50 protein-coding genes are annotated in these 53,787 nt (G+C 72.5%); 27 read left to right on the top strand and 23 right to left on the bottom strand.

Features of this window, described 5'->3' with window-relative positions:
- Positions 1 to 28: 28 nt before the first annotated feature.
- Positions 29 to 235 carry a hypothetical protein gene (locus ACZCAH_RS09345; RefSeq protein ID WP_464340817.1) on the bottom strand — a complete coding sequence of 69 codons (207 nt, stop codon included), beginning with the start codon at positions 233 to 235 and terminating at the stop codon, positions 29 to 31.
- 84 nt (positions 236 to 319) lie between these two features.
- Here ACZCAH_RS09345 and ACZCAH_RS09350 point away from each other — a divergent pair, with 84 nt between their 5' ends.
- The 3 genes from ACZCAH_RS09350 (at position 320) to ACZCAH_RS09360 (ending at position 3,750) form a co-directional block, all read left to right on the top strand.
- Complete coding sequence (locus ACZCAH_RS09350; RefSeq protein WP_464340818.1) at positions 320 to 943, top strand: DUF6318 family protein; 624 nt, start codon at positions 320 to 322, stop codon at positions 941 to 943.
- 278 nt (positions 944 to 1,221) lie between these two features.
- A complete protein-coding gene (locus ACZCAH_RS09355) occupies positions 1,222 to 1,923 on the top strand; it encodes a PKD domain-containing protein (RefSeq protein ID WP_464340819.1) in 702 nt (233 codons plus the stop codon).
- A 180-nt stretch (positions 1,924 to 2,103) separates the two neighbouring features.
- Positions 2,104 to 3,750 (top strand): HNH endonuclease, encoded by a 1,647-nt coding sequence (locus tag ACZCAH_RS09360; protein ID WP_464340820.1) that lies wholly within the window; start codon positions 2,104 to 2,106, stop codon positions 3,748 to 3,750.
- A gap of 75 nt (positions 3,751 to 3,825) precedes the next feature.
- Here the strand turns inward: ACZCAH_RS09360 and ACZCAH_RS09365 are convergent, their stop codons facing one another.
- From ACZCAH_RS09365 to ACZCAH_RS09395, 7 genes are all read right to left on the bottom strand, one after another.
- Complete coding sequence (locus ACZCAH_RS09365; protein WP_464340821.1) at positions 3,826 to 4,374, bottom strand: hypothetical protein; 549 nt, start codon at positions 4,372 to 4,374, stop codon at positions 3,826 to 3,828.
- Positions 4,374 to 5,726 (bottom strand): DUF58 domain-containing protein, encoded by a 1,353-nt coding sequence (locus tag ACZCAH_RS09370; RefSeq protein ID WP_464340822.1) that lies wholly within the window; start codon positions 5,724 to 5,726, stop codon positions 4,374 to 4,376. Before ACZCAH_RS09370 ends, ACZCAH_RS09365 begins: the two co-directional genes overlap by 1 nt.
- On the bottom strand, positions 5,723 to 6,775 hold the full coding sequence (locus ACZCAH_RS09375) for an AAA family ATPase (protein WP_464340823.1): 1,053 nt from the start codon (positions 6,773 to 6,775) through the stop codon (positions 5,723 to 5,725). The genes ACZCAH_RS09370 and ACZCAH_RS09375 overlap by 4 nt, the downstream gene beginning before the upstream one ends.
- The gene (locus ACZCAH_RS09380) at positions 6,772 to 7,266 is read right to left on the bottom strand and encodes a hypothetical protein (RefSeq protein ID WP_329747173.1); all 495 of its coding nucleotides are present in this window, start codon (positions 7,264 to 7,266) and stop codon (positions 6,772 to 6,774) included. The genes ACZCAH_RS09375 and ACZCAH_RS09380 overlap by 4 nt, the downstream gene beginning before the upstream one ends.
- Positions 7,263 to 7,982 carry a DUF4129 domain-containing protein gene (locus ACZCAH_RS09385; RefSeq protein WP_464340824.1) on the bottom strand — a complete coding sequence of 240 codons (720 nt, stop codon included), beginning with the start codon at positions 7,980 to 7,982 and terminating at the stop codon, positions 7,263 to 7,265. Before ACZCAH_RS09385 ends, ACZCAH_RS09380 begins: the two co-directional genes overlap by 4 nt.
- On the bottom strand, positions 7,979 to 9,232 hold the full coding sequence (locus ACZCAH_RS09390; protein WP_464340825.1) for a THUMP-like domain-containing protein: 1,254 nt from the start codon (positions 9,230 to 9,232) through the stop codon (positions 7,979 to 7,981). The genes ACZCAH_RS09385 and ACZCAH_RS09390 overlap by 4 nt, the downstream gene beginning before the upstream one ends.
- Positions 9,233 to 9,318: 86 nt before the next feature.
- Positions 9,319 to 10,305, bottom strand: a complete 987-nt coding sequence (locus ACZCAH_RS09395; protein ID WP_464340826.1) for an NADP-dependent oxidoreductase — start codon at positions 10,303 to 10,305, stop codon at positions 9,319 to 9,321.
- A 120-nt stretch (positions 10,306 to 10,425) separates the two neighbouring features.
- Between ACZCAH_RS09395 and ACZCAH_RS09400 the strand changes: the two genes are divergently transcribed.
- Together ACZCAH_RS09400 and ACZCAH_RS09405 are read left to right on the top strand one after the other, a co-directional pair.
- On the top strand, positions 10,426 to 11,739 hold the full coding sequence (locus ACZCAH_RS09400; protein ID WP_464340827.1) for a molybdopterin molybdotransferase MoeA: 1,314 nt from the start codon (positions 10,426 to 10,428) through the stop codon (positions 11,737 to 11,739).
- A gap of 74 nt (positions 11,740 to 11,813) precedes the next feature.
- Positions 11,814 to 12,437: a PH domain-containing protein gene (locus ACZCAH_RS09405; RefSeq protein WP_464340828.1), complete on the top strand. Its 624-nt coding sequence runs from the start codon at positions 11,814 to 11,816 to the stop codon at positions 12,435 to 12,437.
- Positions 12,438 to 12,551: 114 nt separating this feature from the next.
- On the opposite strand, the gene ACZCAH_RS09410 is transcribed toward ACZCAH_RS09405, so the two are convergent.
- Genes ACZCAH_RS09410 through ACZCAH_RS09425 form a run of 4 tightly spaced genes read right to left on the bottom strand, consistent with a single transcriptional unit; the run spans position 12,552 to position 18,410 of the window.
- Positions 12,552 to 14,267, bottom strand: a complete 1,716-nt coding sequence (locus ACZCAH_RS09410; RefSeq protein WP_464340829.1) for an ABC transporter family substrate-binding protein — start codon at positions 14,265 to 14,267, stop codon at positions 12,552 to 12,554.
- Between the two features lie 31 nt (positions 14,268 to 14,298).
- Positions 14,299 to 16,398, bottom strand: a complete 2,100-nt coding sequence (locus ACZCAH_RS09415; protein WP_464340830.1) for an ABC transporter ATP-binding protein — start codon at positions 16,396 to 16,398, stop codon at positions 14,299 to 14,301.
- Positions 16,391 to 17,374, bottom strand: coding sequence for an ABC transporter permease (locus tag ACZCAH_RS09420; protein ID WP_464340831.1), 984 nt, complete (start codon positions 17,372 to 17,374; stop codon positions 16,391 to 16,393). The genes ACZCAH_RS09415 and ACZCAH_RS09420 overlap by 8 nt, the downstream gene beginning before the upstream one ends.
- A gap of 4 nt (positions 17,375 to 17,378) precedes the next feature.
- A complete protein-coding gene (locus ACZCAH_RS09425) occupies positions 17,379 to 18,410 on the bottom strand; it encodes an ABC transporter permease (protein WP_464340832.1) in 1,032 nt (343 codons plus the stop codon).
- A gap of 290 nt (positions 18,411 to 18,700) precedes the next feature.
- On the opposite strand from ACZCAH_RS09425, the gene ACZCAH_RS09430 reads away from it, so the two are divergent.
- Positions 18,701 to 19,918, top strand: coding sequence for a ThiF family adenylyltransferase (locus tag ACZCAH_RS09430; protein WP_464340833.1), 1,218 nt, complete (start codon positions 18,701 to 18,703; stop codon positions 19,916 to 19,918).
- Positions 19,919 to 19,921: 3 nt separating this feature from the next.
- Here the strand turns inward: ACZCAH_RS09430 and ACZCAH_RS09435 are convergent, their stop codons facing one another.
- Together ACZCAH_RS09435 and moaA are read right to left on the bottom strand one after the other, a co-directional pair.
- Positions 19,922 to 20,179 (bottom strand): MoaD/ThiS family protein, encoded by a 258-nt coding sequence (locus tag ACZCAH_RS09435; RefSeq protein WP_464340834.1) that lies wholly within the window; start codon positions 20,177 to 20,179, stop codon positions 19,922 to 19,924.
- Position 20,180: 1 nt separating this feature from the next.
- Entirely contained in the window at positions 20,181 to 21,314 is a 1,134-nt protein-coding gene (moaA, locus tag ACZCAH_RS09440; RefSeq protein ID WP_464340835.1) for a GTP 3',8-cyclase MoaA, read from the bottom strand.
- Between the two features lie 121 nt (positions 21,315 to 21,435).
- Here moaA and ACZCAH_RS09445 point away from each other — a divergent pair, with 121 nt between their 5' ends.
- From ACZCAH_RS09445 to ACZCAH_RS09470, 6 genes are read left to right on the top strand one after another with little or no spacing between them, the layout of a single operon-like run.
- Positions 21,436 to 22,707: a molybdopterin molybdotransferase MoeA gene (locus ACZCAH_RS09445; RefSeq protein ID WP_464340836.1), complete on the top strand. Its 1,272-nt coding sequence runs from the start codon at positions 21,436 to 21,438 to the stop codon at positions 22,705 to 22,707.
- Entirely contained in the window at positions 22,704 to 23,189 is a 486-nt protein-coding gene (gene moaC, locus ACZCAH_RS09450) for a cyclic pyranopterin monophosphate synthase MoaC (protein WP_464340837.1), read from the top strand. Before ACZCAH_RS09445 ends, moaC begins: the two co-directional genes overlap by 4 nt.
- Positions 23,186 to 23,764 (top strand): MogA/MoaB family molybdenum cofactor biosynthesis protein, encoded by a 579-nt coding sequence (locus tag ACZCAH_RS09455; protein WP_464340838.1) that lies wholly within the window; start codon positions 23,186 to 23,188, stop codon positions 23,762 to 23,764. The genes moaC and ACZCAH_RS09455 overlap by 4 nt, the downstream gene beginning before the upstream one ends.
- On the top strand, positions 23,761 to 24,228 hold the full coding sequence (locus ACZCAH_RS09460) for a molybdenum cofactor biosynthesis protein MoaE (protein WP_464340839.1): 468 nt from the start codon (positions 23,761 to 23,763) through the stop codon (positions 24,226 to 24,228). The genes ACZCAH_RS09455 and ACZCAH_RS09460 overlap by 4 nt, the downstream gene beginning before the upstream one ends.
- Before the next feature lie 55 nt (positions 24,229 to 24,283).
- Positions 24,284 to 25,138 carry a metallophosphoesterase family protein gene (locus ACZCAH_RS09465; RefSeq protein ID WP_464340840.1) on the top strand — a complete coding sequence of 285 codons (855 nt, stop codon included), beginning with the start codon at positions 24,284 to 24,286 and terminating at the stop codon, positions 25,136 to 25,138.
- A 49-nt stretch (positions 25,139 to 25,187) separates the two neighbouring features.
- Positions 25,188 to 26,657 (top strand): hypothetical protein, encoded by a 1,470-nt coding sequence (locus ACZCAH_RS09470; protein WP_464340841.1) that lies wholly within the window; start codon positions 25,188 to 25,190, stop codon positions 26,655 to 26,657.
- 24 nt (positions 26,658 to 26,681) lie between these two features.
- On the opposite strand, the gene ACZCAH_RS09475 is transcribed toward ACZCAH_RS09470, so the two are convergent.
- Positions 26,682 to 26,864, bottom strand: a complete 183-nt coding sequence (locus ACZCAH_RS09475) for a hypothetical protein (protein WP_464340842.1) — start codon at positions 26,862 to 26,864, stop codon at positions 26,682 to 26,684.
- A gap of 428 nt (positions 26,865 to 27,292) precedes the next feature.
- Here ACZCAH_RS09475 and groES point away from each other — a divergent pair, with 428 nt between their 5' ends.
- The 6 genes from groES (at position 27,293) to ACZCAH_RS09505 (ending at position 33,201) form a co-directional block, all read left to right on the top strand.
- Positions 27,293 to 27,589 carry a co-chaperone GroES gene (gene groES, locus ACZCAH_RS09480; RefSeq protein WP_329747193.1) on the top strand — a complete coding sequence of 99 codons (297 nt, stop codon included), beginning with the start codon at positions 27,293 to 27,295 and terminating at the stop codon, positions 27,587 to 27,589.
- A gap of 14 nt (positions 27,590 to 27,603) precedes the next feature.
- The gene (groL, locus tag ACZCAH_RS09485; protein WP_464340843.1) at positions 27,604 to 29,190 is read left to right on the top strand and encodes a chaperonin GroEL; all 1,587 of its coding nucleotides are present in this window, start codon (positions 27,604 to 27,606) and stop codon (positions 29,188 to 29,190) included.
- 228 nt (positions 29,191 to 29,418) lie between these two features.
- Positions 29,419 to 30,117 (top strand): hypothetical protein, encoded by a 699-nt coding sequence (locus ACZCAH_RS09490; protein WP_464340844.1) that lies wholly within the window; start codon positions 29,419 to 29,421, stop codon positions 30,115 to 30,117.
- Positions 30,114 to 31,106, top strand: coding sequence for a pseudouridine synthase (locus ACZCAH_RS09495; RefSeq protein WP_464340845.1), 993 nt, complete (start codon positions 30,114 to 30,116; stop codon positions 31,104 to 31,106). The genes ACZCAH_RS09490 and ACZCAH_RS09495 overlap by 4 nt, the downstream gene beginning before the upstream one ends.
- The gene (locus ACZCAH_RS09500; protein WP_464340846.1) at positions 31,103 to 31,888 is read left to right on the top strand and encodes a hypothetical protein; all 786 of its coding nucleotides are present in this window, start codon (positions 31,103 to 31,105) and stop codon (positions 31,886 to 31,888) included. The genes ACZCAH_RS09495 and ACZCAH_RS09500 overlap by 4 nt, the downstream gene beginning before the upstream one ends.
- A gap of 35 nt (positions 31,889 to 31,923) precedes the next feature.
- A complete protein-coding gene (locus tag ACZCAH_RS09505) occupies positions 31,924 to 33,201 on the top strand; it encodes a threonine/serine exporter family protein (protein WP_464340847.1) in 1,278 nt (425 codons plus the stop codon).
- 40 nt (positions 33,202 to 33,241) lie between these two features.
- On the opposite strand, the gene ACZCAH_RS09510 is transcribed toward ACZCAH_RS09505, so the two are convergent.
- The gene (locus tag ACZCAH_RS09510) at positions 33,242 to 34,888 is read right to left on the bottom strand and encodes an inorganic phosphate transporter (RefSeq protein ID WP_464340848.1); all 1,647 of its coding nucleotides are present in this window, start codon (positions 34,886 to 34,888) and stop codon (positions 33,242 to 33,244) included.
- A gap of 260 nt (positions 34,889 to 35,148) precedes the next feature.
- Here ACZCAH_RS09510 and guaB point away from each other — a divergent pair, with 260 nt between their 5' ends.
- From guaB to ACZCAH_RS09525, 3 genes are all read left to right on the top strand, one after another.
- Positions 35,149 to 36,648, top strand: a complete 1,500-nt coding sequence (gene guaB / locus ACZCAH_RS09515) for an IMP dehydrogenase (RefSeq protein WP_464340849.1) — start codon at positions 35,149 to 35,151, stop codon at positions 36,646 to 36,648.
- A gap of 166 nt (positions 36,649 to 36,814) precedes the next feature.
- On the top strand, positions 36,815 to 37,525 hold the full coding sequence (locus tag ACZCAH_RS09520; protein ID WP_464340850.1) for an exonuclease domain-containing protein: 711 nt from the start codon (positions 36,815 to 36,817) through the stop codon (positions 37,523 to 37,525).
- 40 nt (positions 37,526 to 37,565) lie between these two features.
- Positions 37,566 to 38,675 carry a GuaB3 family IMP dehydrogenase-related protein gene (locus tag ACZCAH_RS09525; protein WP_464340981.1) on the top strand — a complete coding sequence of 370 codons (1,110 nt, stop codon included), beginning with the start codon at positions 37,566 to 37,568 and terminating at the stop codon, positions 38,673 to 38,675.
- Positions 38,676 to 38,714: 39 nt separating this feature from the next.
- Here ACZCAH_RS09525 and ACZCAH_RS09530 read toward each other — a convergent pair whose 3' ends face one another.
- Positions 38,715 to 39,284, bottom strand: coding sequence for a hypothetical protein (locus tag ACZCAH_RS09530; RefSeq protein WP_464340851.1), 570 nt, complete (start codon positions 39,282 to 39,284; stop codon positions 38,715 to 38,717).
- Positions 39,285 to 39,454: 170 nt separating this feature from the next.
- Between ACZCAH_RS09530 and ACZCAH_RS09535 the strand changes: the two genes are divergently transcribed.
- Positions 39,455 to 39,994, top strand: coding sequence for a hypothetical protein (locus ACZCAH_RS09535; RefSeq protein ID WP_464340852.1), 540 nt, complete (start codon positions 39,455 to 39,457; stop codon positions 39,992 to 39,994).
- Here the strand turns inward: ACZCAH_RS09535 and ACZCAH_RS09540 are convergent.
- Genes ACZCAH_RS09540 through pta form a run of 3 tightly spaced genes read right to left on the bottom strand, consistent with a single transcriptional unit; the run spans position 39,934 to position 44,131 of the window.
- Complete coding sequence (locus tag ACZCAH_RS09540; protein ID WP_464340853.1) at positions 39,934 to 40,740, bottom strand: pyrimidine reductase family protein; 807 nt, start codon at positions 40,738 to 40,740, stop codon at positions 39,934 to 39,936. The genes ACZCAH_RS09535 and ACZCAH_RS09540 overlap by 61 nt on opposite strands.
- Before the next feature lie 17 nt (positions 40,741 to 40,757).
- Positions 40,758 to 42,023: an acetate kinase gene (locus ACZCAH_RS09545; protein ID WP_464340854.1), complete on the bottom strand. Its 1,266-nt coding sequence runs from the start codon at positions 42,021 to 42,023 to the stop codon at positions 40,758 to 40,760.
- Positions 42,020 to 44,131 (bottom strand): phosphate acetyltransferase, encoded by a 2,112-nt coding sequence (gene pta / locus ACZCAH_RS09550; RefSeq protein WP_464340855.1) that lies wholly within the window; start codon positions 44,129 to 44,131, stop codon positions 42,020 to 42,022. Before pta ends, ACZCAH_RS09545 begins: the two co-directional genes overlap by 4 nt.
- Positions 44,132 to 44,272: 141 nt before the next feature.
- Here pta and ACZCAH_RS09555 point away from each other — a divergent pair, with 141 nt between their 5' ends.
- The 3 genes from ACZCAH_RS09555 to guaA are packed head-to-tail and all read left to right on the top strand — an operon-like array spanning position 44,273 to position 47,110.
- Positions 44,273 to 45,088: an SURF1 family protein gene (locus ACZCAH_RS09555; RefSeq protein WP_464340856.1), complete on the top strand. Its 816-nt coding sequence runs from the start codon at positions 44,273 to 44,275 to the stop codon at positions 45,086 to 45,088.
- 3 nt (positions 45,089 to 45,091) lie between these two features.
- A complete protein-coding gene (locus tag ACZCAH_RS09560; RefSeq protein WP_329747209.1) occupies positions 45,092 to 45,490 on the top strand; it encodes a DUF3817 domain-containing protein in 399 nt (132 codons plus the stop codon).
- 18 nt (positions 45,491 to 45,508) lie between these two features.
- On the top strand, positions 45,509 to 47,110 hold the full coding sequence (gene guaA, locus ACZCAH_RS09565) for a glutamine-hydrolyzing GMP synthase (RefSeq protein WP_464340857.1): 1,602 nt from the start codon (positions 45,509 to 45,511) through the stop codon (positions 47,108 to 47,110).
- A gap of 114 nt (positions 47,111 to 47,224) precedes the next feature.
- On the opposite strand, the gene ACZCAH_RS09570 is transcribed toward guaA, so the two are convergent.
- A complete protein-coding gene (locus ACZCAH_RS09570; RefSeq protein ID WP_464340858.1) occupies positions 47,225 to 48,322 on the bottom strand; it encodes a GNAT family N-acetyltransferase in 1,098 nt (365 codons plus the stop codon).
- Between the two features lie 130 nt (positions 48,323 to 48,452).
- Positions 48,453 to 50,183, bottom strand: coding sequence for an MDR family MFS transporter (locus tag ACZCAH_RS09575; RefSeq protein ID WP_464340859.1), 1,731 nt, complete (start codon positions 50,181 to 50,183; stop codon positions 48,453 to 48,455).
- 170 nt (positions 50,184 to 50,353) lie between these two features.
- Between ACZCAH_RS09575 and ACZCAH_RS09580 the strand changes: the two genes are divergently transcribed.
- Positions 50,354 to 50,956 (top strand): TetR/AcrR family transcriptional regulator, encoded by a 603-nt coding sequence (locus ACZCAH_RS09580; RefSeq protein WP_464340860.1) that lies wholly within the window; start codon positions 50,354 to 50,356, stop codon positions 50,954 to 50,956.
- Between the two features lie 23 nt (positions 50,957 to 50,979).
- Here the strand turns inward: ACZCAH_RS09580 and ACZCAH_RS09585 are convergent, their stop codons facing one another.
- A complete protein-coding gene (locus ACZCAH_RS09585; RefSeq protein WP_464340861.1) occupies positions 50,980 to 51,990 on the bottom strand; it encodes an acyltransferase domain-containing protein in 1,011 nt (336 codons plus the stop codon).
- Positions 51,991 to 52,080: 90 nt separating this feature from the next.
- Here ACZCAH_RS09585 and ACZCAH_RS09590 point away from each other — a divergent pair, with 90 nt between their 5' ends.
- Positions 52,081 to 53,736, top strand: a complete 1,656-nt coding sequence (locus tag ACZCAH_RS09590; protein WP_464340862.1) for a helicase HerA-like domain-containing protein — start codon at positions 52,081 to 52,083, stop codon at positions 53,734 to 53,736.
- The last annotated feature ends 51 nt before the right edge of the window (positions 53,737 to 53,787 follow it).

A 53,787-nucleotide genomic window follows, 5' to 3' on the forward strand; every position in this document is an offset into this window, starting at 1 on the left:
GCCGCGGCCCCGTCCGAGGCGGGGACGCTCAGCCCGAGAGGGCCGCGAGCGTCCCCGCCTCGACGCGCAGGAAGCGGATCTCGCGCGCCGTGCGCCCCTCGCGCGATCGTGGATCCACGTCCGCTTCCGGGTCGGCGTGGGGACGGCAGATCTCGAGGGGGCCATCGGCCGGCGGGTCCTGCGCGAGGCGGTCGAGCGGCCTGCTCGGGGTGACGGAGACCCGGCCCCGGTTCATCCACAATCCGCGGGAGCGGGTGGAGGGCTGCTGGCGGGCTGGGTAGGGTCACGGTGATCTGCTGCACATCTGGAAGGCTCCCGCATGTCTCGTCGACTCCTGGCCGCCGTGGCCGCTGCCGCTCTGACCGTGGGGCCCGCCGCGTGCGGTGATCCGTCGGAGGGCACGAAGACCGACCCGCCGCCCTCGATCGACATCGAGCAGAGCGATGACGGTGCGAGCGACGGCGGAGGCGACGAGGGCTCGACCGAGGCTGCGCCGGATATCCCTGCGCCCGACCCCGCGGACTACCCGGGGATGGACGAGCAGACGCCGGAGGGGGCGGAGCAGGCGTTCAAGTATTTCTGGGATGTGGCTCTATGGTCGCACCAGACCGGAGATTCTGAACTTTTGAGGACACTCTATTCTGATGTCTGTCGGGGTTGTGCGGGCCTTGCAGACGACGTGGATGCCATTGGTATGAGTGGTGATTATTGGACGGATGGTGCCATTGAGGCGATAGATGTTGCCGCCGAAGATAGTCTCGACGGTCATGAAATTGGGGTGGTGTATCGTTTCATTCTTACGGAACATCGTGACCCGGCTAGTGGAGACCCAAAGGGGGTTGTTCACGACCAGGAATGGGTCGCGGCCGCGGGAATGAACTGGATCGGTGAAGGCTGGATCATTGAGGATCTAAGTTCCTCAACCGAGGGGGGTGTCGATTGAGGGGGCGCGTATTTGGTTTCATCGTCACCTGTTCTCTGGTGATGGTTTTAGTGACTCCTCCGGCTTCCGCTGGGTTCGGCGCCGAGGGTAATGACGGGAACATAGACGCCTGGGTGAAGGCGGTCGGTACACGAATACTAGACGGCAGCATTGATGCAGATCGACCCAGCGGTGGTGGCAAGTCTAATGTATTTGTAACCTCCCGCGAACTTTCGAATAGAAGTCGACATTCATGTGCAGATCTCTCTGATTCGGAATTCGACAGTGCACGTTGCCAGGTGGACAATATTGTGTGCATCGTGCGGGATGCCGCTTCTGGTGACGGGGATGGGTTTGTCGCGACAGAGGTGTTGCGCGTTGACAACCGGCCTGGTCGGGAGTCGGAGACTCTGCTCGATTACGAGTGCCGCGCACGAGGTGGAACCCTCGTCCAGGGTGGTCAGCCCGTCGTGATCACGGTGACTCTCGAGGATTTCGCGTCGATGCCGGTGCAGCCGTTGGTGGCGTCGGCGGGTCCGCCCGAGGGGTGGTTGCCGGTGAACATGGTCAACGTGCTGTATGCCGAGTCCGAGACTCAGACGATGGACATGACACTGCTGGGAACGCCGGTTCAGGTGCGGGCGATCCCGGTGAGCTATCACTGGGACCTTGGTGACGGGAACACGATCACGACCACGGATCCGGGTGCTCCGTATCCGTCGGAGCAGGTGTCGGCGACGTACACCCAGGAGGGCTGGTACGACGTCACTCTGACTACGACCTTCAGTGGTCAGTTCTCTGTGGCCGGCGGCGCGTGGCAGGACATCGACGGAACGATCGACGTCGCCTCCGATCCGATTCCGATCTTCTCGAAGTCGTTGGAGTCGCGGCTGGTCAATGGTGATGTTCCGGTCGATGAGGAGGGGGACCCGTGGGTCCCTGAGCGGACCGCGGAGACGGAAGGTCCGAAGGATCCCGAGGCGACCCACCGCGAGATCTGACGGCGGCCTCTTCGCCGACGGACGCCGTCCGCCGCCCGAACCGTTCCTCCACAGAGCGCCTCTGTCCCCAATTGAGGGCCCGCTCTCGCCCCCACCGCCGAGAACCCGCACGCTTGTTCGAGAAGGCCGCTCTACTCCAGGAACGGCAGAGCACGGCAAACGCGGAGGAGGGGGTGCCCCATGGAACACGACGCACAGCGCTGGACGACGCGGCTCGCGACGCTCCTCGACGAGGCGCCCGACGCCGAGGACATGACCCTCGAGACCGAGGCCGCACTGGTCGACCTCATCGCCGCGACGGAGCGGGCGAAGGCGCGCGTCGCCGCCGTCCAGGCCCGCGCGGAGAGAGCCTTCTGGACCGCCCAGATCCGCACGCAGAAGCAGCAGGGCGTCGCACGCGATCAGCGCGGACGAGGCATCGCCGACCAGGTCGCGCTCGCACGACGCATCACCCCCAAGCAGGCGTCCGACGAAGTCGCCCTGCATCGCGTGCTCCTGGACTCACTGCCCCGGACCTCGGCACTGCTCGACGCCGGTGAGATCAGCGAGCTCGCTGCCCGCCGCGTCGCGGAGAACGTGCTCGTGCTCGACGACGATGATCGGGCGAACGTCGACGCCGCCGTGGCAGACAGCCTCCCCACCGTCACCGCGCGGCGCGCGGGGGACCTCGCGCGAGCGCGGGCCCAAGAGCTCGACCCCGAAGCAGCGGTGAAGCGGCACCAGCGGGCCGTGGCCGATCGCAGGGTCACGCTGCAGCCCGCCGTCGACGGGATGTCGATCCTCCGGGCGGTTCTTCCCCTCCAGGAAGGTGTCGCCGTGTTCTCGACGCTCACCGACACCGCGAAGAGCGCCCGGTCGAGCGGCGACCAGCGCACCAAGGGCCAGATCATGGCCGACACCATGGTCCGCCGAGTCACCGGGCTCGAGCAGCCGGAAGACCTGTCCGTCGAGATCCAGCTGCTCATGACCGACACGACGCTCCTGGGAGACGAGGTGCAGACGGCGTGGATCGACGGCCACCCCCTGCCCGGGCCCGTCGCACGCGACCTGGCCCTCGGCGTCCGCACAGCGAGCACGGGTGTGGGACCGCGCGACAGGAGCAGCGCCGCGGAGCGAGCACCCCTCGCGAGCGCCGCGGAGTTGCCCCGCAAGGACAGCGCCCCCGAACATGCCCGCCGCTCAGGCACCCCCGACGAGCCACCGCCGCAGATCACCCCGCCGGAGGTCACGCAAGCCGCCCGATGGATTCGCCGCCTCTACACCGACCCCCGCACCGGCGAGCTCCAGGAGGCCGACCCACGTCGGCGACTGTTCCGCGGCGCCACGCGCCGCTTCATCCTGCAGCGCGACCAGCGCTGCCGCACCCCTTGGTGCGATGCGGCGATCCACGACGTCGACCATGTCCACCGCTTCGCGGACGGCGGGAGTACGGACGCCGCCAACGGAGTGGGTCTCTGCCAGCGCTTCAACGTCGCCAAGGAGATGCCCGGGTGGCACACCGATCTCGAGCCAGCGAGCGACGGTGCCCCGAGCCGGCTGACCATCAGCACCCCCACGGGCCACGTCTACACCTCCACCTCACCCGCTCTGCGCACCATGGCCGATGCGCTCGGCGCCGAGATCCTGGAGGAGACTCCCGCCGAGACTGCAGACGGGGCCGACATCGACCACCAGATCGACCGCCAGCCCGCCGACGCGCCCTCGGACGCGCCCACTGTTGAGCCGGACCCTGCGACCGCAGAGTCGTCCGACGCTGCGACCGACGGCACAGGGCTCAGGGGCGACCGTGTCGACCTGGGCCGGGAGCCTCCGCCAGCGGCGGCCTGAGGGGGCGCCCACGGCCCCGAGCTGCGTGACCACGCCCGTCGAGCAGTACGCCGGGGATCCGGTCCCCGTGCTGCCTCACGACCTCCGCGGCAGCAGCAGGACGACCAGGCCCAGGACCGCGAGCACCGCCACGGAGATCGTCCACGGTCCGAGGTCGACGAGGGACACCATGGCCAGGACCAGACCGGCGATGACGGAGAAGCCGATCACCGCCAGCAGCATCCGCCCCCACAGTCGCCATGCGGACCGCTCGAGCGTGCCGTGGGCGGGAATCGTCGCTGCCAGCGCGAACACGGCATGCGCCACCAGCAGGGCGACCCCCACGAGCGCCGCCCTGCCCATCGACAGCCCCGGCTGTGGCACGAGCACCGCTAGCACCGCGATCGGAGCCAGGACCCCGATCTCGCTGTCCGGTCGCAGCACCAGCGCGAACGCGCCGACCAACACGAGCAGCGAGACGATCCCCGTGCCGAGGTTCGCGAGGGGTCCGGCCGGCATGGCCAGCAAGGTGGCGACCGCGAAGCCCACCACCCCGAGCCCCCGCAGCGCCCACTGGGTGCCGCTGATGCGGCGCAGGTCCAGCAGCCGCTCGGCGATCGGATCGAGCATCCGCGGTGCGCGCATCAGGACCTCCTCCGTCGCGGGGCGGTGCGTGCGGCGGCGAGGGAGAGCAGCACCGGCGTCAGCGAGGACGGCCCCTCCCACGGGATCACGGGCACGCCCGACTCCCGCAGCTCCCGCACCGTCGTGCCGCGCAGCAGCCGCCGCAGCGCCCACGCCTCCGCCCAGAATCTCTCCGAGACCGTCCCGTCGACTCGCAGCGGCCGACCGGTCAGCGCGGCGACTTCTCCGATGCTCGGCGGCAGGGTGTCCACGACGATCACGTCCGCGCCATGGGCCACGAGAACACCGATCTGCGCGATGGCCTGGTCGTTCAGCAGCGGCGAGCAGACCACGGCCAGGGTCCCGGCGCGCACCCGCCCCAGCCGGTGGATCGAGCGGGCCGTCCCGTCGTCGCGGCCGGCGCGGGCGAGCGCGTCGGTGAGCACCCGCAGCTGCCGCGGCCCCGTCCCCGCCCGCACCGGGCCGATCAACTGCCCGATGTCGAACACGGACACTCGGTCACCGGCGGCCAGGTAGTGCCGGGCGACGGCCGCCGTCGCCCGGACGGTCATGTCGAGGCTCGTCGGTGCATCGGCGTCGGCCCACGGGGCGGGCTGCACATCGGTGATGGTGTCGGTGACCAGCAGGACGTCCGTGTCCTGCTCGGTGAACGTCGCGTTGGTGTGCAGCCGCCCGGTGCGGCTGGTCACGCGCCAGTTGATGCGATGCAGACGATCCCCGGGCCGGAACTCTCGCACCTCGCTGAGCGCCGTCCCGTCACCCCGGCGCCGGGACAGGTGCGCGCCGCTGACACCGATCGGCGTGGGCACCTCCACCGGGGCGTCGAGGACGGTCGAGGAGGGCACGACCCGCACGTCCACGGGGGGAAGGGTCTGCTCGGTGCGGAAGGCGCCCAGCCCGTCGGCCTGCACAACGTGCAGCGGACCCACCCGGACCCGGCCCCAGCGGTTCGCGCTGACCCGCATCCGCACCTCGCCGTCGCCGGCCGCGGCACCCAGCTTCGGGGAGAAGCGGGCCCCGGAGCGCAGCGGCACGGCGAGGGCCGTCAGGGTGCCGGGGGCGGTCACCACGGCGACGGTGGTGGTGCCACCCTCCTCGAGCGTGCGACGCCCGGTCGCGATCACGGGCCCGTCCCCGCGCTCGTCCTCGCCGCGGAGATGCCGTCGGCCGAGGGCGAGGACGACCCACACCAGCAGCGGCAGCGCCGCGATCACCACCTGCGGGCGCCCGACCAGCACCGCGAGACCGAGCGCGACGGCGACGGCGAGCACGGCGCGCACGAGCGCCGGGGTCGCCCGGAGGGCGCCGCGGGTCGTGGGCGCGCTGGCCCCGCTGGTCGTGGGGGAGCTCACGCGCCGCCAGCCGCCCCGTCGGACTCGGCAGCGGCCGGGACCGCCACCTGGGAGAGCACGGCGTCGACGACCCCGGCCCCGGTGGCGTTCTGCAGCCACAGCTCGGGCTTGACCGTGACCCGGTGGTCGAGCGCGGCATGCGCGAGGGCCTTGACGTCCTCCGGCACGACGTACTGCCTCCCGCGGATCAGGGCGAGCGCCCGGGCGCAGGTGATCAGGGCGAGGGTGCCGCGCGGGGAGGCCCCGACTAGTGCGTGCTGGTGCTGCCGGGTGGCCGCCACGAGCGAGACCGCGTAGTGGCCGACCGCCTCGGTCACGTGGACCTCCTCGACCGCGGCCTGGACGGCGAGCAGCCCTTCGGCGTCGAGGACCTGTGCGACCTCCTGCTCCTCGCGCCGACGGTCCAGGCGCCGCGCGACCACGGACCACTCCTCCTCGGGGCTGGGATAGCCGAAGCTGAGCCGGAGCAGGAAGCGGTCGAGCTGCGCCTCGGGCAGCGGATAGGTGCCCTCGTGCTCGACGGGGTTCGCGGTGGCGAGTACGTGGAACGGCTGCGGCAGCTTGCGCGTCGTGCCCTCGACCGAGACCTGCCGCTCCTGCATCGCCTCGAGCAGCGCCGACTGGGTCTTCGGGGGCGTGCGGTTGATCTCGTCGGCCAGCAGCAGACCGGTGAACACCGGACCCGGGCGGAACACGAACTCGCCGGTGCGCTGGTCGAAGACCTCCGCGCCGGTCAGGTCCGCGGGCAGCAGATCCGGCGTGAACTGGGCGCGCGTGAACGGCAGGCCGAGCGCCTGGGCGAAGGAGCGCGCGGCGAGGGTCTTGCCGAGGCCGGGCAGGTCCTCGAGCAGCACGTGCCCGCCGGCGAGGATGCCGGTGAGGACCTTCTCCAGGGCCGGGCGCTTGCCGACGACGGCGGTCTCGACCGCATCGAGCACCTTCTGCGCGGCGGTCGTCGCCTCGGCGGGAGTGAGCGCCCACGGGCCGGCGTGAGGGTCGGCGCTGGCGGTGGCCGACGGGTCGGCAGGTCGTTCTGTCTGGTCCTTCATCGGTCCCTCTCCTCGCGCGCGGCGAGTTCTCGGATGTAGCGGTGCAGGTCACGGCGGTCGATCGCCCGGATCGGATGGGCCTCGGCATCGGGATGGCGCGCCTCGTCGAGCAGCTGCGCGAGCTGTGCGCCGAGCGGCGGGGCCGACGGGTCGCGGTCCTGCTCCTCGGCGATCTGGCCGAGCACCCGGCCGAGGCCTCGGGCGGTCATGCGGCGGGACGGCTGGGCGCCGTGCACGAGGTCCTCGAGGCGGCGCACCCGCATGTCCTGGGCGTGGGGGAGGGCGTAGTCCGCGTCGAGGTCGAGATCCGGGGCGTCGAGCGACTCCGGACTCTCGATCCCGCGACTCAGCAGCCACCAGCCGCCGCCGATCGCGAGGGCCAGCGCCACGGGGAGCGGCAGGGCGAGCTCGAGGCCCCAGAGCCGGAACAGCCCCACGAGCACCAGGGCGCCGGCGACGCAGCCCCCGAGCCGGAGCAGCAGACCCTTCATCGCGCCGCCCCCTCGTCCAGGCCCTCGAGCAGGGTGTCCAGGAGCGCCACCGCCTCGCCGCGGTCGGTCTCCGCGAGCGGCTCGGGGTCGAACAGCGCCCGCCGGTACAGGTGGGCGAGGCGGTCCAGCGCGGCCCGGTCGAGGTCGAGCGTCCCCAGCACCGACACCACGAACTCGAGCGTGGTCTGCGCCGGGTCGCGGCGCACACCTGCCGCGGCGATCGCCCGCTCGACGGCGAGCCAGGCGGCGATCACCGCGTCCTGGGCGTCGACCTGGGTGCCGAGCAGCTCGCGGGCGTCGTCGAGGGCGGCGCGGGCCTGTTCGACGGTGAGTTCCTCCTCGCCGGCCTCCTCGGCCTCGAGGGGGCCCGGTCGGGCGAGGGACCGCAGGCGCCACAGCAGGATCACCACCGCGGCCGCGGCGACGAGTCCCAGGAGGACGAGCAGCACCGTCATGATCGATCCCGCGACCCGCTGGGCGACCGGGTTCGCGGTGGGCCGCTCCTGCTCGCCGAACTCGGGCTCGGCGAAGGAGATCTCGGGCGTCGGCATCGGCCGCACGGACCGCGTCCCCTGGTCGTGCACGATCGGTGCGGGTCCCCGGTCCGCGGAGGCGCCGAGCATCGCGACGCTCGCCCCGACCAGGACCAGCACCGCGAGCAGCCAGACCGTGAGGCGGCGGCGACGGGCGAGGTCCGGGTCGGGGGCGGCGGTCATGCGGTCGCGCCGTGCGGTGAGGCGACGATGACGGACTGCTCGCCGGCGATGCGGGTGAGGATCAGCGTCGCGGACTCGTCGCCGTACTTCCGCGGACGCAGGCGGCGCCGCAGCTCCTCGGGTTCCACGGCGGTACCGCGCTTCTTGATCTCGAGCACCCCCAGGCGATTCTCGCGCAGGTAGGCGGCGAGGCGCTTCATCCCGAAGGGCATCACGTCCCGCACCGCATAGCCGCGCGCGAAGGGGGTGCTGATGCGCCGGTCGCCGCTGAGGTACGCGATCGTCGGATCGAGGGTGCGGGCCTCGAGCCGGTCGGCGAGCGTGCCGATCAGCCCGGCGCGGATCACGGCGCCGTCGGGCTCGTAGAGGTGGTCGCCGAGCGGTCCGGGCTGCGGGTCGGCGGGGGCGTCGGTCCCGCGGTCCAGGCGGTGGGCGCCGTCGCGGTCGATCAGCAGCGCCGAGGAGCGGACGCCCTCGCGGGCGAGCGGGCCGCACCAGAGCGCCGCTTCGAGCACCTGGCCGTGGAAGGACAGCCACTGCGCTTCGACCTCAGCGGGCAGCGCCTCTCTGTCCACGGCCGGGCCGAGCTTGGCCCCGAGCGGACCGAGCTCGCCGTCGCGTCCGAGCCGGCGCGCGAGCTCGAGCACGGTCGACAGGGGCGGTTCGTACTCCTCGGGGTCGTGGAGGCGCCGGGTGCCGCCGCGGGCTGGAGCCCGCCGGGCGGGGTCCAGCCAGATCCCCTCGGTGTCGTGCGGGTCGTGTCCCTCCGCGGTGCCGAGCCGCACGAGGGCGGTGGGGAAAGGGCGCAGGTTCACGGTGGCGACGGCGACGGTCACGGGGTCGCGGTCCACGGCGATGACGTCGTGGCCCAGGCCGGCGAGGGCCATCGAGTCCCCGCCGATACCGCAGCCGAGATCGGCGACGGAGCCGACGCCCGCCCGCTGGAAACGCTCCGCGTGCAGCGCCGCGATCGGCAGACGCGTGGCCTGCTCGAGCCCGTGCGGGGTGAACAGCATCGACGCCGCGAACTCGCCGAACTTCTCGGCGCCCTTCGCGCGCAGCCGCGCCTGGGTCATCACGGCGGCGACCAGCTCGGGGGAGTGCCCCGCCTCCCGCAGCCGCGCTCCCTGGCGCAGCGCGTCCTGCTCGACGTACGGGGGGAGAGCGTTCAGCAGGGCCCAGCCGTCCCGCTGCAGCACGGGTTCGAGGGTGCGCAGCGCCGCGTCGGCGTCATCGGAGGGCGGAGCCATGCGTGCCAGGCTACCCGCTGGGCACCGGTGCCAGGAGCCCGGACCGACGTGCGAACACGTGGCGCGGGCACGTCGTCGGGGAGAGCTCAGGCGCGGGCGTCGAGCACCAGCTTGCCCCGGGTGTGTCCCTCCTCGAGCAGGCGGTGCGCCTCCGCGATCTCGCCGAGCGGCAGCACCTTGGAGACCTCGAGCGGCAGGCGCCCCGAGCGGACGCCCTGCACGAGGTGGTCGAGCCGCTCGCGGCTCGCGACGATCCCGGGGATGCGCGCGTCGATCCCGCGTTCCCGGGCAGGGGCGAGGTCAGCGAGCGACGGCAGGGCGACGATCCGGCCGCCATCGGCGACCACGTCGAGGCTCGGCAGGAAGGTCTGGTGGTAGTGGGTGTCGAGCACGAGGTCGACGCCGCGGCCGTCGGTGAGGCGCTCGATCTCCCGCGCCCAGTCGTCGGTGTCGTACGGGATCGGCTCGGCGCCCAGCTCGCGGATCCGCTCGGCGTTCGCGGCCCGGCCGGTGGCCCACACGTGCGCGGCTCCGGCCTCGCGGGCAAGGGGGATCAGAAGCTGGCCCACGCCGCCGGTCCCGCCGTGCACCAGGACGGTCTGTCCCGGGCGCAGCTCGGCGGCGTCCTCGAGGGTCGCGATCGCGGTGAGGCCGACGAGGGCGAGGCCCGCCCAGCGCGGCAGGTCCTCCTCGGGGATCTCCCCGGGAATCGGCGCGAGGTCGTCGGCCGAGATCGCCACCACCTCGGCGGCGGTGCCACGGGGGTCGGTGGGGCCGCGCATGCCGAAGACGCGCATGCCGACGGTCAGCCCGCGCGATCCGAGCTCGGCCTCGTCGAGGTCGGACCCCGCGCCGATCACCACCCCGGCCATCTCGCGTCCGGTCCCCGCGGGGAGGACGAGGTCCTTCGCCCGGCCGGAGGAACCGTCACGGATCTTGTAGTCCAGCGGGTTCAGTCCCACGTGGGAGACCTGCACCAGCACCTCGCCGGGGGCCGGTTCGGGCACCGGGGCGTCGGTGTGAAGGGTCAGGACCTCGGGGCCGCCGAAACGGTCGAAGCGGATCTCGCGCATGGCCCCATGATGCACCCGGTGCCGGGGAGGCGGGGGAGAGGGGCGGGGGAGGCGCCTGGGAGGAGGCGGGGGCGGGACGGGTGCCGACGAGGGCGGGCGAGGTGGCAGGATGCGGAGGACGTGCACCAGCATCCCAACGAGAAGCCCGAGGAGCAGCGATCCATGGCCGGCGAGCGCACCGATTCCTGGCAGTGGCGAGCGCTGCTGATCCGCGAGCTCGCCCTGTCTTCCCGCCTCGAGGAGGTCCCTCTCGCGGAGGCGCTCGGGAGGGTGCTGGCCGCCGACGTGACGAGCCCCGAGGAACTCCCCGCGGAGCCGCTCTCGGCGATGGACGGCTTCGCGGTACGGCGGGCGGACCTCGGCGGGGGCACGGCACCGGGCGGGGTCGACAGGGTGCTGCCGGTGCTCGCCGAGCTGCCGGCGCGGCCGGGGCGCGTCGGCGCCCTGCCCCCGGGGGCGGCGGCGCGGATCATGACCGGCGCTCCCGTGCCGGAAGGCGCCGACCTGGTGATCCCGGTCGAGGACACCGATGCCGATCCCGTCGGCCCCGCCCCGGAGCGGGTGCGGATCCGTGTGGCCGGCGTGCCGCGGGCCGGGCGGCACATCCGCGGCCGCGGCGAGGAGGTGGCCCGCGGTGCCGTTCTCGCGGAGCGCGGCCGACGGGTGGGGCCCGGACTGATCGGGCTCGGTCGCGCCCTGGGGATCGGGACCCTCTCGGTTCTCGCGCCGCCGCGCGTGGTCGTGGTGGTGACCGGTGACGAGCTCACCGGGGCGCAGGATGCGACGGAGGCGGGTTCCGTCCGCGAGTCGAACGGCGAGATGCTCGTCGCCGCGCTCGCCGCCGACGGGGCCGACGCCTCCTGGAGGCACAGCGGCGATGACCCCGCCGCTCTGCGCGCGGTGCTCGAGCGGGCCGCCGCGGAGGCGGACCTCGTCCTCACCACCGGGGGGATCGGCAGCGGCGCGTACGACGTGGTCAAACAGCTGCTCGGCGAGCACGGCGCGGGCACCAGCCGCTTCGCCCACCTCGCGCTCCGCCCGGGCGGCCCCCAGGGCTGGGGCCGACTCCCGGGCGGCACCCCCGTCGTGCACCTGCCGGGCACGCCCGTCGGCGCGCTCGTCGGCCATCACCTGTTCGTGCGGCCGCTCCTGCCCGGCGTCGACCCGGCACCGCGGCGGCTCCCGCTCGGCGCCGACGGGGGAGATCGGGGAGACCGCGCCGACGGGGGAGACGGGCGTGACGGGGGAGGCCGGGCCGACGGAGTGGGCCGAGCCGACGGGGTGCTCCGCGCCCTGCCGGGTCTGCTGCGCCGGGACGTCGACGGCCGGGAGAGTGTCGACGTCCTCCCCGGCAGCCGCCTCGCCCCCTACGGCCGGGCCGACGCGCTCGTGCTCCGCGACGGCGGCCCCGGAGCGCTCGTCCTCCCCCTGTGAGGACCCGATCTCCCGCCGTGAGGGACGGCGCCCGCTGTGATGGGCGATGCCGTGCCGCCGATACCCTGGGCCGCATGTCCCCGCTGCACCTGCGCCCCCACGGCGCGACCGTCCTCGCGATCGTGGTCTGGGTCGTGCTCGGCCTGCTCGCCGTCGAGGCGCTGCTCTCCGCCGGGGTGCGGGGGCTCGGCGTCGTACCGGGTCTCGCACTGATCGCCGGGCTGATATGGCTGCTGCTATGGGCACCGCGGGTCGTGCTCCACGAGGAGGAGGTCGAGGTGCGCAACATCCTGCACACCCATCGTCTCCCCTTCGCGGCGATCACCGCCGTGCGCCTCGGGGCGATGCTCCGCCTGGACACCCGCGCGGCCGACGGGTCACCGCGCACGATCTCCGCCTGGAACGCCCCCGGCATCGGCCGCGACAACCCGCTCGCGCGGGCCGGACGCGACGAACCCGGTGCGGGCGGGACCGACCGTCGGCGGCGGCTCTCCCGCGGGGAGCGGCTGCGCCGTGACCAGGAGCGCAGTCGCTCCGCCGTCGTCCGCGACCGCTGGGAGAGCTGGGCCGAGCGGCGGGGGGACGAGCCCGCGGCCGCGGCGGACGGGACGGCGATCCCGACGACCAGCGTCAACGTGCGCGAGATCGTCGTGCTCGGGGTGCTCATCGGCCTCGTCGCGCTGCGCGTCGCCCTCTGAGGATCCCGCCGCGGCCGCGCGATGCGGAGCCGCCCCGGACGCGGGACGGGCCCGACCGCCTCTCGGCGATCGGGCCCGTCCGCTGCGGGAATGCAGGCGCGGGATCCCGGGGGATCAGGCCTTCATGCCCACCTGGGTCCAGTCGACGTTCTCGAACTGCGAGGCGCCGTAGTTCACGATGCCGGTCTTCACGCCCACGATGTTCGGGGTCGCGTAGAACGGGATGATCGCGAAGGACTCGGCGATGACGGTCGAGATCTCGTTGGCGACCTTCTTGCGCTCGGCGTCGTCGAACGCACCCTTGATCTGGCCGTCCAGATCGCCGAGGCGGTCATCGGCGAAGTTGGTGAAGTTCTGGCCGGAGTCGAGCGGGTACACCAGGTTCACCGAGGAGGACTCGGGGAACTGGCTGCCGACCCACGAGAAGGTCACCGCGTCGAAGTTCTTCGGGGTCACGTACTCGTCGAAGTACGCGTCCGAGGGGACGGTCTCGACGGCGACCTTGAAGCCGATCGCGTTGAGGTTGGTGACCACCTGGGCGGCGCGGTCCTCGTTGGACTTGGTGTCCGCGGGGACGACGATGTTGAAGGCCAGCTGCTTGCCGTCCTTCTCGCGCACGTCGCCGTTGAGGGCCCAGCCGGCCTCGTCGAGGATCGCCGCGGCACCCTCGGAGTCGAAGTCGAGACCGCCGAAGGAGTCCTCGTAGCCGTCCTGACCGGGCATGTAGACGAAGTTGTCGACCAGCACGATCGGGGCCTCCAGGGGGCCGATGACGGCGTTGCCGATCGCGGTGCGGTCGATGCCGCGGGCGATCGCCTCGCGCACCTTCACATCCGCGAGGGCGCCGTCGCCGCCCTGCGTGTTGATCGTCAGGTGGGTCCAGGTCAGACCGTTGGTCACCTGGATCGCCGCATCCGAGCGACCCTTGGCCTGGGCGAGCTCGTCGCCGTTGGCGATGTCGTAGGCGTCCAGCTCGCCGTTGGCGAAGGCGGCCGGGGCCTGCGACTGGTCGGTGACCTTGTAGATGATGGTCTCGAGCTTCGGGGCGCGGCCCCACCACAGCTCGTTGCGCACCAGGGTGACGACGCCGCCCGCGGCGTCGATCGAGCCGACCTTGAAGGGACCGGCGGACGGGGTGGCCTGCGAGGTGTAGCCCTCGTTGAAGGCCGCGACGTCGCCCGAGATGGAGGCGGGCAGGGTCGGGTAGGCGACGGTGATCCAGTCGACGAAGGGCGAGGAGAACTCGATCTCCGCGGTGAACTCGTCGTCGGTCTGGCGGATTTCCTTGATCTGGTCCCAGCCCACGGAGGAGACGATCAGGTACTCCTCGTTGGTGGCGTTGAGGGACTTCCACTCGGCGATCAGGTCGGCGACGACGATCGGGTCGCCGTTCTCCCAGACCGCGCTCTTGTTGAACTTGACGGTGACGATCTGCGGATCCTCACTCGTCAGCTCCGCGCTCTCGACATAGTCGGGGTTCATGGTCTTCTCGCCCGACTCCGAGTACAGGATCGCGTGGCCGTAGCCCATCGCGTCGCGGATCTTGGTGAGGTCGGCGAGGTTGCCGTCGGTCTGGTTGGAGTTCCAGTTGTTGGGCAGCTGCGAGACGGCGAGGGTCAGGGTGCCGCCGTCGGCGACCGCGTCGTACTCGGCGCGCTCCCACGCGGTCGAGGGCAGGGAGGCCTGCTCCTCGGCGGCCTCGGAGTTCTCCTCGGCGGCCTGCGAGGCCTGCTCCTCGGCGGACTGCTGACCGCAGGCGGCGAGGGCGAGGGCGGTGCCCGCGGCGGCGGTGCCGCCCAGGAACAGGCGGCGGGTGCTGGTGATCTTCATAGGTTTCCCTCTTCCGTGATGGGGAGTGCCGTCACGCGCTGGTGACGGAGGAGGTGGAACCGGCGTCGACGACGTCGAGCCGGCGGATCGAGTCCACGTGGTGGCAGGCCACGCGGGAACCGCCGTGGGCGGTCGGGGTCGGGTCCTCGGTGCGGCAGCGGGCCTGGGCGTCGACGTCGAGGAGGGGGAGCAGGGGGCAGCGGGAGGCGAAGGAGCATCCCTGGATCTCCTCGGCGGGGCTCGGGAGGTCCCCGCTGAGGATGATCTGGTTGCGCTCGCGCTCGACCTTCGGGTCGGGCACGGGCACCGCCGACATGAGGGCGCGCGTGTACGGGTGACGGGGCGAGGAGAAGACCTCCTCGACCGGCCCGTACTCGACGATGCGCCCGAGGTACATCACCGCGACCTGGTCCGAGATCTCCCGGACGATCGCGAGGTCATGGGCGACGAACAGATAGGACAGTCCCAGCTGGTCGCGCAGATCGGCGAGCAGGTTGATCACGCCCGCCTGCACCGACACGTCCAGGGCCGAGACCGGCTCGTCGAGCACCAGCAGCTTCGGGTCGGTCATCAGCGCGCGGGCGACGCCGATGCGCTGGCGCTGGCCGCCGGAGAACTCGTGCGGGTAGCGGTCGGTCATCCGCGGGTCCAGGCCCACCAGCTCGAGCTTCTCTCGCACCAGGCGGTTCCGATCGGCCTTCGGGGTGCGGGTCAGGGTCAGCGGCTCGGCGATGATGTCGCCGACGGGCAGGCGCGGGTCGACCGCCGCCATCGGGTCCTGGAAGACGATCTGCACGTCGCGGCGCAGCGCGAGCCGCTCCTTCGTGCCGAGGGCCCCGACGTCCTTCCCACCGACGGTGAGGGTGCCGGCCTGGGGCCGCAGCAGCTCCATGATCTCCAGCGCCGTCGTGGACTTGCCCGAGCCGGACTCGCCGACCAGGCCCAGGGTCTGCCCGGGCATGATCTCGAAGTCGACCCCGTCGACGGCGCGGACCGTGCCGACGGCACGGCGGAACACCGATCCCTTGTACAGCGGGAAGTGGCGCACCAGCCCCTCGGCGCGGACCACCGGCTCCTGGCCGGTGTGGTCCTGCGGCGGGCGCGGCTCGAAGGCCGGGCGCGGGAAGATGTCCGGCGCGGCGAGGGTCCCCGCGGCGATCTCGTCGCTGCGGTGGCAGGCCACCCGACGGGAGGCGCCGTGAGCCTCCACGAGATCGGGCTCGCGCTCGTGGCACAGGGAGATCGCGGCCGGGCAGCGGGGCGCGAACGGGCAGCCGGGGGGCAGCTCGGAGAGCACCGGGGGACGCCCCTCGAGGGGGACCAGGCGGTCCTTGCCCGCGCGGAGCATGTTCGGCACCGAGCGCAGCAGACCCATCGTGTAGGGCATGTGCGGCGTCTCGAAGATCTGGTCTACCGGACCGGTCTCCACCAGCTTGCCCGCGTACATCACCGCGACCCGGTCCACGTTGCCGGCGACGACGCCGAGGTCGTGGGTGATCAGCACGACGGCCGCCCCGGTGACCTCCTTCGCCTTCTGCAGCACCTCGAGGATCTGTGCCTGGATGGTGACGTCGAGGGCCGTGGTCGGCTCGTCGGCGATGATCAGGGTGGGGTCGTTCGCCATCGCGATCGCGATCATGGCGCGCTGGCGCATACCGCCGGAGAACTCGTGCGGGAACGCCCGGGCCCGACGCTCGGCCCCGGGGATGCCGACGATCTGCAGCAGCTCGACCGCGCGCTTGTGGGCGGCGGCCGCACTGATGCCCCGGTTGTGCAGGGTCAGCGCCTCCACGATCTGCTGGCCGATGGTGTAGACGGGGGTCAGCGCGGACAACGGATCCTGGAAGATCATCGCCATGTCCTTGCCGCGCAGCCGCGACAGCTGCGCGTCGGACATCCCCAGCAGCGACTGGCCGCGGTATTGGATGTCCCCCTCGATCTTCGCGGAGCTGGGCAGCAGGCCCATCACCGCGAGGGAGGAGACCGACTTGCCCGAGCCGGACTCGCCGACGATGCCGAGGAACTCGCCCTCGCGCACTTCGTAGTTCACCCCGCGCACGGCCCGGACGTCGCCGGTCGCGCTCGGGAAGGTCACGGTCAGGTCCTTGACCCGCAGCACGGGATCAGCCACGGTTCACCTCACTGGTGGGATCGATGGCGTCGCGCAGGGCGTCACCCAGCAGGGCGACCGCGGTCAGCAGCGCGACGAGGAAGAACGAGGGGAAGTAGAAGGACCAGGGGCGGGAGATGACCCCGGACTGGCCGTTCTGCAGCAGGGCCCCGAGGGACACCTGCGGGTACTGGATGCCGAGTCCGAAGAACGACAGCGAGGTCTCGGCGAGGATCGCGCTCGCGACGCCGAGGGTGGCGTCGATGATCAGCAGCGAGGCGACGTTCGGAATGATGTGGCGGCCCAGGATCGTCAGCGTGCCGACGCCCATGTAGCGGGCGGCCTTGACGAACTCGCGCTCCTTGAGGGACTTCGTCTGGTTCTTGACGATCTGCGCCATGATCATCCAGCCGAAGCACGCCAGAGCCAGCACGATCAGCATCCACGAGGGCATCAAGGCCAGCTGGCGCAGCCCACCGGGCAGCGACTCCGGCGCCTGGATGGCGGGGGAGAGGATCAGCAGGATGTAGAACACCGGGAGCACCAGGAACAGGTTGATCACCCAGGTGATCACCGTCTCGACCCAGCCGCCGAGGTAGCCGGCGAGGGCTCCCAGGAGCGCCGCGAGGAGGGTCGCGAGCGGTGCCGCGATGAAACCGATCAGCAGCGACATCCGCAGTCCCTCGACGATGCCCGCGTAGAGGTCGCGGCCCACGGCGTCGGTGCCGAACCAGTGCTGCGCCGACGGCGCCGAGTTCTGGTTGAAGGAGTCGGTGTCGGCGTACGAGTAGATGTTCGGGAGGTTCCCGAACAGGGCGAACAGCACGATCAGGCCGATGACCACGGCGCCGATCCAGAAGTTCGGCTTCCGCTTCAGGCGCAGCCACACGAGGCGGGTGCGGGAGATCGGGGTGTGCTGGTGATCCGGGTCGATCGGAGCGGCCTCCGGGATCTCCGCGGGAGGGTTCAGGGCGGCTTCCGCCTGCTGGGACGACATGGGGTCACATCCTCACGCGGGGATCGAGGGCGGCGTACAGGACCTCGGACAGCGTGGAGCTGAACAGCACCAGCACGGAGGTGAAGCAGACGACGCCGGCCATGGCGTTGATGTCGGAGGTCTGCACCGCGGTGATGCCGTACTTCCCCATCCCCTCCCAGGAGAAGATGATCTCGAGGAAGGTCGATCCGGCCACGAGGGTGCCGAACTGGTAGGCGAAGTAGGTCGACATCGGGATCAGCGCGACGCGGACGCCGTGCTTGATCAGCGCGCGGTTGCGGGTCGCGCCCTTCGCCCGAGCGGTGCGGATGAAGTCGGAGCCGAGCACGTCGAGCATCACCGCTCGCATGTACCGGGAGTAGCTCGCGGCGCCGAAGAGCATCAGCGCGATCGTGGGCAGCAACAGGTGGTTGAGCAGGTCGAGGAATTCTCCGAAGCCCTCGTAGCCGGGGGTGTAGGCACCGGAGAATCTCAGCACCTGGTGGCCGACGAGGCGGTTGAACTGGGTCGCGAGGATCATCAGCATCAGGCCGCCCACGAAGGTGGGGGTCGAGAAGAGGATGAACGAGGCGTAGGAGATGATCTGGTCCGAGGCCTTGTACTGGCGGACCGCGCCCCAGACGCCGAGGATCACGCCCAGCAGCGCCCCGAGCAGCGCGCCGATCAGCAGCAGGCGCAGGCTGATCCCGGAGCGGCCGAGCCACGCGATGTCGAAGGGGTTCAGCGCATTGCCCGGGGTGCCGAGCATGTCGGTGATGACCCAGTTGTTCGTCAGCGCCTTGCCGAGCTTCTGCTCGAACGGGGCGGTGAAGATGTTCTGGATCCAGTTCCAGGTGCGCAGCGCCACGGGGTCCCCGTGGTAGACGCCGTAGCCCCGCATGAGGTTCGCGATCGAGTCCTCGGGCACCGGGGGGTTGCGACCCTGGTACTTCTTCGCCGGGTTCAGGAAGGTCGACGCCGCGACATACGCGAAGGTCGTCGCCACGCACGTGAGGATCAGGTAGTTCAGGAAGCGCCGGATCACGTACAGGGTCATCGGGACCCGCCGGTGATCAGGGCGATCGCACGGCCACGGGCGGACGGGGCGTCCGGCCTGCGGCGCGCGGATGCGCGGTGGTACTGCGTCACGAAGATGTCCTCACGTGGTCGGTGCGGGTCCGCTGCACTGCGGACCGGCGAGTAAGTTCCTCGAACTGTAGGTCAGGTCACAGGGCCTCACCGCCCGGAGTGACGGACCATGTCCGAATCGTTATGCAGCACGTCACCGGGCTGCCGTGCGGGAGACTACCTCACATGGTGGAAAGCGGTGGACGGACAGGGCCGGATGTGCACGGAGTCAGCGACGCGGGAGACGGGGTCGGGGGCGAGCGCTACACCCGGCAGATCCGGCTGCCGGAGCTCGGGACCGCGGGGCAGGCCCGGCTCGGCACCGCGCGGGTCGCGGTGATCGGCGCCGGCGGGCTCGGGGCGCCGATCCTCACCTATCTCGCGGCCGCCGGGATCGGCCGGATCACGGTGTTCGACCCCGACGTCGTCGAGCTCACGAACCTGCACCGGCAGGTGCTGTTCACGGCGGCCGACGTGGGCCGGCCGAAGGCCCTCGTCGCCGCCGAGCGCCTCGCCGCGCTCAACCCCGAGGTGGCGGTGCGGCCGGTGGCCTCCGCCGTCACCCCGCAGAACGCCCTCGAGCAGCTCGCGGGCCACGATCTCGTCCTCGACGGCAGCGACAACTTTCCCACCCGCTATCTCGTCTCCGACGCCTGCGAGATCCTCGACCTCCCCCTCGTGTGGGGGTCGATCCTCGCCTTCTCGGGCCAGGTCAGCGTCTTCTGGGGTGAGGACGGCCGGGGCGTCACCTACCGCGACGTCCACCCCGTGCCGCCGCGACCGGGGGAGGTGCCCAGCTGCGCCGAGGCGGGCGTGCTCGGCATGCTCTGCGGGACCATCGGCGCGTCCATGGCGATGGAGGCGGTCAAGGTCCTCACCGGGATCGGGGAGCCGCTGCTGGGACGCCTCGCCCTCTACGACGCGCTGCGCGCCCGCTGGGACGAGCTGCCGCTGGCCCGGGACCCGCAGCGCACCCCGGTCACCGCGATCGAGGACCTCGAGGCGACCTGCGGCCTGCCCGGACCGGGGGTCGCGGAGGCCGGGACTGGGAGGTCGGGGGAGCCCGGGGCCGGGGAGTCCGGGGGAAGCAGGGCCGTCCCCGAGGTCACCGCCGCCGAGCTCCCGGCCCTGATGGCCGACGGGGTGCGGGTGGTGGATCTGCGCGAGAGCACCGAGCTCGGGGTCGGCCGCATCGCGGGCGCGGAGCACCTGCCGCTCGGGCGGCTGCTCGACGAGGCCGGCGCGGACCTCGACGGCGCGGTGCTCTATTGCGCCTCGGGCCGACGTTCGGCGAGCGCCGTCCGCTTCCTCGCCGCGCGCGGCATCACGGCGCGCTCGCTCTCCGGCGGCTTCGCCGGGCTCGGCGGCAGCGAGGTGCCGGTGGAGCCAGCGGAGCCAGGTGAGCAGGCGGAGCCGGGGGAGCCGCCGTCTCCGTAGAGCTCAGCCGCCGGCGAAGGGCGGCAGCACGTCGACCCGGTCGCCGTCGGCGAGCGGACGGCTGAGGTCCGGCCGGGCGACGGCGTTGACCAGGAAGCTCGAGCGGGCGATCACCCGTGCCGCCTCGGCGGATCCGTCGGCGGTGAGCGCGGCGACCAGCTCTTCGAGGGTGCGGGCGGGGACCGTCGCGGCGTCGGCTCCGAAGGCGGCTGCGGCACCCGCGAACAGGCGCACCGCGATGGTGGGGGTCGGCGTGGTCATCTCAGCCTCCAATGGCGCTCATGGGTCGGTCCGGGGGCCGGAAGTCGGCGGAGTCCATGCCGTGCCCGGCCTTCTTCCCCCAGTGGGCGGCCCGCCAGCGGCGGGCGATCTCCTCGTCGTCGGCCCCGCCGCGCAGCGCCCCGCGCAGATCGGTCTCCTCGCGCGAGAACAGGCAGGTGCGCACCCGGCCTTCGGCGGTGAGCCGCGTCCGTCGGCAGTCCGCGCAGAACGGCCGGGTCACCGAGGCGATGACGCCCACCCGCCCGCGGGGGCGGCCGGTCGCCCGCTCGGACACCTCGAACAGCTCCGCCGGGGCGCCGTCGCGCGGCTCCTCGACAGGGGTCAGGGCGAAGCGGCCGGCGAGCAGGGCGTGGGCGTCGGCCGCCGTGACCATCCCGTCGCGTTCCCAGATCCGATCCGCGTCCAGCGGCATCTGCTCGATGACGCGCAGCTGGAGGTCGCGGTCGAGGCACCAGTCCAGCAGGTCCGGCAGCTCGTGGTCGTTGACCCCGGGCAGCAGGACGGCGTTGACCTTGATCGGCGCGAGCCCGGCGGCGCGGGCCCCGTCTATGCCGGCGAGGACGCGGTGCAGCAGGGGCCGACGGGTCAGGCGCTCGAAGGTCTCCGAGACCACCGAGTCGAGAGACACGTTGATCCGGTCCAGTCCCGCCTCGCGCAGTCCCGCCGCACGATGGTCCAGGCCGATCGCGTTGGTGGTCAGCGAGATGTCGGGGCGGCGCTCGAGCGCCGCGACCCCGGCGACGATCTCCTCGAGATCGGGGCGGGTCAGGGGCTCCCCGCCCGTGAAGCGCACCTGCTCGATGCCCAGTCGCTCGACGCCGATCCGCACCAGGCGCACGATCTCCGCGGGGGTCAGCAGGTCGTCCCGGCCCAGGAAGGTCAGGCCCGAGGCGGGCATGCAGTAGGTGCAGCGGAGGTTGCAGAAGTCCGTCAGCGAGAGGCGCAGATCCGTCGCGGCGCGCCCGAAGCGGTCGGCGAGCGCGGGGGTGGCCGGTCGGTCCGAGGTGTCGGGGAGGGCGTCCCCGAGGTCGTCGGTGCGACGCGGGACGGGGATCCCGAGGGACACGCGACGGGAGGTCCGGGGTGTCGCCGCGGCAGATGCGGGGGTCGACATGCGCTCACCTCCTGGGCTGCGGACGGTGCCGACGTCCGACCAGGATAGGCCGTGGCACGGCCATACTGGACGGGTGCGCGCCGCGCACCGTGAAGGGCGAGCCGTGGAGGGAGAGGGCGAGATGGCTGGTCGGAGGCGGATCCCGTTGCGCGATCACGTGGACGACGCCGTGGCGCTGCTCGCCGCCGTGCGCGGCACCGAGGTGATCGGGCTCGGTCCGGCGGCCGTGGGGCGCGTCGCCGCCGAGGAGATGCGCTCCCTGGTCGATCTGCCGGGCCTCGACGACTCCCAGATGGACGGCTACGCCGTGGCCGCCGCGGACCTCGCGGGAGAGCGCGCGGAGGTGACCCTCCCGCGGGGGCCGATGATCGCCGCCGGCGACGCGCCGGGACGGCTCGACCCCGGCACCGCGCGGCCGATCATGACCGGGGCCCCCGTGCCCGCGGGCGCGGACCTCGTGATCCCCGTCGAGGAGAGCGAGGAGGGTCGGTTCGGGGCGGGCGAGGGGACCGCGCGGACGACCGTCGTCCTGCGCCCCGCCGATGTCGCCCCGGGACGCTACGTGCGGCGCCGCGGCTCGGACACCCGCCGCGGGGACACCGTGCTGCGCGCGGGCCGCACCCTCACCCCGGCCCGCATCGCCCATCTCGCCGCGTGCGGGCTGAGCGCGGTCGAGGTCCACGCCCCCGTGCGGGTCATCGTCCTCTCCACCGGCTCCGAGGTGCGCCCCGCCGCCGACGGCACGCCCGCCCCGGGTGTCAGGTACGACGCCAACGGGCCCGGGATCGCCGCCGCGCTCGCCGAGGCCGGGGCCGAGGTGGTCCACGTCGGCACCGTGCCCGATGACCCCGCGACCCTGCTGGGGCGGCTCCGGGAACAGGTCGCCGCGCACGACGCGGACCTCGTGATCACCAGCGGCGGCGTCAGCCAAGGTGCCGTCGAGGTGGTGCGCCACGCGGCCGAGCACCCGGGCGTCGTGCTCGCCTTCCCCACCCTCGCCCTGCAGCCCGGCGGTCCGCAGGGCATCGGCACCCTCGAGGTCTCCCCCCGCCGCGTGCCCTGGCTCGCCCTTCCCGGCAACCCCGTCTCCGCCCTGCTCAGCTGCGAGCTGATCCTGCGACCCGCCCTCGGGGCCCCGGACCGTCGGCGCCTGCAGCTGCCGCTCCAGCTCGAGGGTCCGGACGCGGTCGAGGCCTCTCCCGAGGCGCTGGACCAGTACCGGCGGGCGCGCGTGCTGCCCTCGGGGCGGGTGCGCCTCCTCGGCGGGGCGTCCTCGCACCTGCTCGGCGGCTACGCCGCGGCCGACGCCCTGGTGCGGATCCCCGTCGGCGTCGGCGTGGTGCACGACGGCGACCTGCTCGAGACCCTGCTGATCCCTGGAGGAGAGTCATGACCGAGGACCTCTCGCACGTGCGGGCCGACGGCTCCGCCCACATGGTCGACGTGACCGCCAAGCCGGTTACCGCCCGGGAGGCGACTGCGGCCGCCGTGCTCCGCACCCGCGCCGACGTGGTCGCGCGGATCGCGAACGGCGACCTGCCCAAGGGCGAGGCGCTCGCCACCGCGCGCCTCGCCGGGATCCTGGGTGCCAAGCGCACGAGCGAGCTGATCCCGCTGTGCCACCCGCTGCCGCTCACGGGCATCGAGGTGGATCTCCTGCCGCGCGGGGACCGGGTCGAGATCACCGCGACGGTGCGCACGAAGGGCGTCACCGGGGTCGAGATGGAGGCGCTCACCGCCGTCAGCACGGCGGCGCTGGCCCTGTACGACATGATCAAAGCTGTCGACCATCAGGCAGAGATCGGCGAGATCCGGGTGCTCGCGAAGTCCGGCGGACGCAGCGGGGACTGGCACCGCGAGGAGGACCCGCGATGAGGGAGATGCCCGCCCGGCGTACCGACGCCGACTGCGCCGCCCGCGAGGATCCGGGCGCGGCGCCGCTGGTCGTGGGACGCGGCGTCGTGCTCATCGCCTCGACCCGCGCGGCCGACGGGACCTACGAGGACCGCACCGGCCCGCTGCTCGAGAGCTGGCTCCGCGAGCGGGGACTGGATCCGGTGGAGCGCCAGGTCGTGCCCGACGGCGCCGCGGTGGGCAGCGCGCTCGCCGCCGCGATCGGGGCCGGCGCCGACGTGGTGATCACCTCCGGCGGCACCGGGATCAGCCCCACCGACGTCACCCCCGAGCAGACCGCGCCGCTGATCGACCGCGAGATGCCGGGGATCCTCGAGGCGGTGCGTCGGCGCGGCGCCGAGAAGACGCCGACCGCCCTGCTCAGCCGCGGACTCGCGGGCATGGCGGGCCGTACCTTGGTGGTCAACCTGCCTGGCTCCCGCGGCGGGGTGAAGGACGGCATCGCCGTGCTCGACCCGCTGCTGGACCATCTGCTCGAGCAGCGCGACGGCGGCGGGCACGAGGACGACACCGGCACGGAGGGCACTGACCGATGAACGCAGACCCAGCAGCGGACCCGGCCCTGGGCCCCGCCCCCTCGCGGACCCGGCACGCGAGCGTCGGCGAGGGGGAGATCCGGACCACGGACATGGCCGCGGCCGTCGCCGATCCCCGCTGCGGCGCCGTCGTCACCTTCGACGGCGTGGTCCGCGACCACGACGACGGTCGCGGGGTCGCGCGCCTCGAGTACACCGCCCACCCCTCGGCGGAGCAGGTCCTCGCCGAGGTCGCGGGCGAGATCGCCCGGCGTCACCCGGACGTGCTGATCGCCGTCGCGCACCGCGTGGGCCCGCTCGCCATCGGCGACTCGGCGCTCGTGTGCGCCGTCGCGGCCGCCCACCGCAAGCAGGCCTTCGCGGCCTGCGACGAGCTCGTCGACACCGTCAAGCAGCGGGTCCCGATCTGGAAGCACCAGGTCTTCACCGACGGGACGACCGAATGGGTGGCTGCTCTCGGCTGACCCCCAGCTCCGCCACGTCACCTCCCGGCCACCTGGCGCGACTACGGTTCCCGGCATGCGCATCCTCCACTTGACCGACACGCACCTCTACGGCGATCCCGCCGCCCGCCACTACGAGCGGATCGACACCGCCGCCGCCCTGCGCGGCCTGCTGGGCCGGCTCGAGGAGCTCGCCGACGTCGACGTCGTCGTCCACACCGGCGACGCCTCGGAGGACGGCACCGCCGCGAGCTACCGTCTCCTCCACGAGATCCTCGATCCCTTCGCCGCCGGGCTCGGCGCACCGCTCGTCGTGGTCATGGGCAACCACGACGTCTCCGCCGTGTACGGAGAGACCATCGCGGCGGGGGAGCGGGTGGCCGAGAGCCAGGATCGCGTCGTCCCCCTGGAGGGCGGGGCGCGTGTGGTCGTGCTCGACACGAGCGTGCCCGGCGCCGGCTACGGCCATCTCGACCCCGAGCAGCTCGACTGGCTGCGGCGCGTGCTCGCCGAGCCCGCGCCCGGTGGGACCGTCCTCGCCCTGCACCACCCGCCGCTCGTCGCCGCCACGACCCTGCTGCGCGGCCTCGACCTCGACGGGGTCGACGAGCTCGCCGCGGTGCTGGCCGGAAGCGATGTGCGGATCGTGCTCTCCGGCCATTACCACCACGTGATGACCGGGGCGATCGGTGTGATCCCGGTGCACGTCGCACCGGGCGTGACCAACGTCGTCGACCCCGTCGGGGCGGGGGAGAGCGAGCAGTCCCTCGCCCTGTCCGGGGCGAGCCTGATCGAGCTCGGCGAGGGAGTGCAGCGCGTGGTCACCTCGGTGTTCCCCAATGCGGGCGACACCCTCGGCGATCCGGGCGTGCCGGTGTACCGCTTCGACGCCGGCCAGGTCGCGGCGATCGTGGCGGCCGCGGGGCGCTGAGCAGGACGCCGCGGCCCCGCCGGGGAGGTCCCTCGGGCAGGATGTCCCCATGTTCGAGCCGCTGATCGACCGCTGGGCCGAGAAGCACCTCGGCCCGGGCCGTCCCGTGCCCCGCTGGATGCGCGGCCTGCTCGACGAGACCTTCCTCTGGGTCGCCGCCGGGCAACTGCTGCTCGCCCTCCATGTCCCCCGGGAGTCGGTGCGTCGCCTCACCGTGCTGCAGGGGATCCTCGAGGAGTACCGCGACCTGCTGCGGGAGCAGGGCGTCGAGGTGCGCCGCCTCGAGGACGTCCGGACCCTCGAGGACCTCGACGACCTCACCGAGGGGGAGGCGATGCCGAGCCTCCCCGTCGGCCTCCCCGCCGATGCGACCGACGAGGAGACGCTCGCCCTGCTCGCCCGGCAGCTCCCCGCGACCACCCTCGCCCGCTGGATCGAGGACGGCGTCGCGGTGGTCCTCGACCTCGCCGAGCAGACGCTCGAGGGTCTGCGCCGCCGGCGGGTGCGCCCCGATCTCGTCGGGGCAGACCCGGCGGCCGTGCAGGAACTCATCCGGGAGCTGCGGAGGCGGCTCGCCGCGCTCGACCTCCCGGCGCTGGGCCGCGCCGGCTACCCGGTGATGATGCCGCGCCTCGAGGAGGCGGCCCGGGAGATCGAGCAGCTCGACCTGATGCGCGGGCTCGAGGTGGCTCCCCGGGCACCGCGCCGCGGCGAGGTGCAGCGGATCGTCGGGATCCTGCAGGATCTGCCGGCGCCGACCCGTGAGCGGCTGATCCCGGTCTCGGTGCTCCGCTCCCGGCTCGTGCTCGCGCCCCTGCTCGCCCGGGTCCTCGCCGACCTGCGCGCCGGCTGGATCGATCCCGCCGAGCGCCCCGAGCCGCCCTCGGACGAGGAGGCGGCGGCGATACGGGCCCGGGCCGCGGCCGACCGCCGCGAACGGGCGGCGCGGGAGGCGAGCCGCCGGGAGCTGGGCCGTCTCGCCGTGCGGCGCACCGCGATCCGCCTCGCGGCACAGGGAGCGGCGATGCTGATCGTCGCCGCCACCTGGGTGCAGGTATGGGTCCTGGGCACTCAGCCCGACAGTCTCCGGGAGCTCGGCATCCCACGGATCGGGGCGGCCCAGGCGACGGCCCTGCTGCTCGCCCTCGTGGTGGTCGGCGCGCTCGCCGGACCGGCGCAGCTCGGGCGGGACCCGCTCGCGATGCAGGAGAGCCCGACCGGTCGGCTCCGCGCCGACGTGCTGCGCGTCGTCGGCGGCCTCGGCGATCTGCTGCTGCTCGTCAGCTGTCTGGGGGTGTGGGCGCTGCTGCCCACCTCGCCGCTGCGGGGCAGCGAGTGGTACCGCCGGGAGCACGGGGATGCGCTGCTGGCGCTCGAGATCGGCATCGACGGAGCTGTCGGCGCCCTCGACCCCGGGGTCGTGCTGATCATCGGGGTGATCGCCGCCGCGGTGCTGGGGATGATCCTCGGCCACCTCGGGCAGCGTCGCCTGCGACGACGGGCGGGACTCAGCCCCTGAGGCGCGTCCGCGGTGCCTGGCGCGTCAGCGGTTCATGCCCAGGGTGGTCACGCCCTGGTTCGAATGCGCCTTGGTGAGCGCGGCGAAGTTCCCGCCGACCCGACGGCCCGGGACCAGATCGGGGCGCTCGACGTCCTGCCCCTGCATGCGGTCGGCGCCGCGGGAGAAGCGGTGGAGGGTGTCGCGGAGGGAGCGGAGCAGAGTCATGATCGGCAGTTCCTTCGAGTCGGAGCGGGGTGATCGGCCGGGCCCTGGATCGCAGGTGCGCCGGCAGGTTCTCTGCGTCCGTTCTACCGCGCCGGGGACCGGCGGTCACGGGACCGAGGTCCCCCAGTTGCCGGGTTCACAAAAAGGGTGTGAGCTGGGGCTCTCCCGAGCGGCCGCGGGCGACGGTGGGGCGAGGCGAGGACCCGGCGTCGGGGGCGACGACGACGGGTCCGGACCAGGGGTTAGCACTCGTCTTGCATGAGTGCCAGCTCGGTCCTAAAGTAATCGTCGTTGGCAGTCGACGGCCGAGAGTGCCAGAGGCTGCCAGTCAGGGAACGCCCCGTTCGGCACCGCGACGACGACCGGGATCCGCGCTCCCTGGTTCCCCGAACTCATCAGAGTCAACTCTTCATGAAGGAGTGAGCCGCATGTCGGTCTCCATCAAGCCCCTCGAGGATCGCGTCGTCGTCAAGCCGCTCGAGGCCGAGCAGACCACCGCCTCCGGCCTGGTCATCCCGGACACCGCGAAGGAGAAGCCCCAGGAGGGCGAGGTCGTCGCCGTCGGCGCCGGTCGTTTCGACGACAAGGGCGACCGCATCCCCATGGATGTGAAGGTCGGCGACAAGGTCGTCTTCTCCAAGTACGGCGGCACCGAGCTCAAGTACGGCAACGAGGAGTACCTCGTCCTCGGCGCTCGCGACATCCTCGCGATCATCGAGAACTGAGCGAGAGCATCCCTATGGCCAAGGAGATCCTGTACAACGAAGACGCGCGTCGCGCCCTCGAGCGCGGCGTGGACAAGCTCGCCAACACCGTCAAGGTGACGCTCGGTCCCAAGGGCCGCAACGTCGTCCTCGACAAGAAGTGGGGCGCCCCCACCATCACCAACGACGGCGTGACCATCGCTCGCGAGATCGAGCTCGAGGATCCGTACGAGAACCTCGGCGCGCAGCTCGCGAAGGAGGTGTCCACCAAGACGAACGACGTCGCCGGTGACGGCACCACCACCGCGACCGTCCTCGCCCAGGCGCTGGTTCACGAGGGCCTGCGCAACGTCGCCTCCGGCGCCGCTCCCTCCGCGCTCAAGCGCGGCATCGAGAAGGCCGTCGACGCCGTCTCGGAGAAGCTCGGCGAGCTGGCCACCCCGGTGGACGGCAAGGCGCAGATCGCGAACGTCGCCGCGGTGTCCTCCCAGGACCGCGAGATCGGCGAGCTGCTCGCCGAGGCGTTCGACAAGGTCGGTAAGGACGGCGTGATCACCGTCGAGGAGTCCTCCACCACCGCGATGGAGCTGGACTTCACCGAGGGCATGCAGTTCGACAAGGGCTTCATCTCCCCGCACTTCGTAACCGACGCGGACCGCCAGGAGGTCGTGCTCGAGGACGCCCAGGTGCTGCTGCACCAGGGCAAGATCTCGGCCGTGGCCGACATCCTGCCGCTGCTGGAGAAGGTCGTCGAGGGCGGCAAGCCGCTCTTCGTGATCGCCGAGGACGTCGACGGCGAGGCCCTGTCCACGCTGGTCGTCAACAAGATCCGCGGCGCCTTCAAGGGTGCGGCCGTCAAGGCCCCGGCCTTCGGCGACCGTCGCAAGGCGATGCTCCAGGACATCGCGGTGCTCACCGGCGCCCAGGTCGTCACCTCCGACCTCGGCCTCGACCTCAAGACCGTCGGCACCGAGGTGCTCGGCCACGCCGGTCGCGTCGTCGTCACCAAGGACTCGACCACCATCGTGGGCGGGGCGGGCGACGAGCAGGCCGTGGCCGACCGTGTCGCGCAGATCCGTGCCGAGATCGCGAACACCGACTCCGACTGGGATCGCGAGAAGCTCCAGGAGCGCCTCGCGAAGCTGGCCGGCGGCGTGTCCGTCATCAAGGTCGGTGCGCACACCGAGGTGGAGCTCAAGGAGAAGAAGATGCGCATCGAGGACGCGGTGTCCGCGACCCGCGCTGCCATCGAGGAGGGCATCGTGGCCGGTGGCGGCAGCGCCATCGTCCAGGCCTCCGCCATTCTCTCCGAGGATCTCGGCCTCACCGGTGACGAGGCCGTCGGCGCCCGCGCCGTCGCCGTCGCCGTGGTCGAGCCGCTGCGCTGGATCGCCGAGAACGCGGGCCTCGAGGGCTACGTCGTCGTCGAGAAGGTCAAGGAGGCCCAGGCCGGATACGGCCTGGACGCCGCGACCGGCGAGTACGTCGACCTCGTGGCCGCCGGCATCATCGATCCGGTCAAGGTCACCCGCTCCGCGCTGCGCAACGCCGCCTCGATCGCCGGTCTGGTGCTCACCACCGAGACCCTCGTGATCGAGAAGAAGGACGAGGACGAGTCCTGATCCTCGTCTGACCTCGCGTGATCATCGCGGGACAGACCGTCGACGGGCGGGCCACCCGGGAGACCGGGAGGCCCGCCCGTCCTCGTGTCCGGAGACGACGGGGACAGGACGCATCGCGCCGCGACCGGGAGGCCGGGGATGTCCGGGGGCTGCCGGTGGTGCTCGCGAGGGGGCGGCTCGGCCTAGGATGACGCTGTCCCACCGGATCGAGCCGCCTCAGGAGGAGTGGTGACCAGCAGCACGGACGCCACTCCGCTCCCGGACGACGACCGCCCCACCCGCACCTTCGGGCCGCCCGCCCCGGTGGTGCTCGGCACCCTCGGGGTCGCGCTGGTGTTCGTGATCGTGCTCGAGTTCCTCGTGATCATCAGCTTCGTGGGGCAGCGGCTGTGGACCGCCCCCGCGCTGCGCGACTCCTTCCTCTTCCAGCTGCCGCTGCTGCTGTGGGTCCTGGTGGTGATCGCCTCCGTGGTGGGGGTGCTGCGCGTTCTGACCGCCTGGCTCCAGGTGGACTCCGACGGCTTCACGCTCCGCGGCCTCGCCCGCCGCACGCGCAGCGCCCGCTGGGACGAGGTGGGCGGTGTCCTGGCCGTGCGCGCCATCGAGCGGGGGGCGGGTTCCAGTGAGGGGCTCGACCTCTCGGAGACCGCGTATGACGGGGTGTACCTGCTGGACGCCGAGGGCCACCGCCTCGTCGCCGTCTCCAACCGGTTCTTCGGGCCGCGCGCACAGGAGGCGTGCCTGCGTCACGCCGCGGCGGCCGGGGTGCGCATCGATCGGATCGACGCCATCAGTCCCGCAGAGCTGCGCCGGCAGGCCCCGCGGGCGCTCGGCGTCGTCGACCGTCATCCCACCCTGGTGGCGCTGTGCCTCGCCGTTTTCTACATCGGCCACAACGTCCTGACCTTCGCCGTGTGGGGGCTGTGAGCGGCAGCCCCGCCGCGGCAGGGGGCCGTGGCTCCGCCGAGCGCCCGGGCCGGGCCGCGAGGCGCACCGCACGGCGTCGGCCGGCGCCCCTGCCGCAGCGGCACGGGCTCGACCCCGTCGGCTGGACCCTCCCCCCGGCGGCCACCACCGGCCCCGCGCTCGAGGCGTTGCTGGCTCGCTTCCCCGCACTCGCCGACCCCGCGGCGACGCCGCTGCGAGACCGCTTCGCCGCCGGGGAGATCGTCGACGCCGACGGGCGGGCGCTCACGGCGGACACCCCCGTCGGCCCCGGCGACCGGCTGTGGTTCCATCGCGAGCTGCGGGCCGAGGAGGTGCCCGAGGTCGCGCTCGACATCCTCCATGCCGACGAGCACCTGCTCGTCCTCGACAAGCCGCACGGTATGGCGACCATGCCCCGCGGCGCCCATGTGCTCGCGAGCGCGCTCGTACGGCTGCGCCGGGAGACGGGGCTGACCGCGCTCGTGCCCCTGCACCGCCTCGACCGCCGCACCGCCGGGGTGCTCGCCTTCGGCGTCGTCCCCGCCGAGCGCTCCGCGTACCAGCAGCTCTTCGCCCGCGGCGAGGTCGCCAAGGAGTACCTCGCCCGGGTGGAGCCGGCCGAGGACGCCGGGATCCCTCAGCGGGCGGGGGAACGCGCCGTGCTGCGCGACCGCCTGGTCAAGCCCCGCGGGGAGCTCCTCGCCCGCGTGGAGCCGGGGGAGTCCAACGCCCTCACCGAGCTGGAGGTGCTCGCGTGCGAGGAGGACGGTTCCCTCCTGCTCCGCCTGCTGCCCCGCACCGGACGGACCCATCAGCTGCGCGCCCAGCTCTCCGCGCGCGGCGCCCCGATCCGCGGCGAGGACCTCTACCCCGCGCCTCGGCCCGAGCCCCCGGAGCCGCTGCGCCTGCTCGCGCGCGAGCTGAACCTCGTGGACCCCATCACCGGGGAGCCGCGGCGCTTCCGCAGCCGACGTACCCTGGCCCCGTGACCAGCCCCTCGACCGGCCCCGACGTCGCGCCGCCCGCCCCGCGGCGCTCCCGCGGGGGCGCCGTGATCGTGGGCCCCACGATCCTGGAGCGCTATCGGCCGCTCGCGCTGTGGGGGCTGCCGCTCGTCGCCGTGATCCTCTCGCCCTTCGGCGGGGCCGCCGTTCAGCAGCTGCGGCGCTCCCGGCTGCTCGCCGGCCACGACGGCGCCCTCGAGGCCGTGCTCGACCCCGCCTGGGTGCAGCTGCTTCTCGGCGCTGCGGCTTTGTGGGGGCTGTTCGCCCTGTGGGCGCTCGTGCCGATGCTGCTCACGCATCGTGCGGTGCTGCTGGACGAGACCGCGGGGACGCTCGCGCTGCGGCGGGGTCCCCGCACCGTCGGCCGAGCGCGCCTGGCAGACGTGCGCTACGCGGTCGGCGAGCCCGAGCGCGGCAGCATGGCGCTCATCGGGGTGCTCCCGGATGATGCGGTGCGCACCGCCGACGGGCCGGGCCCGGTCGACTGGATCGTCCCCGAGATCGGCTGGGACGACGCCTCCTTCGACGGCCTGCGCACCCTGCAGTCCGCGGCCGGTCTGCGCCCCGCCCCGCCGCGCCGGGAGCTGCTCGCCGCCCGACGACGGACCCGTCGGGAACGGGCGAACCACGAGCTCGCCGACAGGCTGGGCATGCCGTGGCGCCCCGAGTACACGTACGACGAGGCGGCCTTCCAGGCCGAGTTCGACCGGGTGCGGCGCGTGCTCGGCGGCAAGGAGGAGCCGCGGGAGGGGGACCCGACGCCGTGACGGAGGAGGAGGGGCGCCCGCCGCAACGCGAGCCCGTGCCCACCACGACCAGCCCGATCGGGATGCCCGACTCGCTCACGGTGCGCTCCGAGGCGGCAGCCGCCGTCGGCGCCGAGCTGCTCTCCGCCGGAATGGCGTCCTACCGGGTGCGCTGGGCGATGAGCCGCACGGCACGGGCACTCGGCCTCGACTCGTTCACCGCGATCGTCACCTACACCGACATCACGGCGACCGCGACGCTCCACGGCCGCTACCGCACCCGGCTCACCCAGCCCCGCCACGTGGGCGTCGACGTCGACCGCCTCCACCGCACCCAGCGCTTCGTCGAGGCGCTCCCCGACGACGGCACCACCGCCGCCGACGTGCACGCGGCCCTCGCCGCCCTCCGCGCCCGCGGCCCCCTGCACGGCCGAGTCACGAACGCGCTCGCCGCCGGCTTCGCCTGCGCCGCCTTCGCCGTCCTGAACCAGGCCGGCCCCCTCGAGGCCGTGGCCGCCGGGATCGCCGCGACCGTGGGCCAGGCGGCGCGCCGCACCGCCCAGCTGGGCGCCTGGAACCACCTGCTGACCACCGTGATCGGCGCCGTCGTCGCCGCCTGCTGTTACCTGCTGGCCGTCGGCGGGGCGGGCGCCGCGGGCTGGGCGACGGGAGACCTCATGGGCGGCTATCTCGCCGCCGTGCTCTTCCTCGTGCCCGGCTTCCCGATGATCACCGGCCTGCTGGACCTCGTGCGCGCCGACTACTCCGCCGGGCTGCAGCGCCTCACCTACGCGACGCTGATCATCCTCGCCGCCGCCTCCGCCGCGTGGACCGTGAGCCTCGCCGTGGGCGTCGAGCCGGTCGTCGCGGAACCGCTCGGCCTCTCCCCGCCCGTGCTGCTCGCGGTGCGCGCCGCGGCGACCTTCGTGGGCGTGCTCGGCTTCGCCCTGATCTTCAACTCGCCGTGGCTGATCGCGCTCGCCGCCGCGGCGGTGTCGCTGCTCGCGAACTCCGGCCGCTTCCTGCTCACCGAAGCCGGCGTGCCGATCCAGGTGGCGACCCTCGCGGCGACCGTGCTGGTGGGCCTGCTCGCCTACGCCGTCGCCCGCACCCGCCACGTGCCGCGCACCGCGATCTCGGTGCCGGCCGTCGTGATCATGGTCCCCGGCTACGCGATGTACTCCGCGTTCACGCTCGTCAACGCGGGCCAGGCCGCGGCGGCCGCGACGCTCACCCTCGACGCGCTGCAGACGATCATCGGCGCCGCCTTCGGGCTCGCGCTCGCCCACCTCGCGACGTCCCCGGCCTGGCGGAGGGTCGAGCAGCCGCGGTGAGCGGGTACCGCGGCGCTCCGGGTGGACGCCGCCCCAGGGGTCAGAAGATCGCGCGCAGCACCAGCACCACGACCGCGCCGATCCCCGCCGCGGCCGGCAGGGTGATGATCCAGGCGAGCGCGATGGGGCGCATCAGCCTCCAGTTCGCGGCATGGTTCACGACGCCGACCCCGAGCACCGCGCCGATGAGGATGTGCGTCGAGGAGACCGGCAGGCCCAGCACCGAGGCGAGCAGCACGATCGTCGCCGCCGCGAGCTCGGCCGCGAAGCCGGAGGAGGGGTGCATGGCCGTCAGGCCCGACCCGACGGTGTGGATCACCTTGCGGCCCACGAACCACAGACCCGACACGAGGGCGATGCCGAAGGCGACGAGCGCCGCCGTGGGCACCGCCGCCTCCGAGGAGATGGCCCCGGTGCGCAGCACGTCCAGGACGGCCACGAACGGCCCGATCGCGTTGGCGATGTCGTTGGCTCCGTGCGAGAAGGCGAAGGCGCAGGCGGTGAATACCTGCATCCAGCTGAACATGATGAAGGTGGCGCGGGAGATCGACTGCTTCTTCAGCGCGCGGGCGAAGATCGTCGTCGCCATCCACACCCCGAGCGCGATCATCGCGAGCGCGAGCAGACCGCCGGCCAGGGGGATCTGCAGGCCCAGGTTGTCCAGGCCCTTAAACACGAGCATCGCGGAGAGCAGCACGGCCGCGGCGGCCGCCAGCGGCGGGACCCGCTTCTCGAGGGCGTGGTAGGCGGCGCGGCGCTCCACTTTGCGGGCGGCCTTGCGCTCCTTCTTGGACAGGGACGCGGCGCTCTCGACGAGCTCCGCGCCGGGGCCGCCCGGGGTGAGGTCGAGCGCCGCGGACTCCGCGAAGGCCGACTGCTGCAGCTCGGTCATCCGCTCGGTGACGGGCATGTGGTGCTGCTCGCCGTCCTCGGACTCGTCGTTCTCGTCGTCGTCCTCGTCGTCCTCCGCGTCGTCGTAGCCGCGGGAGCCGAGCGCGATCGCGCGGGCGGCGGGCGCGAGGATCTGGCGCTTGATCGCCCCGAAGAGGAGGAAGGAGGCGATGCCTCCCAGCAGCGGGGAGAGCACCCAGGAGACGGCGATCTTCCCGATCTCTCCCCACTGCACCATCGCGAGGCCGCCGGTGCCGGTGACCAGACCGGTGGTGACCGCCGCGCCGACGATGCCGCCGATGATCGCGTGGGTGGTGGAGACCGGCCAGCCCATCCTGGTGGCCAGCAGCAGCCACACCGCCGCGCCCAGCAGGGCCGACATCATGATCAGCGCGAAGCCCAGCGGGTCGACGGTCAGGCCGTCGAGGTCCACGATCCCGCTGCGGACGGTCTCGGTCACGGAGCCGCCGGCGATCACCGCGCCGGAGACCTCGAAGACCGCCGCGACCACGAGCGCCTGCTTCATCGTCAGCGTGCCGGCGCCCACGCTCGTGCCGAAGGAGTTCGCCACGTCGTTGCCGCCGATGTTGAACGCCATGAACAGCCCGAAGGCGATCGCGAGGATCAGGAGGAAGGCGTTGACGTCGCGCCCGGCATGGAGGAAGGACCAGATCGTGAAGGCCACGACGGTCGCAACGGTCATCAGACCGGCGCCGAGATGCCAGGTGCGATCGGGGCCCAGCATGCCCGTGGCGACGGGCGTCTCGGCGGAGGTCTGCGAGGGGATGCCTGGCATCTGCGTGTCCCGGGGGTGAGGAGGATCGGGGGCCGCGGCCACTCTAGGCCCAAGATGACGGGGGTGTGAACGACAGATGAACGACAGCCTCGGCGTCGCGGCCCGCGCGCCGACGTGATCCTCGGCTCGTTCACTCCGCGGCGTGCACGGATATCGCGGCCCGTCAGGGCGTCCACGCAGGTCAGGTGGGATCCGGAGCGGGCAGGAGGACGTGGCGAGCGACACTGCACCCCCTCGCCCTGCGCGGCTACCATCGGTGCATGACGAGCGCGGATCCCTTCGGTTTCATCGGACTCACCTACGACGACGTGCTGCTGCTGCCGGGGGAGACCGACGTGATCCCCTCCGAGGCGGACACCTCCAGCCGGCTCACCAAGGAGATCACCCTGCGGACCCCGCTGGCCTCCGCCGCGATGGACACCGTGACCGAGTCCCGCATGGCGATCGCCATGGCCCGCCACGGCGGCATCGGCATCCTCCACCGCAACCTCTCGATCGAGGACCAGGCCCACCAGGTCGACCTGGTCAAGCGCACCCAGACCGGTCGCATCACCAACCCGGTCACCATCGGCGTGGACGCGACCCTCGAGGACTTCGACGCCGTCTGCGGTCAGTACCGCGTCTCCGGTCTGCCGGTGGTCGACGAGGACAAGCGCCTCCTCGGCATCTGCACCAACCGCGACCTGCGCTTCATCCCCGTCGCCGAGTGGGCCACCACCCGCGTGGGCGAGGTGATGACCACCGAGGTGTTCACCGCCCCCAGCGACGTCTCCCACGAGGAGGCGACCGCCCTGCTGCGCCGGAACAAGCGCGAGCGCCTCCCCCTGATCGACGCCGACGGGAAGCTCACCGGGCTGATCACCGTGAAGGACTTCGTGAAGTCCGAGCAGTTCCCCGACGCCTCCAAGGACGCTCAGGGCCGCCTGCTCGTCGGCGCGGGCGTCGGCTTCTTCGGCGACTCGCTCGAGCGCGCGGGGGCCCTGCTCGATGCCGGCGTCGACGTGCTCGTCGTCGACACCGCCAACGGCCACGCCCGCCTGGCGCTCGAGATGATCGCCCGCATCAAGGCAGATCCGGCCTTCGCGGGCGTGCAGGTGATCGGCGGCAACGTCGCCACCCGCGCGGGCGCGCAGGCGCTCGTCGACGCGGGCGCCGACGCGGTCAAGGTGGGCGTGGGCCCCGGCTCGATCTGCACCACCCGGGTGGTCGCCGGAGTCGGCGTCCCCCAGATCACCGCGATCCACGAGGCGTCCAAGGCCACCAAGCCCGCGGGTGTCCCGCTGATCGGCGACGGCGGCCTGCAGTACTCGGGCGACATCGCCAAGGCCCTCGTGGCCGGCGCCGACACGGTCATGCTCGGCTCCCTCCTGGCCGGCACCGAGGAGTCCCCGGGCGAGGTCGTCCTCGTCGGCGGCAAGCAGTTCAAGGCCTACCGCGGCATGGGTTCGCTCGGTGCGATGGCCTCGCGCGGCAAGAAGTCCTTCTCGAAGGACCGCTACTTCCAGGCCGACGTCTCCAGCGACGACAAGATCGTCCCCGAGGGCATCGAGGGCCGGGTCGCCTACAAGGGGCAGCTCGGATCGGTCGTGCACCAGCTCGTCGGCGGCCTGCACCAGTCGATGTTCTACGTCGGCGCGCAGAACGTCACCGAGCTCAAGGAGCGCGGGCAGTTCGTGCGCATCACCCCGGCCGGGCTCAAGGAGTCCCACCCCCATGACATGGCCGCGATCATGGAAGCCCCGAACTACTCGGCGCGCTGAGTCGGCGCGGCCTCGTCGCCGCCGTGCTCGAACCCGATCAGCCACACCACGCCGAAACGGTCGCGGACCTGGCCGTCTGAGGGCGATCATCCCTCCCCAGGACCGTGCCGTCCACCGCCGCGACCGCGGGGCGTCGCCCGTGGGGGAGTGCCCCTAGGGTGGGGGCATGAGCACCTCCTCCTGGCTGGACCGCCCGCTGCTGGGCTTCGACACGGAGACCACCGGCACCGACGTCGCCGCGGATCGCATCGTGACAGTAGCGCTCGTGCATTCGGTGGGACCGGGCCGCGCGCACGAGACGGTCGCGACCTGGCTGATCGACCCCGGCATGGACATCCCCGAGCCGGCGCAGCGGGTGCACGGCATCTCCTCGGCCCACGCCCGGGAGCACGGCATGGAGCCGTCCGCGGCCCTCGCCGAGGTCGCTGAGATGCTCGCCGACGCGCTCCGGAAGGACGTGCCGATCGTCGCCTTCAACGGCAGCTTCGACCTGCAGATCCTGGAGAACGAACTGCGCCGCCTGGGCCTGCCCACCCTCGCCGAGCGGCTCGGCCACGACATCGCCCCCGTCGTCGACCCGCTCGTGATCGACCGGGCCCTGGACCGCTGGCGCAAGGGCAAGCGCCGCCTCGTGGACCTGATCGAGCTCTACGGGGTGCAGCAGGACGGCGCGCTGCACACGGCGGATGTCGACGTCTCCGCGACCCTCGACGTGCTGCGTGCGCTCGCCGCGAAGTTCCCCGAGATCGCCCGGGCGGACCTCGCCGAGCTGCACCAGAAGCAGATCTCCTGGCACCGCGAGAGCGCGGAGAGCTTCAACCGCTACCTGCAGAAGCAGGGGAAGACCCCGGACGCGAAGGAGACCTGGCCGCTGTGAGCGTCCCGGATCGGCACGCGCCGATAGACTGCCCCGCGTGATGAACGAGATCGAGATCGGCCGCAACAAGCGGGGACGCCGCAGCTACAGCTTCGACGACGTGGCGGTGGTGCCCTCCCGGCGCACGCGCGACCCCGAGGACGTCTCGACGTCCTGGCAGGTGGACGCCTACCACTTCGACATCCCGATCTTCGCCGCGCCGATGGACTCCCTCATGTCGCCCGATACGGCGATCGCGCTCGGCCGTCACGGCGGGCTGGGCGTGCTCGACCTCGAGGGCCTGTGGACCCGCTACGAGGACCCGACGGCCCAGTTCGATCGCATCGCCGCCGCCTCCGACGAGGATGTCGTCGCCGTCATGCGCGAGGCCTACTCCGCCCCGGTGCAGGCCGAGCTGATCCGCGACCGCATCCGCCAGCTGCGCGACGCGGGCGTGACCGCCGCAGGGTCCCTCTCCCCGCAGCGCACGCAGGAGCACTGGAAGACGGTCGTCGACGCCGGTGTGGATCTCTTCTTCATCCGCGGCACCACGGTCTCCGCGGAGCACGTCTCCTCCGGTCGGGAGCCGCTGAACCTCAAGCGTTTCATCTACGAGCTCGACGTGCCCGTCATCGTCGGCGGCTGCGCGACCTACACCGCGGCCCTGCACCTCATGCGCACCGGCGCCGCGGGCGTGCTCGTCGGCTTCGGCGGCGGCGCCTCGCAGACCACCCAGGAGACCCTCGGCATCACCGTGCCGCTCGCGAGCGCGGTGGCGGACGTCGCGGCGGCGCGCCGCGACTACATGGACGAGTCCGGCGGCCGCTACGTGCACGTCATCGCCGACGGCGGCCTGGGCCGCTCCGGCGATCTCGTCAAGGCGATCGCCTGCGGGGCCGATGGTCTGATGGTCGGCGCGGCCCTCGCCCGCGCCGAGGAGGCCCCCGGCCGCGGCCACCACTGGGGCAGCGAGGCGCACCACCCGACCCTGACCCGCGGCCGCCGCGTGCAGGTCGGCACCGCCGGCTCGCTCGAGCAGATCCTCTTCGGCCCCTCGATTGCGGCCGACGGCGCGACCAACCTGGTCGGCGCTCTGCGGCACGCGATGGCGACGACGGGCTACACGGACCTCAAGGAGTTCCAGCGCATCGAGGTCGTCACCACCGCCTGAGAATCTCCGAACCGTCCCCGGTGCCGAGGGAGGGGTCGCTCAGGCGGAGCGGATCAGGGAGATGATCCCCCAGATCAGCATCACCAGCGCGATGAACCCCAGCACCACGGGGAGCAGGAAGCCGATCCCGACAGTGATCAGGAACCCGCTCATCCCCGCTCCCCACAGCGCGACGGCCTCACCACCGGTGCAGGTCACCGTGACCTCCTGATCACCGGAGACGGTCACCGTGTACAGGTCGTAGTAGGGCACGCCGTCGACCGATCCCATCGACGTGTCCGACGGCTCGGCGCGATCGACCGAGATGTCCTCGCCCTCGATCTCGCAGGTCGTCGTGTCGAGGTCCTCCTGGGGCACGGCGATCGCGTACATCGACCAGGTCGAGGCCTCGAAGCTGTCCCCGGCAGGATCCAGCGGAGTCATCTCGGTATTGGCGGAGTAGAGCACCACGCCGCTGAGCAGCGCCGCGACGATAGGCATCACGACCAGTCCGACGGCATTGGCGACGAGTCCGAGCGCGCCGAACACCGTGCGCTTCACCCCTCGGCGTCGACGTGGCGGGAGCTGGGAGTAGTCAGGAGTCAGGCCGTAAACGGGCGGATAGGACATCGGGTCCCCCTCCGGTCGTGTGGATGCGGAGCTCAGGATAACCAGCGGCCCGACGGGGCGGCGGGGCGGAGGCGCGTTGTCGTGCGGCGACGGTGCCTGGCACACTGAGTCGGTCCGGTCCGGTCCGCACTGAGGCGACGGGACGTCGGCGGGAGACAGGGGGAGAGGCGATGGAACCACTCGTCGTCCTGATGCTGGTGGTGTTCGGGGTCATCGCCGCCGTGGTGAAGATGGTGAGCACGGGGGACGGCAGCTCCGGCGGTGATTCCCGGAAGGATCGGGGAAGGCCCCGCACGACGGTCACCCGGACCACCACCGTCCAGCGCACTCGGCGGATCGTGACGAGCTCGCCGACCGCCGACGCGGTGACGGCGGTCAGGATGACGGATCCGCGCGAGCGCTCGTCCCGGCACGACCAGGCTCGTGCCGCCGCTCTCGCCGCCGTGGCCTCGGTGCTCACCGCTGCCGCGGCGCGCCCTGCTGCTGCGATGCGCTCCGCTGCGGCGACGCACTCCGCGCCGGAGGCGGGCGGTTCCGACGACGTCCCGTCGGACGCTCCCCGCGCCGAGCCCGCGGCGCCCGAGCACGTCGTCGGCTCGGTGTACACCCCGTCCGCGTCGTCCTACAGCGTCTACACGCCCACCTCCGTCTACGAGAGCGGCGCGTCGATCCTGGACGAGAACGAGTCCTCGGACGCGCTCGAGCGCTGAGGGTCGCCGCCCTCCCGCGTGTAGCGCAGCAGCAGCTCGTCACCGCCGCGCAGGATCCCGGCGAGCCGCATCGCGGTCGGCGCGGACTCCGGGGAACGGGCGATCAGGCCCACGCCCCCGGCCTCGAGCGTCGGGGCGAGGGTGAGGCACAGCTCGTCGACCGCGCCCGCGGCGAGGAAGGTGCCGAACAGGGTTGGCCCGCCCTCGGCGTGGATCCTTCCGAGGCCGCGGTCGGCGAGCACGGCGCGGGCCGCCGCCGGATCGATCACGGAGGTCCCGGCGTCGACCACCTCGGCCACCTCCGCGAGACGCTCCCTCGCCCACCGCGGCGCCTCCTCGACGGTGAGCACGAGGGGGCGCACCGGGGCCTCGACGAAGAGCGGGGAGGACGGGTCGAGGTCGAGCCGCCCCGAGACGAGGGCGAGGACCGGCTGCTCCGCGAGGCCGTGCGCGCGGCGCCAGCACGCGGCGTCGACGGAGAGCCGCATCGCCCCGTAGCCCTCCGCGCGCACCGTGCCGGCCCCGACCAGGATCACGTCGGCCCACCACCGCATCAGATCGAAGACCCGACGGTCCGCGGCGCCGCCGAGGCCACCGGAGAGCCCCTCCCGGGTCACGGCCCCGTCAAGGCTCTCGACGAAGTTCATCCGCAGCCAGGGGACCCGCGGCGGCGCGTAGGCCGCGAGGATCTGCTCCTCGCGGAGATCCTCCGCGGCCTGCGGCCACAGCGCGTCGATCCGGGCCACGGCGGGCTCCTCGGCCCTCAGCCGCGGACGACCGCGAGGGCCTGCTGCGCGATCGCGAGCTCCTCGTCGGTCGGGACGATGAGCACGGTCACCGCGGAGTCGTCGGCCGAGATGACCCGCACACCCTTCGCCCGCTCGGCGTTGCGGGCCGGGTCGAGCCGGATCCCGAAGCCCTCGAGGCCCGCCAGCACCCGCTCGCGCACCTCCGGCACGTTCTCGCCGATCCCGGCCGTGAAGGTGATCGCGTCGAGCCCGCCGAGCGCGAAAGCGTAGGAGCCGACGTACTTGCGCAGGCGGTGCACGTAGACCTGCATGGCGAGCTCCGCCTCCTGGTTCCCGTCGCGGATCGCGGCGGTGATGTCGCGGAAGTCGCTCATGCCGCACAGGCCCTGCATGCCGGACTGCTTGTTGAGCAGGGTGTCGATCGCGTCGATGCCCATCCCCGCGCTGCGGGAGAGATGGGCGTACACCGAGGGGTCGATGTCCCCGGTGCGGGTGCCCATGACCAGGCCCTCGAGCGGGGTGAGGCCCATCGAGGTGTCTACCGGCTCCCCGCCGCGCACCGCCGAGGCGGAGGCGCCGTTGCCGAGGTGCAGCACGATCTGGCGCAGCTCGGAGGCGTCCATCCCCTGGGCTGCGAAGTGGGCGGTGACCTGCTCGGAGACGTAGCGGTGGCTGGTGCCGTGCGCGCCGTAGCGGCGGATCCGGTACTCGTCGGCGACCTGCTTGTTCAGCGCGTAGGTGCGCGCCGCCTCCGGCAGGGAGGTGAAGAAGGCGGTGTCGAAGACCGCCACGTGAGGGATGTCCGGAAACATTCGACGAGCGGCGTCGATCCCGTCGACGGCGGCCGGGTTGTGCAGCGGGGCGAGCGAGCCGAGATCCGCGATCTGGTCCCGCACCCAGGAGTCGATGAGGGTGGGGGAGGAGAAGCGCGCGCCGCCCTGGACGACCCGGTGCCCGACGGCGACCACGTTCGCCTCCTCGAGGGAGAGACCGGCCTCCTCGAACAGCTGCATGACCACCTGCATGCCAACCACGTGATCGGGCACCTCGCCCTGGTACGGCTGGGTGACCGACCCGGCCTCGAGCCGGGCGCTGCCGGAATCCTGGCCGATCCGCTCGACGATGCCGGAGGCGAAGACCTCCTCACGGGCGGGATCCAGCAGCTGGAACTTCAGCGAGGAGGAGCCCGAGTTCAGCACCAGCACGGTCGCGGCGTCGGGTATGCGGGGGGCGCCCTCCGCACTGTCGGAGGAGGTTTTGGTCGACGGAGTGAGGCTCATGCGTGGTCCTTCTGCTCGGTGGGGGCGGCCGCGGACTCCGCGTCGGCCGCCTGGGCCTGGATCGCGGTGATCACCACGGTGTTGATGATGTCGTCGACCAGGGCGCCGCGGGAGAGGTCGTTGACGGGCTTGTTCAGGCCCTGCAGCACCGGACCGATCGCGATCGCGCCGGCGGAGCGCTGCACCGCCTTGTAGGTGTTGTTGCCGGTGTTGAGGTCGGGGAAGACGAACACCGTCGCCCGCCCGGCCACCGAGGAGTCGGGGAGCTTGGTCTTGGCGACCGAGACGTCCACCGCGGCGTCGTACTGGATCGGGCCCTCCACGTCGAGCGAGGGATCCGCGGCGCGCACCAGCGAGGTCGCCTCGCGCACCTTGTCGACGTCGGCGCCCGTGCCGGAGGTGCCTGTGGAGTAGGACAGCATCGCCACGCGCGGCTCGATGCCGAACTGGGCGGCGGTGACGGCGGACTGCGCGGCGATGTCGGCGAGCTGCTCGGCCGTCGGATCCGGGTTCACGGCGCAGTCGCCGTAGACCAGCACGCGGTCCTCGAGGGCCATGAGGAAAACCGAGGACACGATCTTCGCACCGGGCTTGGTCTTGATGATCTCGAAGCTCGGACGGATGGTGTGCGCCGTCGAGTGGACGGCGCCGGAGACCATGCCGTCGGCCTCGCCCATCTGCACCATCATCGTGCCGAAGTAGGAGACGTCCTGGACGATGTCCCGCGCCTTCTCGAGGGTCATGCCCTTGTGGGCGCGCAGCCGCGTGTACTCGGCGGCGTACTTCTCGAGCAGCTCGGGATCCTGCGGCGAGACGATCCGCGCCTCGGAGACGTCGTGGCCGAGCTGAGCGGCCTTCGCGCGGATCGCCGTCTCGTCGCCGAGGAGGATGAGCGCGGCGACACCGCGGGCGAGGATCGCCTCGGCCGCCGCGAGGATGCGCGGCTCGTCGCCCTCGGGCAGCACGATGGTCTTCTTCTCCCCGCGGGCGCGGGCCAGCAGCTCGAACTCGAACATCATCGGTGTGACCACCTCGCTGCGGGCGACGTCGAGCACGCCCAGCAGCTCGGCGGCGCGCAGGTGCTCGCCGACGGCGCGGCGGGCCGCGTCGACCTTCTGCGGGCTGCCCGCCGAGAGGCGGCCGCGGGTGCGGGAGACCCGGAGTGCCGTGTCGAAGGTGTCCAGGTCGGTCGCGACGATCGGCAGATCCTGCTGCACGCCGGCGATCAGGCGGTTGACCTCGTCCGGCACGTCGTAGCCGCCGGTCAGCACGATCGCGGCGAGCGAGGGGAAGGTGCCCGACTGCTGCGCCATGACCAGGCCCGGCAGGAGGTCGTAGCGGTCCCCGGGGGCGACCACGGTGCAGTTCTCGGTGAGCCGGCTGAGCACGTTCGGCAGACTCATCGCGGCGATCACGGTGCCCGTCGAGACGCGACCCAGCCACTCCTCGCTGCCCTGCAGCAGGGTGCCGTCGACCGAGTCCTTGATGGCCTGCACCGTCGGGGCCATCACCACGGGGTTCTCGGGGATCGCGGCGACCAGCGGCACCTCGACCCGGTCGGCCACGGCACGCTGGATCGCCTCGAGCGAGGCGGGGTCGGAGCGGTTCACGACCACCGCGATCGGGCTCGCATGGTGCGAGGTGAACTCCCCGATGGAGACGACCGCGAGGGCCGCCAGCTGATCGGGGCTGCGCTCCATCCCGGAGAGCACCACCACCACCGGGGCGCCGATGTTCGCGGCGACCTCCGCGTTGAAGGACAGCTCGGTGGGGTTGGCGAGATCGTCGTAGTCCGAGCCGAGGACCACCAGCAGCGAGTACCGCTCGGCGAGGTCGCGGTGGCGACGCAGGATCTGCTCGTGGGCGGCCTCCGGGTCGGACAGCACCAACTGGTGGTCCACCCCGACGGCGTCCTCATAGGACTGGGTGACCGCCGGGTGCGCGGTCAGGAGGTCGATCGCGTAGTCGTGGGCCTCGTCGGCCTTGACCACGGGGCGGAACACCCCGACGCTATCGGAACGGGAGGCGAGGGCTTCGAGGAGGCCGAACGCCACCATCGACTTGCCGGTCATCCCCTCAGGGCTGGCGATATAGACACTCTGCGACACGCCCTCCAGCCTACGGCGGCGGGAGCGGGAGGGGGAGGCCCGAGGTCCCCCCGAGCGGCGTCGCCCGGATCTGCCGTGGCAGGTGTGAGGACCCGCACCCCGGTCGCCGCGCCTCACAGGGCGCGCTCCTACGATGGGCGCATGCTCCGCACCGCCCTCCGTCCCCGCTTCCTCGGGCTGCTCGCCCTGATGGTCGCGGCGACCGTGGTGTGCGGGCTGCTCGCCACCTGGCAGTGGGACCGGGCGCATCGCGCGCTCTCCGACCGGGTGGACGGCCCCCAGCAGCTCGGCGAGATCCAGCAGGTCCTCGGGGTGGGCGATGCGGTGACCAACCAGATCGTCGGCGACATCGTCACCGCCCGCGGCGAGTTCCTCCCCGGCGAGCAGGTGCTCGTGCCCGGCCGGCTGATCGACGACACCGAGGCCGTGATCGTCGTGTCCGCCCTCGAGGTCGTCACGGCCGACGGCACGACGGCGCGGCTCCCCGTCGCACGCGGTTGGGTGCCGGCCGCCGAGGTCACCGGGGCCGACGGGGAGATCGACCCCGCGCTCGCGCCCGCCGCCCCCGCCGGGGAGGTCGAGGTGACCGGGCGGCTCGAGGCGAGCGAGTCCGCGACCGGCGGCGTGACGGACGGCGTCGCCGCCGAGATCGCAACTCCGCTGCTGGTCAACGAGTGGGGCGCCCCGATGTACGCCGGGTACATCGCCCAGACCGACACCGCCGAGGGCCTCCGCCCGATGCCCGAGGGCGGATCCGCCTTCACCCGCGGACTGGACTGGCAGAACATCGGCTACTCCGCGCAGTGGGTGCTCTTCGGCGCCTTCTTCCTCTACCTGTGGTGGCGCTCCGTGCGCCAGGCGTACCTCGACGATCTCGCCGCGCAGCGGGAGTCGCTCGCGGAGCGGCTCGCGGCCACGACCCCCGCCCCGATCCAGACCCCGACCAAGGACGTGTGACCCGTGCCCACCCCCCGCCCCCTCGACGCCACCGCCGCCCGCACCTCCTTCGCCCGCTTCCGCGTGGCCTCGATCGTGGAGGGCATCGCGCTGCTGGTGCTCGTGGGCATCATGACCATGCGCTACCTGGTCTTCGGCGGCGACGCCTGGTTCACCTCGACCTCCCCGACCTGGGAGCACATCTCCTCGATCTGGTCCCCGATCCACGGGCTGATCTACATGATCTACGTGATCCTCGGCTTCGACCTGTGGATGAAGATGCGCTGGAGCCTGCCGCGCATGCTGCTGCTGATGCTCTTCGGCGTCGTGCCGGTGCTCTCCTTCTTCGGCGAGCGCTGGACGCACCAGGCCGTCGAGCGCGATCTCGCGCGGCGTCCCACCCTGCAGGACCAGGACGCCTGAGCACGTAGACTCATCCGGGTGACCGACACCGACCAGCGCCCCGTCCTCGTCGTCGACTTCGGCGCCCAGTACGCCCAGCTCATCGCCCGTCGCGTGCGCGAGGCCCGCGTCTACTCCGAGGTCGTCCCGCACACCATGAGCGTCGCGGACGTCCTGGCCAAGGAGCCCCGCGCGATCATCCTCTCCGGGGGCCCCTCCTCCGTGTACGAGGAGGGCGCGCCGCGCCTGGACCCGGCGCTGCTCGAGGCCGGGGTGCCCGTGCTCGGCCTCTGCTACGGCTTCCAGTCGATGGCCGCCGCGCTCGACGGCACCGTCGCCCCGACGGGCGTGCGCGAGTACGGCGCCACACGGCTCGAGGAGATCGACGCCGAGTCGCAGCTGCTGCGCGCTCAGGATCTCGACCAGAACGTATGGATGAGCCACGGCGACTCGGTGACCGCCGCCCCGTCGGGCTTCCGCGTGGTCGCCACCTCCGCGGGCGCGCCCGTCGCCGCCTTCGAGGACACCGAGCGGCGCCTCTACGGCGTCCAGTGGCACCCCGAGGTGGGCCATTCGGACCGCGGCCAGGAGGTGCTGGAAAACTTCCTGCACCGCGGCGCGGGCATCGAGCCCACCTGGACCACCGGCAACGTCATCGAGGAGCAGGTCGAGCGGATCCGCGCCCAGGTGGGCGAGGGCACCGCGATCTGCGGCCTCTCCGGCGGGGTCGACTCCGCCGTCGCCGCCGCGCTCGTCCAGCGCGCCATCGGCGACCGCCTCACCTGCGTGTACGTCAACCACGGCCTCATGCGCCAGGACGAGTCGGAGCAGATCGAGAAGGCCTTCGGCGAGTCCACCGGCGGCGCGAAGCTGGTCATGGTCGACGCCGAGGAGCAGTTCCTCACCGCGCTCGCCGGGGTCACCGACCCCGAGCAGAAGCGCAAGATCATCGGCCGCGAGTTCATCCGCTCCTTCGAGGGCGCCCAGGCGGAGATCCTCCGCGAGCAGGGCGTCGTCGAGGGCGAGGGGGACTCAGCGCATGCGGAGGCCAAGGCGTTCCTGGTGCAGGGCACCCTCTACCCCGATGTCGTCGAGTCCGGCGGCGGCGAGGGCGCGGCGAACATCAAGAGCCACCACAACGTGGGCGGCCTGCCCGAGGACCTCTCCTTCGAGCTCGTCGAGCCGCTGCGCGCCCTGTTCAAGGACGAGGTCCGCGCCGTCGGCTCCGAGCTCGGCCTGCCCGACGAGATCGTCTGGCGCCAGCCCTTCCCCGGACCCGGCCTCGGCATCCGCATCATCGGCGAGGTCACGAAGGAGCGCCTGGACATCCTCCGCGCGGCCGACGCGATCGCCCGCACCGAGCTCACCGCCGCGGGCCTCGACCGCACCATCTGGCAGTGCCCCGTCGTGCTCCTGGCCGACGTCCGCTCCGTGGGCGTCCAGGGCGACGGCCGCACCTACGGCCACCCCGTCGTTCTGCGCCCCGTCACCAGCGACGACGCGATGACTGCCGACTGGGCCAAGGTGCCCTACGAGGTGCTCTCGCGGATCTCGACCCGCATCACCAACGAGGTCAGCGAGATCAACCGCGTCACCCTCGACATCACCTCGAAGCCCCCGGGCACCATCGAGTGGGAGTGAGCGCGCACCGCTGAGGCGGGGCGCGCCCGGCGCCGCCCCCGCAGGAGCGGCGCCCCGAGTCGACCGCAGCCTCGTCGGCCGACCACGGCGCTGAGCCGTCTCGCGGGCGGGTGGTCAGCTCCGTGACGGCGGCTCGAGCAGGCGCGAGGGATGTGCGGGGGCGACGGCGTGCCAGGAGCGGGTGCGCTCGAAGGTCTCCCAGCCCATCGAGGCGTAGATCCCGTCGGCGCCGGTGGGGGAGTCGTCGTCGACCTCGAGGTCCACGAACCCGCGTCCGCGTTCGGCGGCGTCGCGGATCGCGGCGCGCAGCAGGGACTTCGCGATCCCGTGGCCGCGGGCGCTGCGGTGCACGCCGAGGTACTCCAGGTAGGTGCCCTCGCCGCGGGTCGGGGTGGCCTTCATCGGGGCGGCGACGAGGCCGCCAGCGGGCAGCCAGCGCCCCTCCCGTTCGATCTCCGCGATCCACCAGTGGTCCCAGTCCGCCTCGTCCGGGGCCTCGATGAGGCGCTGGACGAACTCGGCGAAGGACTCGCGGTAGGAGTTGAAATGGTCGGCGAAGGACTCCTCGAGCATCCGGTGCACAGTGCGGACGTCCTGCGCGACGGGCAGTCCCGAGTCGTGCCGATGCACGCGCCGCACCCGCGTGCCCTCGCGCGGGGCGGGTAGCGAGGTCGCCTCCTCGGGGGCGACGGAGCGGCGCATGTGCAGCCAGGAGCGCACCATCTCGTAGCCGGCCGCGGCGAGGAGCTGCGCACGGTCGGTGTCGAGCTCGTTCGCGTCGGTGGTGAGCTTGGTGGCCTCCACGCCGCGGGCACGGGCGAAGGAGCCGCCGACCTCGACCGCCCAGTCCAGCAGCGAGGCGGCGAGGGCCTCCCGCTCGGGAGCGTCGGCGGCGATCACGAACTGAACGTTGGTGCGCCCGCTCGCGCGGTCCTCGAGTGCGATCCAGGCCAGCGGCGGCTGGTCGAGGGAGGGGGAGCCGTCGGCGCCGACGGGCACGACGACCACCTGGCGGCGGGACCAGGACTTCAGCCCCACCATGCGGGAGCGCAGCGCGGTCTCGTCGGCCGCGGCCTCGGGGTCGTGGCGGCGCAGCGCGGCGGTGAGCAGTGCGGTCACCGGGGCGACGTCGGCCGCGAGCGGCAGGCGCGTGGCGAGCCGGTCCGCGAGGGTGGCGGGCAGGGTGGGCGGGAAGTGATCCACGAGCAGCATCCGTCCATCGTGTCATGGAGGCCTGTCCGGGCACCGGCCCGCGGGAGCTCCGGATCGAGAACGACGAGACCACCGGTCCTCGGGGACGGGAGGAGCGGTGGTCTCGTGGATCGGGCCCGGCGAGCGGTGATCAGCGTCGCGCGGGATCGCCCTGCTGCTCGGCCGCGGAGTCGACCACGCGGATCTCGCCCGTGGTGGTGACGGACTCGCTCGCCCCCACCGCGGCTAGGGCGCCCGTGGTGGTGTCGAGGGGCTCGTGCTCCGTCTCGGCATCCTCCCCGGAGGGTGCGTCGTGCAGGGTGTCGCGCAGCGGGACCTGCTTGACGAACAGCGAGAGCAGCAGCGCGAGGACCACGAAGGGCACGGCGGTGAGGAAGACGCCGTGCATCGCGTCGCCCATGCCCGCGCGGATCGGCTCCACGAGGAACTCCGGCAGCTGCGCGAGCGCAGCAGGGTCCAGCACCGAGGCCTCGAGCGAGGAGGCGTCCGCGCCGCCGCCGGACTGTTGCAGGGCGGCGAGCTGCTCCGGCGGCAGGCTGCTGAGCTGCTCCTCGATGGCCGGGCCCATCCGGGAGGCCATCACGGTGCCGAGCACGGCGGTGCCGATGGTCGAGCCGATGTTGCGGAAGAACTGGATCGAGGCGGTGGCGATGCCGAGCTCCTTCTGGGACACCGCGTTCTGCACCACCAGGGTGTACACCTGCATCGACAGGCCCAGGCCCAGGCCGATCACGACCATGGCGAGGGTGAGATGCCAGGGGGAGTCGCCGTACTGGATGTCGGCCAGCAGCAGGTAGCCGCCCACCAGCACCAGCCCGCCCAGGACCAGGAAGATCTTGTAGGTGCCGAAGCGGGTGATGAGCAGACCCACCAGGATCGAGGTGAGGATCATCGCCACCGACAGCGGGATGAGGATCGCGCCGGAGTTGGTGGCCGAGACACCCATGACACCCTGCGCGTAGACGGGGATGTAGATGATCGCGCCGAACATCGCCACGGCGATCGCGAAGGAGGCGGCGACGGAGAGGGCGACCACGGGGCGGGTGATGAGGTGCATCGGGAGCAGGGGCTCCTCGACGCGGGTCTCGATGATCACGAAGGTGAGGAGGAAGGCCGCGGCGACCGCGTACATCCCGATGATCACGCCCGAGTCCCAGGCGTAGTTGTTGCCGCCCCAGGTGGTGGCGAGCAGTCCGATCACGAGCCCGGGGGTCAGGGTGATCATGCCGAGGTAGTCGACCTTGCCGTGCTGCGCAGAGGTGGGCAGGTGCAGGAAGCGCAGGATGAACACGAAGGCGGCGATGCCGATGGGGAGGGTCAGGTAGAACAGCCAGCGCCAGCCGAGGTTGTCGGTGACCGTGCCGCCGATCAGCGGGCCCACCACGGAGGTCACGCCGAAGACGGCGCCCATGATGCCCTGGTACTTGCCGCGCTGACGCGGCGGGATGATGTCGCCGATGATCGTCTGGCTGAGCGGCATCAGGGTGCCCATGCCCAGGCCCTGGACGGCGCGGGCGAAGACCAGGAACCAGAAGTCGGTGGCCATGCCCGAGAGGATCGAGCCGAGCATGAAGACGGCCAGGCCCCCGAGGTAGAACCAGCGGCGGCCGTAGAGGTCGGAGAGCTTGCCGACGATCGGCACCGCGACGGCGGAGACCAGCATCGCGGCGGTCGCGATCCAGCTGTAGTACTCCACGCCGCCGAGCTCGGCGACGATCCGCGGCAGTGCGGGGCCGACGATCGTCTGGGAGAGGGAGGCGACGAACATGCCGAGCATGAGGCCGATGAAGACGAGCTTGCCCTGGCGGTCCAGGCCGGTGAAGGCGGCCGGCGTCGCAGTCGCGGTGGGAGATGTGCTCACGAATACCTCGGGGAGATGAGTGGACGGATGCGGATGGCGCGCGCGGGAGGCGCGTCGGCGGCCGCTGCACGTCCTCGTGCCTCGACGAAGCCATGCTAACTGGTTGTTGCATTGACTGCACTATTGCATCGAGTGCAGATTCTGTGATCTCTCGGACCTACGATGTCCCCGTGAGCGAGAACGAGACCGCACCCGCCGGGCTACGGGAACAGAAGAAGCACGCGACCCGGCTGGCGATGCACCGGGCGGCCCTCGAGCTGGTCGCCGAGGACGGGCTCTCGGGGGTGACCTCCGAGATGATCGCCCGGCGCGCGGGCGTCTCTCCCCGCACCTTCTTCAACCACTGGTCCACGAAGGAGTCCGCGATCCTCGGCATCGTCGGGGACGAGGGGCCGCGAGCCGTCGCATCCCTGCGGGAGAAGCTCGAGACGCTGCCGGTGCGGGCCGCCCTGCTGGCCGTCATCCGTGAAGGCATCTCCCGGATCCCCGTCGACCCCGAGCTGCGTGAGCTGAAGAAGCGGGTCATGGCGCAGGAGCCGAGCCTGCACTCGATCTCCACCGGCAATCTGCAGGCGATGCAGACCGACCTCGTCGACGTGCTCGACGAGGCGCTCGACGGGGAGGACTCCCGGGAGCTCGCGATCATCGTCGTGCAGGTCAGCTTCGCGCTCACCCGCAGCGCCTTCGCGATCTCGATGCGCCGCGGTATCGACCCCGTGCTCGCCTTCGACCAGGTGATCGAGCTCTACCACGAGCGCGCCCGGCACCTCTGAGGCGGGCCGGGCGCCCGGGGGAGTCAGCGGAGGAGACGCCCGCTCCCGGTCGTCCAGCCCCGCCCGTCGGACAGACGATCGGCTACGCCGCGTTCGAGCCGGGTGCGGCGCGGGAGCGCGGCGGGATCCACCGGCGGGCGCAGCCCGAAGGTGAAGAAGAGGGCGCCGTCGGCCCCCTGGGGGTCGCTGCCGATCAGCTGCCAGCGCGCGGCGAAGCGGGCGAGGTTCGACTCGGGCCCGGTGATCTCCGCGAACTGGTCGCTCAGCAGCCAGGAGTCGCAGGTGAACTCGTGGCCGAAGCGCGGGGCGTCGGCCGGGCGGTCCGCGTTCAGATCGGCGTAGTGCTCGGTGAAGTAGGCGACGGCGGCGTCGAAGGAGGCGTCCACCTCGGCGGGGTCCAGGGGGCCCGTCGCGGGGATGTGGGTGCCGACGACCCAGCGCTGCGGCTCGTCCGGGCCGGTGCGCTCCGCGCCGTGCTCGAGCCGAGTCACGCGCCGACGGCTCAGGTCGAACTGCAGCCGACCCAGGTGCACCAGACGGCCCGCCCAGTTCCCGGTGACCCAGTTCAGCTGGTGCAGGCCCAGCCGCCCCGTGCCCGTGCGGTGCACCCGCATTTGCTGGCCGAGATCCGCGAGGACCGTCCACGACAGCGCCGGGGAGAGTCCGCGGGCGCCATGCCAGCGCCGCACCGTCGCGGTGGAGACGGTGAGCGCGAGGATCGCGAGCAGCCCCTCACCCGGGGCGATGCCCTGCTGGAGAGCGTCGAGCTCGTCCTTGCGGGCGGCGAGGTCGACCTCGGGCACCTCGAGCCCGGCGGCGGCGCGCAGCTGGTTCGCGAGCGCCGTGACCTCCGCGAGGAGCGCGGGGTCCGCAGTCGCCGGACCGACGAGGGGCAGCAGGTCCTCGGCGTCGGCGCCGGTGATGCCGAGCAGCTCGAGCAGCGAGGGATAGGACGGCACGGTGAGCATGGCCGCTACCTCGGCGGGCTCGAGCTCGTCCTCGGACTCGACGAGTACGGGTGGGGCGGTGGTCATGGGGCCACGGTACTGGGTGATCCCCGCCACCCCGCTACGATCGATCCGTCCCGATCGCGATGCAGCCGGTCCGCCGGCGAGGAGGCCCCGATGACCAGCCCGCAACAGGATTCCGCCGGCCCCGAGCCGCAGGCGGCGCCCGAGGCTCCCGCCGCGGCTCCCGCCGTGCCCTCCGGCTCCGCCGAGGCCGAGCAGATCCGCAGCGCCTACGCCTTCGACGGAGCGCGCATCCACCTCGGTGCCCTCGTCGCGGACGGCGGCGCGGGGGAGCCGGATCCGAGCGTGCCGGTGAACCTCTCGGTGGCGATGCTCAACCGCCACGGCCTCATCGCGGGTGCGACCGGCACCGGCAAGACCCGCACCCTCCAGGTCATCGCCGAGCAGGCCGCCCACGCCGGGGCGGCGGTCTTCGTCGCGGACATGAAGGGCGACCTCTCGGGCATCGCCGTGCCGGGTGCCGCCTCGGAGAAGCTCACCGCGCGTGCCGCCGCCCGCGGTCAGGAGTGGGTCTCGCGCGCCGCGCCGACGGAGTTCTACACCCTGGGCGGGCAGGGCGAGGGCGTCCCGATCCGCACCACCGTCTCCGACTTCGGGCCGGTGCTGATGGCCAAGGTGCTCGAGCTGAACGAGACCCAGGAGTCCTCGCTCGGGCTGATCTTCCATTACGCCGACGCGCAGGGACTCGCGCTCCTGGACCTCAAGGACCTCCGCGCCCTGATCCAGTTCCTCACCTCCGACGAGGGCAAGAGCGAACTCAAGGGCATCGGCGGGATCTCGAGCGCGACCGCCGGGGTGATCCTGCGCAGCCTCACCACCTTCGAGGCCTCCGGCGCGGACGTCTTCTTCGGCGAGCCCGCCTTCGACACCCAGCAGCTGCTGCGCACACAGAACGGCACCGGGATCATCTCCTGCCTCGAGCTCCCCGGCGTCGCCTCCCGACCCGCCCTGTTCTCGACCTTCATGATGTGGATGCTCGCCGAGCTGTACCAGGAGCTGCCCGAGGTCGGCGATGCCGAGGTGCCGAAGCTGGTGTTCTTCTTCGACGAGGCGCACCTGCTGTTCAAGGACGCTTCCAAGGCGTTCCTGGACCAGGTGGTCCAGACGGTGCGGCTGATCCGCTCCAAGGGCGTCGGCATCTTCTTCATCACCCAGACCCCGAAGGACATCCCCGGCGACGTCCTCGCCCAGCTGGGCAACCGCATCCAGCACGCGCTGCGCGCCTTCACCCCGGACGACGCGAAGGCGCTCAAGGCCACCGCCAAGACCTTCCCCACCTCCGAGCACGACCTCGAGGAGGTCATCCCCGCACTCGGCACCGGCGAGGCGATCGTGACCGTGATGAGCGAGGACGGCGCGCCGACCCCGGTCGCGATCACGGCCGTCCGCGCCCCGGAGAGCTCGATGGAGCCGGCCGGTGCCGAGGTGATCACGGCCGCCGTCGCCGCCTCCCCGCTGCAGGCGCAGTACGGCACCGCCGTGGACAACGAGTCCGCCTACGAGATCCTGCAGCAGCGCGCCGCGAAGGAGGCCGAGGCCCAGGACGCCGCGGCGGGGAAGAGTGCCGGACCTGCGGCCGACGGCACCGGGGCGCCGGCGGAGCGCGCCGCGAAGCCCGCCGCGAAGACGGCGGGCAAGGACGAGGGTTTCTTCCAGAACCCCGCCGTGAAGTCCTTCCTGCGTTCGGCCGGGACCGTGCTGGGCCGCGAGATCACGCGCGGCCTGTTCGGCACCCGTCGGCGGCGCTGAGGCAGGAGCCCGACCGGGCAGGGACGGCCCCGGAACGAGGACGGCGCCCCC

Source organism: Brachybacterium sp. B718/18 (genome assembly GCF_055454375.1).

Excerpts from the sequence above, each read along its gene's own strand:
- ACZCAH_RS09520 (WP_464340850.1), top strand. The coding sequence starts at position 36,815 with ATGAGCACCTCCTCCTGGCTGGACCGCCCGCTGCTGGGCTTCGACACG.
- ACZCAH_RS09395 (WP_464340826.1), bottom strand. The coding sequence starts at position 10,305 with ATGCGCGAGATCCGCTTCGACCGTTTCGGCGGCCCCGAGGTCCTGACC.
- ACZCAH_RS09555 (WP_464340856.1), top strand. The coding sequence starts at position 44,273 with ATGCTCCGCACCGCCCTCCGTCCCCGCTTCCTCGGGCTGCTCGCCCTG.
- ACZCAH_RS09455 (WP_464340838.1), top strand. The coding sequence starts at position 23,186 with ATGAGGGAGATGCCCGCCCGGCGTACCGACGCCGACTGCGCCGCCCGC.
- ACZCAH_RS09410 (WP_464340829.1), bottom strand. The coding sequence starts at position 14,267 with ATGAAGATCACCAGCACCCGCCGCCTGTTCCTGGGCGGCACCGCCGCC.
- ACZCAH_RS09510 (WP_464340848.1), bottom strand. The coding sequence starts at position 34,888 with ATGCCAGGCATCCCCTCGCAGACCTCCGCCGAGACGCCCGTCGCCACG.
- ACZCAH_RS09350 (WP_464340818.1), top strand. The coding sequence starts at position 320 with ATGTCTCGTCGACTCCTGGCCGCCGTGGCCGCTGCCGCTCTGACCGTG.
- guaB (WP_464340849.1), top strand. The coding sequence starts at position 35,149 with ATGACGAGCGCGGATCCCTTCGGTTTCATCGGACTCACCTACGACGAC.
- ACZCAH_RS09425 (WP_464340832.1), bottom strand. The coding sequence starts at position 18,410 with ATGACCCTGTACGTGATCCGGCGCTTCCTGAACTACCTGATCCTCACG.
- moaA (WP_464340835.1), bottom strand. The coding sequence starts at position 21,314 with ATGTCGACCCCCGCATCTGCCGCGGCGACACCCCGGACCTCCCGTCGC.
- ACZCAH_RS09545 (WP_464340854.1), bottom strand. The coding sequence starts at position 42,023 with ATGAGCCTCACTCCGTCGACCAAAACCTCCTCCGACAGTGCGGAGGGC.
- ACZCAH_RS09585 (WP_464340861.1), bottom strand. The coding sequence starts at position 51,990 with ATGACCACCGCCCCACCCGTACTCGTCGAGTCCGAGGACGAGCTCGAG.
- ACZCAH_RS09390 (WP_464340825.1), bottom strand. The coding sequence starts at position 9,232 with ATGGCTCCGCCCTCCGATGACGCCGACGCGGCGCTGCGCACCCTCGAA.
- ACZCAH_RS09420 (WP_464340831.1), bottom strand. The coding sequence starts at position 17,374 with ATGTCGTCCCAGCAGGCGGAAGCCGCCCTGAACCCTCCCGCGGAGATC.
- ACZCAH_RS09435 (WP_464340834.1), bottom strand. The coding sequence starts at position 20,179 with ATGACCACGCCGACCCCCACCATCGCGGTGCGCCTGTTCGCGGGTGCC.
- ACZCAH_RS09530 (WP_464340851.1), bottom strand. The coding sequence starts at position 39,284 with ATGTCCTATCCGCCCGTTTACGGCCTGACTCCTGACTACTCCCAGCTC.
- groES (WP_329747193.1), top strand. The coding sequence starts at position 27,293 with ATGTCGGTCTCCATCAAGCCCCTCGAGGATCGCGTCGTCGTCAAGCCG.
- ACZCAH_RS09465 (WP_464340840.1), top strand. The coding sequence starts at position 24,284 with ATGCGCATCCTCCACTTGACCGACACGCACCTCTACGGCGATCCCGCC.
- ACZCAH_RS09360 (WP_464340820.1), top strand. The coding sequence starts at position 2,104 with ATGGAACACGACGCACAGCGCTGGACGACGCGGCTCGCGACGCTCCTC.
- moaC (WP_464340837.1), top strand. The coding sequence starts at position 22,704 with ATGACCGAGGACCTCTCGCACGTGCGGGCCGACGGCTCCGCCCACATG.
- ACZCAH_RS09385 (WP_464340824.1), bottom strand. The coding sequence starts at position 7,982 with ATGACCGCCGCCCCCGACCCGGACCTCGCCCGTCGCCGCCGCCTCACG.
- ACZCAH_RS09525 (WP_464340981.1), top strand. The coding sequence starts at position 37,566 with ATGAACGAGATCGAGATCGGCCGCAACAAGCGGGGACGCCGCAGCTAC.
- ACZCAH_RS09590 (WP_464340862.1), top strand. The coding sequence starts at position 52,081 with ATGACCAGCCCGCAACAGGATTCCGCCGGCCCCGAGCCGCAGGCGGCG.
- ACZCAH_RS09345 (WP_464340817.1), bottom strand. The coding sequence starts at position 235 with ATGAACCGGGGCCGGGTCTCCGTCACCCCGAGCAGGCCGCTCGACCGC.
- ACZCAH_RS09535 (WP_464340852.1), top strand. The coding sequence starts at position 39,455 with ATGGAACCACTCGTCGTCCTGATGCTGGTGGTGTTCGGGGTCATCGCC.
- ACZCAH_RS09470 (WP_464340841.1), top strand. The coding sequence starts at position 25,188 with ATGTTCGAGCCGCTGATCGACCGCTGGGCCGAGAAGCACCTCGGCCCG.
- ACZCAH_RS09445 (WP_464340836.1), top strand. The coding sequence starts at position 21,436 with ATGGCTGGTCGGAGGCGGATCCCGTTGCGCGATCACGTGGACGACGCC.
- ACZCAH_RS09570 (WP_464340858.1), bottom strand. The coding sequence starts at position 48,322 with ATGCTGCTCGTGGATCACTTCCCGCCCACCCTGCCCGCCACCCTCGCG.
- ACZCAH_RS09375 (WP_464340823.1), bottom strand. The coding sequence starts at position 6,775 with ATGAAGGACCAGACAGAACGACCTGCCGACCCGTCGGCCACCGCCAGC.
- ACZCAH_RS09380 (WP_329747173.1), bottom strand. The coding sequence starts at position 7,266 with ATGAAGGGTCTGCTGCTCCGGCTCGGGGGCTGCGTCGCCGGCGCCCTG.
- ACZCAH_RS09475 (WP_464340842.1), bottom strand. The coding sequence starts at position 26,864 with ATGACTCTGCTCCGCTCCCTCCGCGACACCCTCCACCGCTTCTCCCGC.
- ACZCAH_RS09460 (WP_464340839.1), top strand. The coding sequence starts at position 23,761 with ATGAACGCAGACCCAGCAGCGGACCCGGCCCTGGGCCCCGCCCCCTCG.
- groL (WP_464340843.1), top strand. The coding sequence starts at position 27,604 with ATGGCCAAGGAGATCCTGTACAACGAAGACGCGCGTCGCGCCCTCGAG.
- ACZCAH_RS09365 (WP_464340821.1), bottom strand. The coding sequence starts at position 4,374 with ATGCGCGCACCGCGGATGCTCGATCCGATCGCCGAGCGGCTGCTGGAC.
- ACZCAH_RS09405 (WP_464340828.1), top strand. The coding sequence starts at position 11,814 with ATGTCCCCGCTGCACCTGCGCCCCCACGGCGCGACCGTCCTCGCGATC.